General features: G+C 51.9%; 43 protein-coding genes, 3 tRNA genes and 1 pseudogene (1 of these 47 running past the window's edge). 31 read left to right on the top strand and 16 right to left on the bottom strand.

The window, feature by feature from the left end:
* Positions 1–1,389, top strand: the 3' portion of a protein-coding gene (locus PsAD5_RS18250; RefSeq protein WP_063293132.1) for an ABC transporter substrate-binding protein. Its footprint begins 195 nt before the window's first position; only the last 1,389 of its 1,584 coding nucleotides appear in the window; the start codon falls outside the window, past its left edge; the stop codon is at positions 1,387–1,389.
* A 702-nt stretch (positions 1,390–2,091) separates the two neighbouring features.
* Positions 2,092–3,309, top strand: coding sequence for a tryptophan synthase subunit beta (gene trpB / locus PsAD5_RS18245; RefSeq protein WP_063293131.1), 1,218 nt, complete (start codon positions 2,092–2,094; stop codon positions 3,307–3,309).
* A 64-nt stretch (positions 3,310–3,373) separates the two neighbouring features.
* On the opposite strand, the gene PsAD5_RS18240 is transcribed toward trpB, so the two are convergent.
* From PsAD5_RS18240 to PsAD5_RS18225, 4 genes are all read right to left on the bottom strand, one after another.
* Positions 3,374–3,556, bottom strand: a complete 183-nt coding sequence (locus tag PsAD5_RS18240) for a hypothetical protein (RefSeq protein ID WP_057466048.1) — start codon at positions 3,554–3,556, stop codon at positions 3,374–3,376.
* Between the two features lie 254 nt (positions 3,557–3,810).
* Positions 3,811–3,886: transfer RNA gene (locus PsAD5_RS18235), tRNA-Val, on the bottom strand.
* Positions 3,887–4,025: 139 nt separating this feature from the next.
* Positions 4,026–5,300 (bottom strand): MFS transporter, encoded by a 1,275-nt coding sequence (locus PsAD5_RS18230; RefSeq protein WP_063293130.1) that lies wholly within the window; start codon positions 5,298–5,300, stop codon positions 4,026–4,028.
* A 251-nt stretch (positions 5,301–5,551) separates the two neighbouring features.
* A complete protein-coding gene (locus PsAD5_RS18225; RefSeq protein ID WP_084404417.1) occupies positions 5,552–6,235 on the bottom strand; it encodes an HAD-IA family hydrolase in 684 nt (227 codons plus the stop codon).
* Positions 6,236–6,473: 238 nt separating this feature from the next.
* On the opposite strand from PsAD5_RS18225, the gene rpiA reads away from it, so the two are divergent.
* The 9 genes from rpiA to gltX all read left to right on the top strand — a co-directional run bounded on the left by rpiA (position 6,474) and on the right by gltX (position 17,079).
* The gene (gene rpiA / locus PsAD5_RS18220) at positions 6,474–7,163 is read left to right on the top strand and encodes a ribose-5-phosphate isomerase RpiA (RefSeq protein ID WP_063293129.1); all 690 of its coding nucleotides are present in this window, start codon (positions 6,474–6,476) and stop codon (positions 7,161–7,163) included.
* Positions 7,164–7,217: 54 nt separating this feature from the next.
* Positions 7,218–7,733 (top strand): DUF2059 domain-containing protein, encoded by a 516-nt coding sequence (locus PsAD5_RS18215; RefSeq protein ID WP_063293128.1) that lies wholly within the window; start codon positions 7,218–7,220, stop codon positions 7,731–7,733.
* Positions 7,734–7,897: 164 nt separating this feature from the next.
* The gene (gene gor, locus PsAD5_RS18210) at positions 7,898–9,277 is read left to right on the top strand and encodes a glutathione-disulfide reductase (protein ID WP_063293127.1); all 1,380 of its coding nucleotides are present in this window, start codon (positions 7,898–7,900) and stop codon (positions 9,275–9,277) included.
* Between the two features lie 99 nt (positions 9,278–9,376).
* The gene (locus PsAD5_RS18205; protein WP_063293126.1) at positions 9,377–10,003 is read left to right on the top strand and encodes a gamma-glutamylcyclotransferase family protein; all 627 of its coding nucleotides are present in this window, start codon (positions 9,377–9,379) and stop codon (positions 10,001–10,003) included.
* A gap of 352 nt (positions 10,004–10,355) precedes the next feature.
* Entirely contained in the window at positions 10,356–11,726 is a 1,371-nt protein-coding gene (locus PsAD5_RS18200; RefSeq protein WP_057466053.1) for a class II 3-deoxy-7-phosphoheptulonate synthase, read from the top strand.
* 165 nt (positions 11,727–11,891) lie between these two features.
* Positions 11,892–12,416 carry a response regulator gene (locus PsAD5_RS18195; RefSeq protein ID WP_208860384.1) on the top strand — a complete coding sequence of 175 codons (525 nt, stop codon included), beginning with the start codon at positions 11,892–11,894 and terminating at the stop codon, positions 12,414–12,416.
* A gap of 154 nt (positions 12,417–12,570) precedes the next feature.
* The gene (locus PsAD5_RS18190; protein WP_153040746.1) at positions 12,571–14,238 is read left to right on the top strand and encodes an NAD+ synthase; all 1,668 of its coding nucleotides are present in this window, start codon (positions 12,571–12,573) and stop codon (positions 14,236–14,238) included.
* A 124-nt stretch (positions 14,239–14,362) separates the two neighbouring features.
* The gene (locus PsAD5_RS18185; RefSeq protein ID WP_063293124.1) at positions 14,363–15,583 is read left to right on the top strand and encodes an MFS transporter; all 1,221 of its coding nucleotides are present in this window, start codon (positions 14,363–14,365) and stop codon (positions 15,581–15,583) included.
* A 131-nt stretch (positions 15,584–15,714) separates the two neighbouring features.
* Positions 15,715–17,079 (top strand): glutamate--tRNA ligase, encoded by a 1,365-nt coding sequence (gltX, locus tag PsAD5_RS18180; RefSeq protein ID WP_063293123.1) that lies wholly within the window; start codon positions 15,715–15,717, stop codon positions 17,077–17,079.
* Here gltX and PsAD5_RS18175 read toward each other — a convergent pair.
* The gene (locus tag PsAD5_RS18175; protein ID WP_063293122.1) at positions 17,042–18,100 is read right to left on the bottom strand and encodes a DUF2865 domain-containing protein; all 1,059 of its coding nucleotides are present in this window, start codon (positions 18,098–18,100) and stop codon (positions 17,042–17,044) included. The two genes, gltX and PsAD5_RS18175, sit on opposite strands and share 38 nt — an antisense overlap.
* Positions 18,101–18,319: 219 nt before the next feature.
* On the opposite strand from PsAD5_RS18175, the gene PsAD5_RS18170 reads away from it, so the two are divergent.
* Positions 18,320–18,829 (top strand): CreA family protein, encoded by a 510-nt coding sequence (locus PsAD5_RS18170; RefSeq protein ID WP_063288411.1) that lies wholly within the window; start codon positions 18,320–18,322, stop codon positions 18,827–18,829.
* Positions 18,830–19,949: 1,120 nt separating this feature from the next.
* On the opposite strand, the gene PsAD5_RS18165 is transcribed toward PsAD5_RS18170, so the two are convergent.
* The gene (locus PsAD5_RS18165; protein WP_063293121.1) at positions 19,950–21,830 is read right to left on the bottom strand and encodes a L,D-transpeptidase family protein; all 1,881 of its coding nucleotides are present in this window, start codon (positions 21,828–21,830) and stop codon (positions 19,950–19,952) included.
* A 278-nt stretch (positions 21,831–22,108) separates the two neighbouring features.
* Between PsAD5_RS18165 and cysS the strand changes: the two genes are divergently transcribed.
* The 3 genes from cysS (at position 22,109) to rarD (ending at position 26,442) form a co-directional block, all read left to right on the top strand.
* On the top strand, positions 22,109–23,560 hold the full coding sequence (gene cysS, locus PsAD5_RS18160) for a cysteine--tRNA ligase (protein ID WP_063293120.1): 1,452 nt from the start codon (positions 22,109–22,111) through the stop codon (positions 23,558–23,560).
* A 212-nt stretch (positions 23,561–23,772) separates the two neighbouring features.
* The gene (gene cimA, locus PsAD5_RS18155; protein ID WP_063293119.1) at positions 23,773–25,377 is read left to right on the top strand and encodes a citramalate synthase; all 1,605 of its coding nucleotides are present in this window, start codon (positions 23,773–23,775) and stop codon (positions 25,375–25,377) included.
* Positions 25,378–25,500: 123 nt separating this feature from the next.
* Complete coding sequence (rarD, locus tag PsAD5_RS18150) at positions 25,501–26,442, top strand: EamA family transporter RarD (protein WP_063293118.1); 942 nt, start codon at positions 25,501–25,503, stop codon at positions 26,440–26,442.
* A gap of 54 nt (positions 26,443–26,496) precedes the next feature.
* Here the strand turns inward: rarD and PsAD5_RS18145 are convergent, their stop codons facing one another.
* Positions 26,497–27,087 carry an LOG family protein gene (locus PsAD5_RS18145; RefSeq protein ID WP_063293117.1) on the bottom strand — a complete coding sequence of 197 codons (591 nt, stop codon included), beginning with the start codon at positions 27,085–27,087 and terminating at the stop codon, positions 26,497–26,499.
* Positions 27,088–27,353: 266 nt separating this feature from the next.
* On the opposite strand from PsAD5_RS18145, the gene PsAD5_RS18140 reads away from it, so the two are divergent.
* The 4 genes from PsAD5_RS18140 to pssA all read left to right on the top strand — a co-directional run bounded on the left by PsAD5_RS18140 (position 27,354) and on the right by pssA (position 32,844).
* Positions 27,354–28,793 (top strand): Ig-like domain-containing protein, encoded by a 1,440-nt coding sequence (locus PsAD5_RS18140; protein ID WP_208988697.1) that lies wholly within the window; start codon positions 27,354–27,356, stop codon positions 28,791–28,793.
* A gap of 293 nt (positions 28,794–29,086) precedes the next feature.
* On the top strand, positions 29,087–31,027 hold the full coding sequence (locus PsAD5_RS18135; protein ID WP_057466188.1) for an ABCB family ABC transporter ATP-binding protein/permease: 1,941 nt from the start codon (positions 29,087–29,089) through the stop codon (positions 31,025–31,027).
* Positions 31,028–31,183: 156 nt separating this feature from the next.
* Positions 31,184–31,885: a phosphatidylserine decarboxylase gene (locus tag PsAD5_RS18130; protein ID WP_063288374.1), complete on the top strand. Its 702-nt coding sequence runs from the start codon at positions 31,184–31,186 to the stop codon at positions 31,883–31,885.
* Between the two features lie 11 nt (positions 31,886–31,896).
* Positions 31,897–32,844 carry a CDP-diacylglycerol--serine O-phosphatidyltransferase gene (gene pssA / locus PsAD5_RS18125; RefSeq protein WP_063293115.1) on the top strand — a complete coding sequence of 316 codons (948 nt, stop codon included), beginning with the start codon at positions 31,897–31,899 and terminating at the stop codon, positions 32,842–32,844.
* A 220-nt stretch (positions 32,845–33,064) separates the two neighbouring features.
* On the opposite strand, the gene PsAD5_RS18120 is transcribed toward pssA, so the two are convergent.
* From PsAD5_RS18120 to PsAD5_RS18110, 3 genes are read right to left on the bottom strand one after another with little or no spacing between them, the layout of a single operon-like run.
* Entirely contained in the window at positions 33,065–36,544 is a 3,480-nt protein-coding gene (locus PsAD5_RS18120) for an efflux RND transporter permease subunit (RefSeq protein WP_063293114.1), read from the bottom strand.
* Entirely contained in the window at positions 36,541–37,644 is a 1,104-nt protein-coding gene (locus tag PsAD5_RS18115) for an efflux RND transporter periplasmic adaptor subunit (RefSeq protein WP_063293113.1), read from the bottom strand. Before PsAD5_RS18115 ends, PsAD5_RS18120 begins: the two co-directional genes overlap by 4 nt.
* A gap of 25 nt (positions 37,645–37,669) precedes the next feature.
* A complete protein-coding gene (locus PsAD5_RS18110; RefSeq protein WP_063288378.1) occupies positions 37,670–38,218 on the bottom strand; it encodes a PadR family transcriptional regulator in 549 nt (182 codons plus the stop codon).
* A 421-nt stretch (positions 38,219–38,639) separates the two neighbouring features.
* On the opposite strand from PsAD5_RS18110, the pseudogene puuE reads away from it, so the two are divergent.
* The 4 genes and pseudogenes from puuE to PsAD5_RS18090 form a co-directional block, all read left to right on the top strand.
* Positions 38,640–39,539, top strand: a pseudogene (gene puuE, locus PsAD5_RS18105) (allantoinase PuuE); the annotation flags it as partial.
* A gap of 371 nt (positions 39,540–39,910) precedes the next feature.
* Entirely contained in the window at positions 39,911–40,591 is a 681-nt protein-coding gene (locus PsAD5_RS18100; protein WP_063293111.1) for a L,D-transpeptidase, read from the top strand.
* Positions 40,592–40,897: 306 nt separating this feature from the next.
* The gene (locus PsAD5_RS18095; protein ID WP_063293110.1) at positions 40,898–42,277 is read left to right on the top strand and encodes an efflux RND transporter periplasmic adaptor subunit; all 1,380 of its coding nucleotides are present in this window, start codon (positions 40,898–40,900) and stop codon (positions 42,275–42,277) included.
* A gap of 23 nt (positions 42,278–42,300) precedes the next feature.
* The gene (locus PsAD5_RS18090; protein WP_063293109.1) at positions 42,301–45,459 is read left to right on the top strand and encodes an efflux RND transporter permease subunit; all 3,159 of its coding nucleotides are present in this window, start codon (positions 42,301–42,303) and stop codon (positions 45,457–45,459) included.
* Positions 45,460–45,465: 6 nt separating this feature from the next.
* Here PsAD5_RS18090 and PsAD5_RS18085 read toward each other — a convergent pair whose 3' ends face one another.
* Entirely contained in the window at positions 45,466–45,813 is a 348-nt protein-coding gene (locus PsAD5_RS18085) for a hypothetical protein (RefSeq protein WP_057466069.1), read from the bottom strand.
* 248 nt (positions 45,814–46,061) lie between these two features.
* Here PsAD5_RS18085 and PsAD5_RS18080 point away from each other — a divergent pair, with 248 nt between their 5' ends.
* Positions 46,062–46,409 carry a hypothetical protein gene (locus PsAD5_RS18080; protein WP_063288383.1) on the top strand — a complete coding sequence of 116 codons (348 nt, stop codon included), beginning with the start codon at positions 46,062–46,064 and terminating at the stop codon, positions 46,407–46,409.
* A 47-nt stretch (positions 46,410–46,456) separates the two neighbouring features.
* Here PsAD5_RS18080 and PsAD5_RS18075 read toward each other — a convergent pair whose 3' ends face one another.
* The gene (locus PsAD5_RS18075) at positions 46,457–47,413 is read right to left on the bottom strand and encodes a nucleoside hydrolase (RefSeq protein WP_063293108.1); all 957 of its coding nucleotides are present in this window, start codon (positions 47,411–47,413) and stop codon (positions 46,457–46,459) included.
* Positions 47,414–47,629: 216 nt separating this feature from the next.
* Between PsAD5_RS18075 and PsAD5_RS18070 the strand changes: the two genes are divergently transcribed.
* Positions 47,630–48,661: a DUF2817 domain-containing protein gene (locus tag PsAD5_RS18070; RefSeq protein WP_084404418.1), complete on the top strand. Its 1,032-nt coding sequence runs from the start codon at positions 47,630–47,632 to the stop codon at positions 48,659–48,661.
* 7 nt (positions 48,662–48,668) lie between these two features.
* Here PsAD5_RS18070 and PsAD5_RS18065 read toward each other — a convergent pair whose 3' ends face one another.
* The 3 genes from PsAD5_RS18065 to PsAD5_RS18055 all read right to left on the bottom strand — a co-directional run bounded on the left by PsAD5_RS18065 (position 48,669) and on the right by PsAD5_RS18055 (position 49,727).
* Positions 48,669–49,400, bottom strand: a complete 732-nt coding sequence (locus PsAD5_RS18065; RefSeq protein WP_063293107.1) for an SDR family NAD(P)-dependent oxidoreductase — start codon at positions 49,398–49,400, stop codon at positions 48,669–48,671.
* Positions 49,401–49,520: 120 nt separating this feature from the next.
* Positions 49,521–49,594, bottom strand: a tRNA-Gln gene (locus tag PsAD5_RS18060).
* A 59-nt stretch (positions 49,595–49,653) separates the two neighbouring features.
* Positions 49,654–49,727, bottom strand: a tRNA-Gln gene (locus PsAD5_RS18055).
* Between the two features lie 551 nt (positions 49,728–50,278).
* Between PsAD5_RS18055 and PsAD5_RS18050 the strand changes: the two genes are divergently transcribed.
* Both PsAD5_RS18050 and PsAD5_RS18045 read left to right on the top strand, forming a co-directional pair.
* Positions 50,279–51,715 (top strand): Ppx/GppA phosphatase family protein, encoded by a 1,437-nt coding sequence (locus PsAD5_RS18050; protein WP_063288386.1) that lies wholly within the window; start codon positions 50,279–50,281, stop codon positions 51,713–51,715.
* Positions 51,712–52,413: an RlmE family RNA methyltransferase gene (locus PsAD5_RS18045; protein ID WP_057466074.1), complete on the top strand. Its 702-nt coding sequence runs from the start codon at positions 51,712–51,714 to the stop codon at positions 52,411–52,413. Before PsAD5_RS18050 ends, PsAD5_RS18045 begins: the two co-directional genes overlap by 4 nt.
* Positions 52,414–52,446: 33 nt before the next feature.
* Here PsAD5_RS18045 and PsAD5_RS18040 read toward each other — a convergent pair whose 3' ends face one another.
* The gene (locus PsAD5_RS18040) at positions 52,447–53,847 is read right to left on the bottom strand and encodes an MFS transporter (protein WP_063293106.1); all 1,401 of its coding nucleotides are present in this window, start codon (positions 53,845–53,847) and stop codon (positions 52,447–52,449) included.
* Positions 53,848–54,175: 328 nt separating this feature from the next.
* On the opposite strand from PsAD5_RS18040, the gene guaB reads away from it, so the two are divergent.
* From guaB to PsAD5_RS28865, 4 genes are all read left to right on the top strand, one after another.
* Positions 54,176–55,678, top strand: coding sequence for an IMP dehydrogenase (gene guaB, locus PsAD5_RS18035; protein ID WP_063288388.1), 1,503 nt, complete (start codon positions 54,176–54,178; stop codon positions 55,676–55,678).
* Between the two features lie 250 nt (positions 55,679–55,928).
* Complete coding sequence (locus tag PsAD5_RS18030; protein WP_063293105.1) at positions 55,929–56,714, top strand: integrase family protein; 786 nt, start codon at positions 55,929–55,931, stop codon at positions 56,712–56,714.
* Between the two features lie 32 nt (positions 56,715–56,746).
* The gene (locus PsAD5_RS28870) at positions 56,747–57,007 is read left to right on the top strand and encodes a tyrosine-type recombinase/integrase (protein ID WP_063293104.1); all 261 of its coding nucleotides are present in this window, start codon (positions 56,747–56,749) and stop codon (positions 57,005–57,007) included.
* A 264-nt stretch (positions 57,008–57,271) separates the two neighbouring features.
* Positions 57,272–57,580, top strand: a complete 309-nt coding sequence (locus PsAD5_RS28865; protein WP_063293103.1) for an AAA family ATPase — start codon at positions 57,272–57,274, stop codon at positions 57,578–57,580.
* Positions 57,581–57,671: the final 91 nt, after the last annotated feature.

Genomic DNA, 57,671 nt, shown 5'->3' with positions numbered 1-57,671 from the left:
ACGACAAAGACTGTTCCAGGACTAGCTGAAAGCTGGGATGTGTCTGAAGATGGTACGGAATACACCTTCAAATTGCGCAAGGGTGTAAAATTCCATACCACCAAAAACTTTACTCCAACGCGTGATTTCAACGCCGATGACGTAATCTTCTCCTTCGACCGTCAGGGCAACAAAGAAAACCCATACTTCAGCGTTTCCGGCGGTAACTACGAATACTTCAACGCAATGTCCATGCCTGATCTCATCAAAGAGATCGTGAAGGTAGACGACTACACCGTGAAGTTCGTTCTGACCCGTCCAGAAGCGCCAATGATCGCAAACCTTGCGATGGATTTTGCTTCCATTCACTCTGCTGAATACGCAGAGAAGATGATGGACAATCAGGATGCCTTCGATCAGAACCCTGTTGGCACCGGCCCATTCCAGCTGGTTGGCTACCAGAAAGATGCGTTGATCCGCTATAAAGCAAACCCGGATTACTGGGCTGGCAAAGCACCGCTTGACAATCTGGTATTTGCGATCACTCCAGACGCATCCGTTCGCTATCAGAAGCTGAAAGCTGGCGAATGTCATGTAATGCCTTATCCAAACCCAGCTGACATTGCAGCAATGAAGGATGATCCATCGATCAACCTCATGCAGCAGGAAGGCCTGAACGTTGGATATCTGGCATACAACACTAAGCAGGCGCCTTACGACAATCCAAAGGTGCGTAAAGCGCTGAACATGGCTGTCAACAAACAGGCAATTCTGGATGCAGTGTTCCAGGGTGCTGGTAAAGTCGCTTCCAACCCAATCCCGCCGACCATCTGGTCTTACAATGCAGACCTTCAGGATGATAAGTATGATCCGGTTGCTGCAAAAGCTGCTCTGGAAGCAGAAGGCGTCAAAGATCTGAAGATGAAGATCTGGGCGATGCCTGTTCAGCGTCCATACAACCCGAACGCACGTCGTATGGCTGAAGTTATTCAGGGCGACTTCGCGAAGGCTGGTGTTGACGTTGAGATCGTTTCCTACGAGTGGGGTGAGTACCTGAAGCGCTCTAAAGAGCTGGACCGTGACGGTGCTGTTCTACTGGGCTGGACTGGTGACAATGGTGACCCGGACAACTTCCTCGCAGTTCTTCTCGGCTGTGACGGCGTTGGTGGTTCCAACCGCGCTCAGTGGTGCAACGCTGAGTTTGAAGACCTGATCCAGAAAGCGAAAGTAACTGCAGACGTTGCTGAGCGTACCAAGCTTTATGAGCAGGCACAGGTGGTCTTCAAGCGTGAAGCTCCATGGGCGACCATCGCTCACTCTGTTGTATCTAAGCCAGTCTCAGTTAACGTAAAAGACTTCAAGATTGACCCATTCGGAGGTCACATCTTCTACGGCGTTGACCTCAAGTAATTCAGAGTTCTCTCTGGAATACGAAAAGCCCCGGCCATGTGCTGGGGCTTTTTTGTTTTGTATGCGGGTGTGTAAAAACTTATCCCCCTGGCTCAAAACCATGCCCATACTAAACGCATGCCTACGTAACGGGCTGCTGGCGGAGCGACCGTCAGTGTGTCGTAGGCTGGGTTGGGCTGTTGGAAGACGTAACGCACCTTTCAGTGGTCCGGTGAACCGAACTTCAAACGTGACCGCATGGTTTGAGGGGAAGGGCCCAGGACTATAGGGTATCACGCGGTGATGGATGCAAATGTACCGGTGGGAAATCCACTTTTGCTGACGTGTCTGTCAAAGACGGAGGAACTGTCTGAGCAGGGAAACCTGACTGGATAAGCCACTGTCTTTTCAGGAAACTGACTATCGTACCTTATAGGCAAAAGAGGCGATGTTGTTCATTATAAGAAAGCCCGGGCAAGGCGTGTAGCCAATGCCGAAGAAACTAACTTAGCAAACAGCGCAGGTATTGCCTGCCGCCTTGATCATCCCGATTATCGGGAATTCTGTTCCAACACTGCATGGAAGGCCATGCGGTGCTTTAAGTGCTTGTTTATCTGCCAATAAATCAGTGACTAGTTCCAATTACCAGATGGATTGCCCCGCACGGCTTAAAGTAGCATCAGTCCCATACATATAGATAATGGGCTGGGAGAGCGTGAGCTGATGGACAATTATTTAAAAGAGTTCCCGAACAAAGAAGGCTACTTCGGTGAGTATGGCGGTGCATTTCTGCCGCCTGAGCTGGTGCCTCAGTTCGAAGAGATCGCGAAAGCCTACGAAAAGATCTCTGGCGATGCATCCTACATCAATGAGCTGCGCTACATCCGCAAGCACTTTCAGGGCCGCCCAACCCCCATCTCGCATGCACGCAATCTGTCCAACCGGATTGGCTCAGGCGCGAACATTTACTTAAAGCGGGAAGACCTGAACCACTCTGGCGCCCACAAGCTCAACCACTGCATGGCAGAGGCACTTCTGGCAAAGCACATGGGCAAGAAGAAGCTCATTGCAGAAACCGGGGCAGGTCAGCACGGTGTGGCCTTAGCAACAGCTGCAGCTTACTTTGAGCTAGATTGCGAAATTCACATGGGTGAAGTGGACATCGAGAAAGAGCATCCAAATGTCATCCGCATGCAGTTATTGGGCGCAAAGCTCGTACCGGTTGGTTTCGGCGGGCGCACACTGAAAGAGGCGGTGGACTCCGCGTTCACATCTTATCTGGAGCAGGCTGATGAAGCTCTGTTCGCAATTGGCTCTGTGGTCGGACCGCACCCATTCCCGCGTATGGTACGCGACTTCCAGCAGGTCGTGGGTATTGAGGCCCGTGAGCAGTTCACTGAGATGACCGGAAATCTGCCAGACCATGCTGTGGCATGTGTTGGTGGCGGCTCAAACGCAATGGGCCTCTTCTCTGGCTTCATTCAGGATAAATCAGTCAAGCTGCACGGTGTCGAGCCAATGGGCAAAGGGCCTGAGCTTGGGCAGCACGCAGCAACCATGACATTCGGCAAGCCGGGCATGCTCCATGGCTTCAAGTGCCGTGTTCTGGAAGATGAAGCAGGCAACCCCGCGCCAGTGCATTCAATTGCCTCTGGTTTGGACTATCCAGGTGTCGGACCTGAGCACTCCTACCTGCATGATATCGGTAAGGTGCACTACAGCTCAGCGACCGATGATGAGACTTTGCAAGCCTTCTGGGCACTCTCGCGTTATGAGGGGATCATTCCTGCACTGGAAAGCTCTCACGCAGTCGCATATGCGATGAAGCTCGCCAAGGAGTGTCCGGGAGAGACAATCCTCGTCAATCTGTCGGGGCGTGGTGATAAGGATCTGGATTATGTCGCCGACAACTTCGGTACAGGCGAAGATCTGAAAATATAAGAAGGATAGAGAGGGGGGGGGGGGGGCTTCGGCTCCCTTTCTTAATAAGGATCGAATGACTTAATTAGGCATTCCGATTTCGGATCGCGACAAAAGAAGTGTAAGAAACGCCGCCTGCGCCCGAGATAAAGGCTGCAACATCACGTGCCGGGCCGCCATACATCACGGTTTGGAAAACAACCACGAAAAAGAACAGCATCACAGACGCTGCAAAAGTCTTGCCGATAAACAAAAATATCCGGTTCATAGACGTGGTCCTGATCTTTAAAACTGCCCAAATTTCAGAAGCCCATCTTAGAAAAACTGTTTCAGACTTTCAAAGAATTTCTGCTTCAAAACAAAGAGTTGTGATGTGCACCACGAAAACGCCAAGGCACAACATGTTTCCAAACCCTCTGGGGCAATATGGGGAGGCAAAATGTATGTACAAGGAAAACAACGGAAGAAAATAAAAAAGCCTCCGCGAATAATCGGGAGACTGAAAGCCTTCATAAGAAGGAATGGTGGGCGATGAGAGACTCGAACTCCCGACATCTTCGGTGTAAACGAAGCGCTCTACCAACTGAGCTAATCGCCCCCGTAGGGTGGTACGCCGTGTGGCGTGAGGAGGTGTTTAGGGCCTTTGACGGGTTCTCGCAAGCCCCTGAAGAAACTTTTCCCAAAAGAATTCCAAATATATCGCTGGAGGCGGCCCCGTTGACACCATAGGCTTTGTATTACTTATATTTTTCAGAGGGTTGAGCTTGGTGATAACTTGCATAAGGCATGTTGCTCACACTTAGGAGTTGTTTACGTGTCGAACGACGAACAAAGAACAGCTTCGCCACATAAAGCCGATACGCAGTGAACAGAGCAAGTGAACCGCTAAGACCAATCAAAATGAGATCAGGCGTCTTGGAACCAAGTACTGGTGCAAGGATACTGATGAGTGTTGGACCTGCAACACTGCCCGCAGCCCAGATGAAAAGCAGATAGGTCGACAACGCAACACTGCTCTCCGGTTTCCGTTCAAATGCGTGTGCCACGCAGATGGATTGCAGCGGGAAGGAGAGACCTCCAAGAACAACCAGCACCAGACCCAGCATGCTCAGCAGATGATAATTACGCAGGAAGCCAGAGTTCCAGCCAGTGAACGGATCAGCAATCAGGAAGGTAACCATGATGACGGTGATCAGTGCAGAAGAACCAAGAATGAGCCATCTGCGATCCATGCGGTCAGCAAGAGAGCCAAACGGCCATTGGAACATCAGGCGGCCAATATAGATCATCGCAATCATAAGAGCTGTGGTGCTGCCTCCAACCCCGGCCTTGGACAGGGAGTAGGGCACAATCGTCAAAAGACTGGTGACGATAGCACCGGAAGCAAAAGCACCCAGCACAGCCACAGGAGACTGAGCCCAAATCTCTTTGAACTTAATGCGCTTGGCTTTGTATGTGCGTGGTGGCACAGAGCGGGTCATGCAGAGCAATACAACAGCTGCAAGCAGTACAGCGCTGAGCAGTTCCAGCATTTGCAAAGGAACCTCGGTGAATTTGGCAACGAAAATCTGTGAGAGAATGGCCATTGCACCAATCACAATGGAGTTCACAGATAAAATACGCCCACGAACTTCGTCTTTGATAGACTCATTCAGCCATGCATCAGCTGTGGCAAACAAAACCGCAAATGCCGCCCCCATGAAGAACCGGAGTACAGTCCAGAAAATGATGCTCTCTGTGTTCTTGAAAAGCAAAACGAGAAGAGCTGTCAAACCAGCAGCACCAGCAAAGGCTCTGATGTGTCCGATCCGGTTGATCATGCGCACACCACGCATACACCCAACCATAAAACCAAGAGAGTAAGCCCCTGCCACAAGGCCAGCTTGAGAGGCAGAGCCGCCAATGCTGGCGATCTGAAGCGGCAAGCTTGTTAGCAAAGCAGAGCTCGCCAGTTGCGCAAGCGCACTAGCCAGAATGATCGCAAACAGCGAAACGAGTGAAGCTTTAACCATGCAGCCATTGACCTGCACCTGATGTGGCGCAGTGTTCCCGTGTTGATGTTCATTTACTGGAAAACAGAGCTTTCCGATTGACTGAATGTTTCGCAGGGGAATGTGACTGCATTGAGCGAAAAATCGAACCAAGCAGTGATTTATTGATGGGATTTACGTGGGGGAATTGAGACGGATTTGCGGCTGTAAACAAAACTGCCGCCCACTGAACAAACAGGGGCGGCAGAGTATCTTGTATCTATATCAGAGAGTTAGGTCGGTGCGTTCTCAGCACTCAACTCTTTGACTGCCGCTTCCAGCTGATTGTAGTGAGAAATCACCACATCAGGCCCCAGTTCGCGGACAGGAATGTCTGTGTAACCGAAATCCACGGCGATCACGGGCAGGCCAGCGTTACGTGCAGCGCTGATGTCAGCCTTGGAATCGCCAATGAAAATGGAGCCTGCGCGGGAGCCACCGGCAATGTCGATTGCACCAAAGACTGGCATCGCATCCGGCTTGTTCTTAGAGAAGGTGTCTCCGCCCACAACAGCGTCAAACAGGTGTTCCATGTCCATGGCACGAACCAGCGGTTTAGCCAGTTTTTCCAGTTTGTTTGTGCAGATAGCTGTTTTCCAGCCAACAGCTCTCAGCCGCGCAACTGTTTCCAGCGCCTGCGGAAAAGCATGGGTCTTATCTGCAATATGAGTCTCGTAGTAGCGAATAAACTTAGCAAGCAATGGTTCCAGAACTTCATCTGTCACTTCAATCTTGCTCGCCTCGAGCCCACGGCTCATCAGCACTTTCACGCCAGCGCCGACCATTTTCCTGACCCGTTCAGGCTCAATGGCTTCAAACCCGGCTTCTACCAAAACATGATTCATCGACGCTGTGAGGTCTCCCATGGTCTCCAGGAGAGTACCGTCTAGGTCGAAAACCAGAACTGGTGTTGTCATACTTAAGCTCGTTTCTGTTGAGAAAATCCGCGCCACACTACCGAAATTCACCGTGAAGTCAATTTGCGAGGAAAACCTATAGTGTGTTGGGTGGATTGCTGCTTGGCGGGACACACACCTCATGGTAATCAGCAGGAGTTATGTCACAGTAGACCCAAGCGCAATAACTAGGCAGAATTGTTCTTGTCTGTGAACGTTTCCGAACAAGCTTTGGGTCCGGGGAAGAGAAATTAGTCAGATGGCAATGAGTTTGAAGGCGCAGGCCGCAGCTGCAGCACTCAAGGAAGTTAAGCCCGGCATGAAGCTGGGGATAGGTTCTGGATCAACAGTCAATGAACTGATCCGCCTTCTGGCAGAGATGGTGAAGGATGGCTTTGAGATCATCGGCGTGCCAGCCTCATCTTATTCCCAAGCTCTTTGCGATGAGCTTGGAGTGCCGTTGACCACACTGGATGAAACGCCAGTGTTGGATCTGGTTATTGATGGGGCGGACGAAATTGATCCGCAGTTGAACCTTATCAAAGGCGGCGGCGCAGCGCTGCTTCGCGAAAAAATAATTGCGGCGGCTTCCGGAAGCATGCTTGTGATTGCTGATGAGAGCAAAATTGTTGATACCCTCGGAAAGTTTCCGCTTCCCGTGGAGGTTGTTCCGTTCGGGCTTGAGGCCACTCGCCAGATGATGCAAAACAGCCTGGACGCTGAGGGGCTGCAAGGTGAGATGATCCTGCGTATGGCAGGGGAAAAGCCACTTGTAACCGATAACGGCAACTACATTCTTGATTGTCACCTACAGGCAATCAGCAATCCGAAGTCACTGGCAAAACGCCTGGAGGTTATTCCAGGTGTCGTTGAGCACGGGTTGTTTATTGATATGGCAGTACGGGCCTATGTTGCCGGTACTGATGAAATTCGTGTCTTGGAACCTTAAGCTGTCCCGACAGTCATTTTAGGACAGCTGATTAAAATATAGGGGAGCCATTTTATGCTCGCTAAGTTCAAGTCTGCAGCAATTGCAGGTGTTGCATCACTGGTTGTTGCTGGTGTGCTGATTTCCAGCCCGGTTATGGCTCAGGACAATTCCATTTCTGAAAGTCACATCGAAGCTGCAAAAGCGGCTGTTCGTGCAACAAAGTCCATCGAGAACTTCGATAACATCCTTCCAGATGTTGCAGAGCGTACTCGTACCCTGTTTATTCGTTCTAATCCGGCAATGAGCGCTGAGATCGATATCGCTGTGAATGAGGCTGCTGTTGAACTTATCCCGCGCCGTCAGGAGCTGGATCGTGTGATCTACGAAGTTTGGGCGCGTCGTTTCTCAGAAGACCAGCTCAATGAAATCGCAACCTTCTACAACTCCGACACCGGTAAGCGTCTTGCTGACCTGTCCGGTACACTGTCTGCATTGACGATCGGTGCTGCAAAGCAGTGGAGCGATGCAGTCAGCACCGACATGGTTGCAATTTCACGGAAGAAACTTGCTGAAATGGCAGCTCAATAAGCGATCACGAAATCGCAATCCAAAATGAACAGTTAGATCAGATACGCCCCTTGAAATTTGGGCGTATCTGGCCCAAATCTGAGCCTACGTTTTTATAAGAAAAGACCTTAGAGCGTAACGAAACGTCGTTGCATAAGGTTTATTGCAAACGAAAGTGGGCTGTAATGACTAATTTCGACTACGATCTCTTTGTTATTGGGGCCGGTTCTGGCGGCGTACGTGCAGCGCGCATCGCAGCAACCCATGGCGCCCGTGTCGGTATTGCTGAAGAATTTCGCTATGGCGGGACCTGCGTTATCCGCGGCTGTGTTCCCAAAAAACTCTTTGTCTACGCATCTAAATTCACCGAGGAATTCGCAAACGCGGACGGGTATGGCTGGAGCCTGAACGGCACGCCAACCTTTGATTTTGATAAGCTTGTCGAAAATAAAGACAAGGAAATCACCCGTCTGGAAGGCATTTATCGCCGCAACCTGGATAAGTCCGGCGTTGAACTGCATGACAGCCGCGCGGTGATTGAAGGTCCGAACACCGTCCGCTTGCTGTCTACCGATCAAGTCATCACAGCTGAACGTATCCTTGTAGCTGTTGGTGCAACGCCAAACGTTGATGCAGGTCTTGTCGGCTGCGAGCATACCATCACATCCAATGAAGCATTCCACCTTTCCGAATTCCCGAAGCGAACCATTGTTGTCGGTGGCGGTTACATCGCTGTCGAGTTCGCTGGCATCTTCAATGGCATGGGATCTGAGACCACGCTTTTGTATCGCGGTGAAGAAATCCTGCGCGGTTTCGATATGGACGTGCGTACCGGTCTGCATGAGCAGATGGTAGAAAAAGGTATCACCGTCAAAACCAAGTCCACCATTGCATCCATTGAGAAGCATGAGGGCGGTCTGACAGTGACCACGCACGCCGGCGAAGTAATCGAAGCCGATCAGGTGCTCTACGCAATCGGACGACGCCCGAACACAGCAGGCCTCGGTCTTGAAGAAGCTGGCGTTGAACTGGACAAAGCAGGTGCAATCGTCGTAACCCCACAGAGCCAGAGCTCTGTACCAAGCATCTTTGCTGTGGGCGATGTCACCAACCGTGCCAACTTGACCCCAGTTGCGATCCGTGAAGGCCATGCTTTCGCAGACAGCACCTATGGTGGCAACGAGTGGCATGTCGATCACTCTATGATCCCGACCGCAGTCTTCTCTCAGCCTGAGATTGGTACGGCAGGTCTCACGCAGGAAGAAGCTGAGGCACGCTTCGACAACATCGATATCTATTCCTCATCCTTCCGTCCGATGAAGAACACCCTTTCTGGCAAACCTGGCAAGATGTTCCTCAAGATGCTGGTGGATGCGGATACCGACAAAATCCTTGGCATTCACATCATGGGTCCAGACTCTGGCGAACTTATCCAGATCATCGGCGTGACCCTGTCCATGGGCGCCACCAAGTCGGACTACGACCGTACCATTGCGGTGCATCCGACTGCTGCGGAAGAACTGGTGACAATGCGCGAACCATCTGAGCGTATCCGCAAGAATTAAACTTTAGTTGACTTCCAAAGAACCGCTAGTCCTTGCTAGCGGTTCTTTTTTGTCCTGCATCTGGAGCAGGGCATCTTTCTCGTTTTGATAGGAATACCCGTGACTGACCTCACACAGGACCAGATTTGCTATTTTGGTTATGGCTCACTCGTAAATGAAGAAACATTGCCCGCAGGCACGACTGTGGTTGCTGGACAGCTGAGTGGCTGGAAGCGGGAATGGCGTGGCTGCTCCAAAGGCAAAAAAGGCAATGGCCGCATGTCAGGCGTTGGTGTCTGCGCATTGGGTGTCCGTCGTGAAGAGGGCTCTGTCATTCGTGGTGCGATGGTGCTTGATACAAAAGCAAACCTGCCTGCGCTGGATAAACGTGAATGGCATTATAACCGCAAATCCCTCTGCGATGATAGTTTCGTGCCCGACTGTGGCAGGCAGATGCCATCAGACACGTTCCTTTATCAGGTGCAGGATCAGTACGCACACTGGGGCAATGACGAGCACCCAATCCTGCAAAGTTATGTTGACTGCGTCATGGCTGGATTCCATCGCCTGTGGGGGCATGAAGGATTGTTGCACTTCATGGAAACCACTGACGGCTGGGATCGTGTACCAATCCTAAATGATCGCACAGAGCCGTTTTATCCGCGTGCTATTGTTCTGTCCAAAGAACTTGCGGCAACGATTGACGATCTGCTGAAATCTGTGAATGCTCAATATTTAAATCGCTGAAATTAAGTTCATGGTTCGCGAGTGTGAACGCTTCATGTATCTTTACACAAGTGTTCATCTGCGATCTTGAAGGGTGCTTTGAAATAATTGTCTATCAAGTTCTAATTTATTAGAACATAGTAGCTCTAAAGCAGATTGGTTTGATGGATTCTCATAAGGCCTGATTTTTTTGAGGTATCCTCAACCTACAGCGATAAAACAACGTATACGTCCCCCTAGTCAGATAAACGGGCTGCGTGTATAAGCCTTTCTGGGCTTTTGTCTCATGATGAGAACAGCTCAAAGAATTAACGCTGCCAAAGAGAGGCGCATAGGGCGCGCTGGCAGCATTCCGTATTGATGGAGTTTTAAAATGGCGGACAAATGGACACCGGATTCCTGGCGATCAAAACCGATCGTGCAGGTACCGGACTATCCAGATAAGGAAGCAGTGGCAGACGTTGAAAGTCGCCTAGCAACTTATCCGCCGCTCGTGTTTGCAGGTGAGGCGCGCAAGTTGAAAGCGCAGCTCGCTGATGTTGCCGAGGGGCGTGGATTCCTCTTGCAAGGTGGTGATTGTGCGGAGAGCTTTGCAGAGCATCACGCTGATCACATTCGCGACTTTTTTAGAGCATTCCTGCAAATGGCCGTGGCGCTCACCTATGGTGCGCAGCAGCCAGTTGTAAAAGTGGGCCGTATTGCTGGTCAGTTTGCAAAACCGCGTTCTTCCAATATTGAGAAGAAGGGCGATATTGAACTGCCTAGCTACCGTGGTGACATCATCAATGGTATCGAGTTCAACGAAGACTCTCGTATTCCAGACCCTGAGCGTCAGGTGAAAGCCTACCGTCAGTCTGCTGCGACGTTGAACCTGATCCGTGCGTTCGCGCAAGGTGGTTTTGCCAATCTGGATCACGTCCATCAGTGGATGCTCGGCTTCGTAAAAGACAGCCCGCAGGCACACCGTTATCAGGAAATGGCAGATCGCATTTCCGACGCTGTCTCCTTCATGCGTGCTTGCGGTGTTGATCCCGACAACACACCACAGCTGCGTTCCACTGATTTCTTCACCAGCCATGAAGCATTGCTTCTGGGCTACGAAGAAGCGCTGACACGCATCGATTCCACCACTGGCGAATGTTACGCAACATCCGGCCATATGCTCTGGATCGGTGATCGTACGCGTCAGTTGGATCATGCACATGTTGAATTCTTCCGTGGCATCAAGAACCCGATTGGCCTCAAATGTGGTCCATCTCTTGATCCTGAAGAGCTGATCAAGCTGATCGACGTTCTGAACCCTGAAAACGAAGCTGGTCGTTTGACACTGATCACCCGTTTCGGTCAGGACAAGGTGTTCGAACATCTCCCAGCTATGGTACGCGCTGTTGAGCGTGAGGGTAAGAAAGTTGTTTGGTCTTGTGACCCGATGCACGGCAATACCATCACTGCAAACGGATACAAAACGCGCCCATTCGAGCGTATTCTGCGTGAAGTAGAAGCATTCTTCGCGGTTCACCGCGCTGAAGGCACTCATGCAGGTGGTGTTCACGTCGAAATGACTGGCCGTAATGTGACCGAATGTACTGGTGGTGCACGCGCACTGTCCGCAGAACAACTCGGTGATCGTTACCACACCCATTGTGATCCTCGCCTCAATGCGGATCAGGCTCTGGAGCTGGCGTTCAAAATCGCAGAGAACCTCAGAAAAGAATCTGATACACGCCTTGCAGTGAACACTTAACTCTATCTAGAGTATTCATATGATGATCAGGGGTTGCACATTGTGCAGCCCCTCTTTTTTTGATAAATATTTATATGCGAAGCACATAGAAAATTGGAATGATGTGCCTCCTGCCTTTCGCTGCCCGATGTTTTTCTAGGTTTTTTCGCCCTCAGGGAGAGTTTGTTGCTTCAGAGCGATTCTTTGTTGTCTGGCTATTCAATCCTTATTGTGGATGACAACAACTACATGCGTTCCATCTTGCGCACTATGATCTCCGGCTTTGGCGTGCGTTCCATCTACGAAGCAGGCGACGGGGCCGACGCGATCGCAATTCTGCTGGACCGCAGGCCTGATATTGTGCTGTGCGACTGGATCATGCACCCGATTGATGGCAATGACTTCCTCCGTATTCTCAGGCAGGACGAAGATTCTGAAATTGCCAAGACCCCGGTAATCGTCATTACGGCTGATTCCCGCCGTTCCGTTGTTGTGGCGGCGCGCAATGCTGGCGTAAATTACTTCCTTGCCAAACCAATTGCGCCCGCAATTTTGTATGATCGCCTAAAGGCCATCGTGATGCAGGGGGATGAGCCTATTCAGGCCAGGGACATGGCACAGATGCCAATGGGTACAAGGTTGCAACAGCATCTGGACCTCATGGCAAAGGCGAAAGATTCTGGGCAGGTGAAGAAGAAGTCGTCAGATTGATTTTCACCCTGTGAATCCTTTCCTCAACCGTCAACTATGTGATGGATCGACTTTTCTCTGCTACAAAAACGCGGTACACGAGAACCAAAGCTATTAAAGCTCGAAGCAAACAGGGCCACCCCTTCCATCCACTAAAGCCTTTGAAGTTTATATGATGATTAAAGACCAGTTCCGTTTGGCCGTCGTACAGGCCAACCCTTGCCTTGGTGATATCTCCGGTAATGCTGAGAAAGTGCGTCATCACCGAAAGCTGGCCGCCGAACAAGGCGCTGATCTGGTTTTGTATTCTGAACTGTTTTTGGCTGGCTATCCGCCAGAGGATCTGGTCTTGAAGCCAGCCTTCGTAGCTGCTTGTAAGCGTGAACTGGAAGGCTTGGCAAAAGAAACGGCTGATGGTGGTCCCGCGCTGCTCGTTGGCCTGCCATGGGCCGAAGAGGATAAGCTCTACAACGCCGTCGCACTGCTCGACAACGGCAACATTGAGGGCCTGCGTTACAAGGTCGACCTGCCAAACTATGGCGTTTTCGATGAAAAGCGTGTCTTTGATGCTGGACCCAATCCGGGTCCGATGAGTTTCCGTGGTGTGCGCCTTGGCGTTCCGATTTGTGAAGACACATGGTCCGATGAGGTTTGCGAATGTCTGGAAGAGACAGGCGCTGAAATCCTGCTGGTTCCAAATGGGTCTCCTTACTACCGCGATAAAATAGATGAGCGCATGCAGATCATGCTCTCTCGTGTTGTCGAAACGGGCCTTCCGCTCGTGTATTGCAATCAGGTTGGCGGTCAGGATGAGCTCGTGTTTGACGGTGCATCCTTCGCCCTCAATCATGATCGCTCATTGGTGATGCAACTCGGTCAATTCACCGAGGAAACAGATTACCTCGACTTCAATAAAGATGCAGAAGGTCTGTGGTTCGCAAAACCAACTCGCATCGTTCCAATGCCAGATACACAGGAAGCAGACTGGCTTGCTTGCGTGCTTGGCCTGAAAGACTACGTAAACAAGAACGGCTTCCCCGGCGTGGTGCTGGGCCTGTCCGGCGGTATTGATAGCGCGATCTGTGCGGCCATGGCCGTTGATGCTCTGGGCGCTGATCGTGTTCACTGCATCATGCTACCATACCGCTACACCTCCGAGGAAAGCATCAAGGACGCCAAGGCGTGCGCAGATGCTCTCGGTGTGAAGTACGATACCATTCCAATTGCAGAGCCTGTCGAGGGCTTCCAGCAGACGCTGGCTGGCGTATTTGCCGGCACTGAGAGCGGTATCACCGAGGAAAATCTGCAGTCCCGTTCTCGCGGTGTCATCCTTATGGCGGTATCCAACAAATTCGGCTCCATGGTTGTGACCACCGGCAACAAGTCAGAAATGTCTGTCGGTTACGCCACCCTTTATGGGGATATGAATGGCGGCTTCAACCCGATCAAGGATCTTTACAAGACCGAGGTTTATCGTCTCTCTGACTGGCGCAACAAAAACCATCCGGCAGGTGTGATGGGGCCGGCGGGTGAGGTGATCCCGAACAACATCATCGTCAAAGCGCCAACAGCTGAGCTGCGTGAAAACCAGACTGATCAGGACAGCTTGCCAGAGTACGATGTTCTGGATGACATCCTGCATTGTCTCGTTGAAAAAGAGTTGAGCCTTGACGAGATCGCCAAGCGCGGCCACTCTGTAGAAACCATCCATCGAGTCGAACACCTTCTTTACATCGCAGAGTACAAGCGTCGTCAGGCTGCACCGGGTGTCAAAATCACACTAAAGAACTTTGGGCGCGATCGTCGCTACCCAATCACCAACCGTTTCCGGGATCGAACCTAGAACCACATGCGGCTTGAGATCTTACTTTAAGAACAAGCAAGCCGCGCTCTGGACTTGATCTCTGGTGCTCAGGCAAGCATCACGCTTTGCCTGAATCACTTTCTACGCTTTTTAGGTTAAGTCTATGACTTTCTTCCAATTTCTCCAGCGCAACCTGCGCTGGGTCGCGGGCGGGTTTCTGCTCGGGTTTGGCTCCAGCTTTGGTCAAACCTTCTTCATCGCGCAATTTTCCTCCCAGATCCGTGAGACCTATAGTCTCTCTCACGGTGATTTCGGCTCAATTTACATGTTCGCGACACTGGCAAGTGCTGCAACGCTTATCTATTTGGGCAGGATAGTCGATTATTATCGCCCTGTGGTCGTCGGGTGTGCTGCAATTATCATTCTTGCCGGATTCAGTTTCTTAATGAGCTGGCATAACTCCATCATATTACTTGCAATTTGCCTCTATGGCCTACGCCTGTTCGGGCAGGGCATGCTCCCTCATACTTCGCAGACAGCCATGTCGCGCTGGTTCCACGGCTCCAGAGGGAAGGCACTCAGCCTGGCCTCTTTTGGCAACATGGCAGGCGAAGCGCTTTTGCCATTGGCCGCTGTCTCGCTCATGGTCGCATTCTCATGGCGGGATCTTTGGTCCGCTGCGGGGATAACGCTTCTCGTCGTCTTCCTTCCTCTGGCTTATCTGACCCTCAAGAAGGACCGGACACCGGAAAACCCGCTTGAGTCTTCAGGTTCAAATGGTCCTGCTGTCAGCTGGACCAGAAAGCAAGTGATGTCGGACTGGCGGTTCTGGGTGGTTATGACAGCCGTGCTCGCTGTGCCGTTTCTTGTCACGGGCCTCATGTTCCATCAGGTCCACTTCATGGAAGCAAAGGGCTGGGCACGGACTGTAATCCCGTCCTATCTGCCACTCTATGCAGCGGCTGGCGCTGTGTTCTCTATGACTGCTGGTATGTTGATTGACCGTTTCTCTGCCGTCTCATTGCTCCCGCTTTCTGTTGTTCCTCTTGGTGTGAGTGTGCTTGTGTTTGCCTTTGGCGGCGAAGAGTACTTTGTGCCAATTGCTATGATCATCCTCGCCATAACCGTTGGCTCCTGGGGGGCGATTGCCTCTGCCGTTCTGGCAGAGCTTTACGGAACAGCACATCTGGGTTCCATCCGTGCTGTTTATTCGGCCATGATGGTCTTTGCCTCTGCGCTGGCTCCCGGACTGATGGGCGTTCTTCTGGATAACGGTATTGAGCTGGACACTCAGTTTGCATTCTCCAGCCTCTATTGCTTCGGCCTGGGCCTGGTTTTGTTTGCCGTAAAGCCGCAGCTGATGCTGGTTCGTTCTCCAGCTTGAATTCAGCAAAAGCCGGTAACTGAACCTAAAACTCGAGATATTCCGTAGGTATCGGAGATTGGCTGGTTGACCCGTACCAGCCAACGCGATACCCGAGTGTCAAACTTGTTTATTGATGAGAAGGCTCAGCCATGAGTGTTACTGTTCGCTTCGCGCCATCTCCGACTGGCCACATCCATATCGGCAATGTGCGCCCGGCGCTTTTCAACTATCTCTTTGCTAAAAAGCAGGGCGGCAATTTCGTTCTGCGCTATGACGATACCGACGTGCAACGCTCTAAAGAAGAGTATGCAGTGGGCATTGCCGAAGATCTGAAGTGGCTGGGTATCAACCCTGATCGCGTGGAAAAACAATCCGAGCGGTTTGCATTGTATGATGCAGCAGCTGCCAAGTTGAAAGACGCTGGCCTCCTGTACCCATGCTACGAGACGCCGGAAGAGCTGGAACGCCGCCGTAACCGTGCGCGTGCTCTGGGCCGTCCTCCTGTTTACGACCGTGCTGGCTTGAAGCTCACGGATGAGCAGATCGCTGAATATGAAGCAGAAGGCCGCAAACCACACTGGCGCTTCAAACTGCCAAACCACGCAGAAAATGATGCATTCTCCACTGTCAGAACAGAAGTGCACTGGGATGATGTGATCCGTGGTCGTCAGACCGTTGATCTTGCCTCCCTGTCTGATCCTGTGCTGATCCGTGCAGATGGAACTTACCTCTACACGCTGCCATCCATCGTGGATGATGCGGATATGGGCATCACGCACGTCATTCGCGGTGAAGACCACATTGCCAACACTGGTGTTCAGATTGCCATATTCCAGGCATTGGGGGCACAAGTTCCTGAGTTTGGTCACCACAACCTGCTGACCACTGCCTCAGGTGAGGGGCTCTCCAAACGCTCAGGCGCCCTGTCTATCCGCTCACTGCGAGAAGAAGGCTATGAGCCAATGGCAGTCTGCTCCCTTGCAGTGCTGACAGGTACAAGTCACGCAGTTGAACCTGCTCCAACCATGGAAGCTCTGGCAGACATGCTCGACTTCTCTGGCATCTCCAAGTCTGCTGCAAAGTTTGACCCGGAAGATGTGGGCCACCTGACTGCAAAACTCGTCCATGCCATGAGCTTTGCTGATGTCGCCGACCGCCTGAAAGCAGATGGCGTTGAAGGGGATGACGCGTTCTGGGCAGCCGTTAAAGAGAATTGCTCCACCGTAAGCGGTGCGAAAACATGGTGGGAGCTGATCGTTGGGTCCGCCACGCCAGACATTGCCGAGGAAGACAAGGACTTCATCACTCAGGCCAAGGCTCTGCTGCCGCAAGAGCCATGGACCGAGGAAACATGGGGCGAGTGGACCAAAGCTGTCAAAGCTGAAACAGGCCGCAAAGGCAAAGGTCTGTTCATGCCACTGCGCAAGGCAATCACAGGTCTGGCACACGGTCCAGACCTGAAGAACATGCTACCTCTTATCGGTCGGGAAAAAACTTTGGACCGACTTTCCTGATAGGGCCTGTGCGCGGTTCAACCTCGCGCGGCATAAATTTCTTCTGAACAAGTGGAGGCTCGGAGATATCACTCTGGGCCTCTGTTGCATCTACTGTCTGACGCAGCTCACTCTGGTTCGGAATGGCAGGGTATGTTGCTGTTGCACCCGGTGTCAGATCTTCCAGCTGATTACCCGGAAGTGCCTGCTCCAGAGGTGGGATCGCAGGTGTCGGCTCCAGATTGCCAGGCTGTCCACCAGCTGCATCACAGGAACAAGCCGGGTTGTTCTGCTGTCTGAACAGATAGGCATTGGCAAGCGACGTATAAGGCGCACCGGACAAAGACCGCATCTGGGCAGGTGTTTCCTGAGGAACCTGGAAGACATACAGCTCAGTGTCCTGACTTGGACACAGCGCCTGACAAATCTCTCCATCTTCCGCCAGATCTTCCGCACTGGAATTCGGATTGATCGGGAAATAGTAGCCATCACACTTGCGCACACACATGGTCGCATACTGCTGACCACCAGAGGAGAAACCAGCAGTCGAACGTGGTTCCAGCTGCAAAGGCTGATTGGTCTGTGCGGTTGCCGGTGTCAGTGGCTGGACTTGCTGGTTAGAACGATCTGAACAGTTCAGATCAACCAGTGCCTGCTTCACTTCAGTAAGCCGGTCCTGCAAAACGCTGGAGTAGAGTTCCTGCTGTCTCTGACTGTCGAGATAGGTCAGATTCTCATTCATCTGCTGAAGAGATGAGCTCAGCTGCTGACATTGTGCAGGGCCAAAGGAGCCATCACAGCCGAAGTTGGACATCTGGGACTGTACGTTGCGGATATGAATCAGCTGCTCTTCATAGGCCGTTTGCCAGCTGTTCGAGCTGCCATTGCTTTCGACCTGTTCAGAAAGCTCGATAAACTCCGTCTCAAGCCTGTCGCACACCTGAGGGCGTGCAAACGCACTACCGGTCCAAATAAGGGAGGCGCCAAGGGCAAGAGCCACGGCTGCGCATGAGTGCGCGAAGGGGAGTCTGGAAATGGTCATAGCCCGCAATACTGGTTTCCTCAGAGAAATCTTAGAGATAAGCTATTCTATGGCCTTATTGGGGCAAAACCAACGGATTCCGGTAGGTTTTACAAAAATCTCTGGTTCTCTTGCTGGTAGTTGCCAAAAAACCTCCTATATCGGGAGTGATTTGATTTGTTCTTTTGAAAATGGAGGGGAGCCGTGCAGATCTCTGCGCTTGGAAAATCAGTCCTGAAAATGGTGAGCACCGCGACGGTCGTTCTTGGAGTAACGCTGGGGATGCTTGGCACCGCTGCACAGGCACAGGAGCCGGATCTGATCTTCAAGAAGTCAACCGTCTGGAAGTTCCTGAGCCCGGACCATAAGCTGGCGACCTATGCACTGGATGACCCGGAAGTCGAGGGCGTCGCCTGTCACTTCACAGTGCCTGAAAAAGGCGGCTTCTCCGGATGGCTCGGACTGGAAGAAGAAACCTCCGATGTCTCATTGGCCTGCCGTCAGGTTGGCCCCATCAAGTTCAAAAGCAAGTTTGAGCAAGGCGACGAAGTCTACCGCCAGAGCCGCTCCCTGTTCTTCAAAAAAATGCGCATTGTCCGTGGCTGTGATGCAAAGCGGAACGTGCTGGTCTATCTGGTGTACTCCGACAAGCTCGTAGAAGGCAGCCCGAAGAACTCTACGTCTACCGTGCCGATCATGCCGTGGGGTGATCAGGTTCCGGAAAAGTGTGCTGACTATCTGGATGACTAAAGCCTGTTCCTGAAAAGCGGCTCCGGTTTTCGGATAAGAATACGCGTAGATTTGACATCTGCACCTCAAGCACTTTGAGCACCGCTGGGCTATTCCAGCGGTGTTTGTGTTTGAGGATCCCGTTTATACGGGTGGAGCAAGGCGAACAGGCTTTGCCTGCGCTACTTGTAAATAATGTTTCTTCGGCAATGGCTGTTCGCCTCGCCCGGGCCTTTTATCATGAACGCGCGGGCTCCCTCTCGGACAGACGTGAATGACACGTCGCCGTGTCAATGACACGTTCCCGTGCCACTGACAGGTTTCCCTGTCATCGACAATTTCTTGTCACCACCGGACGCCCTCCGGAACGACCCCAAACTCCCTATACCACTGTGGCCTCAAAAGGGTATGGCGCTTCACCGGACCTCCCGACACGATACGTTACCTCATGCCGGCAGCCCAACCCCACCCACGCCGCGGAATGGACGGTCCACTCCTGCCCGAATGCGTGGGTACGAGATTTAGGATAGGGGAGCTTTTAGGTGAGGGGGATAAGTTTTGTTAAGCTCAGGCAATAACCCGCGTCGTCACCCAGCGCCGTCATCCCGCGCAAGCGCGGTGCGATGCGGGAACCAGAGCCCCACTTACCAATCTCAGCTCGTATAGTACTGGATACCGGATCTGCGCTTTGCTGCGTCCAGTATGACGAGAGGTAGTGCTGCCACCTGAAGTTCAACCAGCACCACTGCACACAACCACCTCAACATCACCTTGCCAGCAACACATAACGACCAGATTGCCGATTTAACTGTTTTAGGTGAGTAAAATTCAGGTAAAGAAAAAGGCAGCGTGGAACGCTGCCCTTAAAATTTGGGAAACTCTCAGTTTTGTCAGCACCATCTGAAGAGATGGGTTTGAACTCACGCAGAGTTCATAAACAGGTAAACCGCAAGGAAAATGATCGGGCTTGAGATAGCACTTGCCACAATCATTGCACCCATAGCCTGCTTCAGCATAATCAACCCCCGTTTGAATTATGAAATGCAGTTCTATTGGGGATATATTAGCACAGCTAATTCAAATATGCACTATTAACCATATCCCTGATAAGGGACGTGGCAATTTGCGCATATTTGTCAGGTCAGTAGGTTGAGGCCATCTTTATCTTGAATGCATCTTGCGAGGTAAGCAGGGCCTCCAGAATCGCTTTGTCCTGCTTGTAGATGTCTTCCCGGAACTGAAGTTCCCCATCATCACCAGCAAAAGCGGTGTAGTAGCGCAGATGCACTGGCACGGTCTCTTTCAGCTTCAGACGAACCGTCTTGCCCCGGGCGCGCAGCTTTTCCATCTTGGCGCGGCTGTGGCCAGAACCGGAAAGCAGCACTTCCCCAAATGTGAACGGGTCCTGCACCCGGATGCAGCCATGGCTAAAGGCACGCTGGTCTTTATTGAACAGGCGCTTGGATGGCGTGTCGTGCAGATAAATGTTGTGCTTATTGGGGAACATGTACTTCACAGCACCCAAAGCGTTTTTACGTCCGGCCTTCTGGCGAAGCTGATACCCGAACCTGCGTTTGCTGACAGCATTCCAGTTGATCGCAGTCGGATCGACCCGCCGACCATTCTTGTAAACGTTGATCCCGCTACCAGACAAGGCAGAGGCATTCTTGCGCAGCTTGGGCAAATACTCATTGGTGGCTATAGACCAGGGCACGCCCCATGTCGGATTGATCTCTGCATACTCAAAGGTGTCAGAGAACAAAGGCGTGGCATGGCGGGGCTTGCCCACCACGCTGCGGGTCTCATAAAGCACGTCCGTGCCTTCCATCACCCGCACAATCTGTTCAGCCACGTTGACTTTCACATAACGGCCAGAAGGAAGCGGATCATCCCAGCGCATGCGTTCCAGATTAACGAGGATTTGATCGCGGCGGTCTGTGAGTGAGGCATTCAGCGCTGCCCGGGTTTTCTTGCCAACAACGCCGTCCACGCTCAAACCATGACGTTTCTGGAAGCTTTTTACGAGCGCAACCATATCATCATTGTAAAAGGCGGGCGCCACGTTTTGCTCGGTGGTGCCGGAGTATCCGGAATAATAGGGCGCATAGCCCTCGGCTTGCAGGCGTTTCTCCAGCTGCGAAATCCGTGCACCTGTGTCACCGGGCCGGATGCTCGGGCCATCTTCGATGTAGACCGGGTAATCAGAGGTGAGGGCCGCGTTATATCGGGCCAGCTGGTCTTTCAAAAGATCGTAGGACGGTGCCTCTGGCTCAAGGCTGGCAAACAACTGCTCAACAGACCGGGTTTCTTCCAGCTGAGTAAGCATGTCATTCAGCTTTGGAACCTGCGGGGTGATAAATACATTCTTCAGCACCTTGGTCGGGCGCACAACGCCGCCAGCAAGGTGGGCGCCGTAACTGGCAAAAACGCGGGTCAGCTGCAGCTCAACAACAGCGATCTCACGCAAAGTGGCCGTTGCGTTGGACGCTTCCATCACATCCAGAATGGAAGCCAGCTGCCGGACACCATAGGCTTGCGGATCAAGCCCATGGGTTGGGGCCTTGCGGATCTCGTCAATCAAACGGTTGGCAAGCGGCGTCAAAGACTGGTCTTCAAACCAGACAGGGCGGAAGTTGCGTAAGGAGTAAGCCTCTGCCAAAGCATCCACTTGCCGCGAACTAAAACCAGCTTGCTCGATTTCATCTTCAGAAAAGATCAGATCCCGAATGGTTTGCTCCAACTCAGACAGCTCTGACAGGGATGGATCCAGAACCTGTCCGGCAGGTCCAGTGAGATCCGGAGCTTGCAGCTCGTTTTCTGGCAGGACTAAGGGATCAATTTCCGGCAGTACAAGATTGTCCGGGGAAGGCGTGTCAGCTGGTGGTGAGGCCGCAGTCTCATTAAAATTCAGCGGATCTATAGGGTTCACAGAGGAGGTGGCATTACCGGTCGCACTTGAAGGCGAACTCATTCCAATCAGACTTGCAGCGACAACGGTGGCACAGATACTCTTGTGAGACACGTTTTACTTCCCTGTTTTTTCTTGGCTTTCCCTTAGAATTGCATCTTCGGGTAGAAATTTTGTATTTAACTTAGTTAGAAATGTGGGTGATCTGGTGAGACTAAGACTTGACCTGTAAGCAACAATCAGCGAAAAGCAACATATGAAAACGGCGATGCACACTTCTTCTTGCACCATCATTATTTGCAGCTAGCGACAACGCTGGCTGTGGCCGTTCTATCCTGCCTTGATTCTGCGTGAGATGAACGCCCGGCCAGCTGGCCAGGAGACGAACCATTATGAGCGCAGACACAGCCCAGGGCGACAAGGGACTTCTGCTCACCAATACTTTGACACGCACAAAAGAAGCTTTTGTGCCAATGGATGCGTCCAACGTGCGCATGTATGTGTGTGGTCCCACCGTTTATGACTACGCCCATATTGGTAATGCGCGCCCAGTCGTAGTTTTTGACGTTTTGGCCAGATTGCTGCGTCAACTCTATGGCAAAGAGCATGTCACATATGTGCGAAACATCACAGACGTTGACGACAAAATCAACGAGCGCGCAGCAAACGAAGGTATTTCCATTCGTGAGCTGACCGAAAAAACCGCTAGCCAGTACCATGAGGACATGGCTGCGTTGGGGGCACAAGCGCCGGATATTGAGCCGCGGGCAACCGAGCACATCGAAGAGATGAAAATGATGATTGAGACACTCGTCGACAAAGGCCATGCCTATGTCGCGGACGAGCATGTCCTCTTCAATGTGCCAAGCATGCCCGAGTACGGCAAACTCTCCAACCGCACGCTGGACGAGATGATCGCTGGTGCGCGTGTGGAAGTCGCGTCCTACAAAAAAGACCCGACCGACTTTGTGCTCTGGAAGCCATCCAAAGCGGATGAGCCGGGTTGGGAAAGCCCATGTGGCATCAAAACACCAGGTCGACCGGGCTGGCACATCGAATGTTCCGCAATGTCTGAAAAGCATTTGGGCAAGGTCTTTGATATCCATGGCGGCGGTGTCGATCTGACGTTCCCGCATCATGAAAACGAGATTGCACAATCCAGATGTGCTCACGGCACCCATGCCATGGCAAATGTGTGGATGCACAACGGCTTCCTGCAGGTGGAAGGCGAGAAGATGTCCAAGTCTCTGGGCAACTTCTTCACCGTTCACCAGCTGCTGGACACGGAAGAAGGCGATGGACGTAAATGGTCTGGTCAGGCCATCCGTTATGCTCTGCTTCAAACCCAGTATCGTCAGCCAATCGACTTTACATTCAAAAGTCTGGCAGAAGGCGAAAAGCAGCTCACCCGCTGGATTGAGCTGATGAAGAAGCACGGTGTCACAGCACAGGAAAATGGCGCACTGGATGAAGGTGTTCTGGAAGGCCTGAAAGACGATCTGAACACGCCACGTGCCTTTGCCGCTCTTCACAAACTGGCCCGCGATGCACGCGGGGGAGATGCAGACGCTACACAAAAATTAGCTAATTCTATCAAGTTCTTGGGCTTTGATCTTGAATCATTTTCCAAAGCACAGGAAGAAGAAAAAGCTGAAGCAGATGCCTCTCCGGAGCTGAAGGCCAAAGTGGAAGAGCTGATTGCAAAACGTCTGGATGCCCGCAAGGCAAAAGACTTTGCTGAAAGCGACCGCATCCGCGATGAGCTGGCAGCCGACGGCATTGTGCTCAAAGACATGAAAAACAAGGAAACAGGTGAAATTGAGACCACCTGGTCCTGCGCTTAACGAGATTTCAGAGCCATGGACTACGCAGATACCACAAGGAAACTTGAAGTTTGCTCCATGGTTCTATTCGGGATAACCCGTTAGGCTTGCTAAGTTTTCTCAAGGCGCCCGCAATACGTGCCTTGAGAATTCCTACGGAGACAAAGGGAAACCTCCGTCACATGAGGGGAGCCTGAGGGTGAACTCAGGACAATAAGCAGGGTAGGCATACTATGACGAAAGAGCGTCTGTATCTTTTCGACACGACATTGCGCGATGGGGCTCAGACCTCCGGCATTGATTTCTCCGTGGACGAAAAAATTGCCATTACCGACTTATTGGAGAGACTGGGCGTCGACTATATTGAAGGTGGCTACCCGGGCGCAAACCCAACAGATACACAGTTTTTCTCCGAAAAAAGAACAAAGAAAGCGACCTTCACCGCCTTTGGCATGACCAAACGCGCTGGGCGCTCTGTCAGCAATGACCCCGGCGTTCAAATGGTCCTCCAGTCGGCAGCAGACGCCACATGTTATGTGGCAAAAAGCTGGGACTACCACGTTGATGTTGCGCTGAAGTGCACCAACGAGGAAAATCTGGAAAGCATCGCAGACACCGTCAAAGCCTCCGTTGAGGCAGGCAAAGAAGCCATGATCGACTGTGAGCATTTCTTTGATGGCTACAAGGCAAACCCGGACTACGCTCTGGCCTGCGCACAAACCGCTTTTGAAGCAGGTGCGCGCTGGGTGGTTCTGTGCGATACCAACGGCGGCACGCTTCCACACGAAGTCACGCAGATCGTTAATGCAGTGATGCAAGTGGTGCCCGGTAGCAATCTGGGCATCCATGCCCATGATGACACCGGGCACGCTGTCGCAAACACACTGGCAGCTGTTGCTGCGGGTGTCCGTCAGGTGCAGGGCACTCTCAACGGCATCGGCGAGCGTTGCGGCAACGCCAATATGATCACCCTGATCCCGAACATGTTGCTGAAAAAGCCGTATCGTGATCTGGTCGAACTTGGCATTGTTGTTGAAGACCTGACAGAATTAACTGCAATATCAAGGAGTTTTGACGAGATCTTGAATCGATCTTCTAACGTCCACGCTCCTTATGTCGGTGCCAACGCCTTCGCCACCAAAGCAGGCATCCACGCCTCTGCCATCCTGAAGAACCCGGATACTTACGAGCACATCCCACCAGAAATGGTCGGCAACCAACGCCGTGTACTTGTCTCCGATCAGGCCGGAAAGTCCAACTTGCTTAATGAACTGAAACGCCTTGGCGTTGAAGCTGACAAAGCCGATCCGCGTCTTGATCGCCTGTTGGCGGAGGTGAAAGAACTGGAAGCGCAGGGCTTTGCCTATGAGGCCGCAGATGCCTCCTTCGAGCTGCTCGCCCGCCGACGCCTGCATTCCGTGCCGGATTACTTCGATGTCCTGTCCTTCCGTACTGGCGTCGAACGCCGCTACAACGCGTTGGGTGAACGTGTCACGGTCTCCGAAGCGGTTGTGAAAGTGGAAGTAGATGGTGAGACGTTCATGTCGGTGGCTGAGGGGAATGGCCCGGTCAACGCACTCGATCTCTCGCTGCGCAAAGACCTCGGCAAATACCAAAGCCTGATAGCTGACCTTGAGCTGATAGATTATAAAGTGCGAATATTGAACGGTGGCACCAGCGCGATCACGCGTGTTCTCATAGAAAGCCAGAACAAGAAAACCGGCAAGCGCTGGTTCACAGTCGGCGTCTCTGAAAACATCGTAGATGCATCCTTCCAGGCCTTGGTCGATTCCGTTCGTTATTGCATTTTCAAAGCGAATGAGCTGGAAACAGCCTGATAAAGGCTGCCAAAGGCTTTTGAGCAAGAAACGATTTGTGGTCGCGGATGCGCGGCCACGCCTTCCTTTTTTAACTGGCGTCAGGATCTCTGGCGCCTGTTTACGTTGTAATATGAGGGTTGAATGAGCCAGTCAGCGTCCGCTGCTGATCCGCTAAGCACGCCAGAAGCGTTCAAGGCTGGACTGATCGCAGCAGTATCTGCTTATCTCATGTGGGGCTTTGCTCCCATGTACTATAAGCTCACAGCAGACATGCCGGCGATCATCGTGATCTGCTATCGCGTGATTGGCTCCGTGCTGTTTCTTGGCGCCTTTCTGGTCATGAGCAAACTGCGCAAGGAGATCCTTGCGATCTTCTGTGATTTCTCGCGTCTGCGATACCTTCTGGTGTCGGCCTCAGTCATCAGCATCAACTGGACCATCTTTATCTGGTCGGTGGAAACGGGCAGGGTGCTGGATGCCAGCCTCGGCTACTTCATCAACCCGCTCGTCAGCGTGGGGCTGGGCGTTGTGTTGTTGTCCGAACGCTTATCAAAAGCACAGCTCGCAGCATTGGCGATCACCATCTTTGCCGTGCTCTACAAAACCTTTGAGGTGGGTGAGCTGCCGTGGGTGTCTGTTGTATTGGCCCTGAGCTTTGCGCTCTACGGCTATGTGCGCAAGCAAGCCCCTGTAAGCGCCGTTGCTGGCCAGTTGGTGGAAGTTCTGCTCGTCCTGCCATTCGCGCTAGTCGGCATCTGGTACTTCGCGCAGGCTGGCACTGGCGGCATCTATCCGGCAATTCCGGTGGAGCAGCCGTGGTTCTTGTCTCTGCTGCTGTTCACAGGCGTGATCACAGCAGTCCCATTGGTGGTCTTCGCCTTTGCAGCACGTCGCTTGCCTATGATTTACATTGGCTTCTTGCAATACATAGCGCCATCCATCCACTTCCTCAGCGCCATTTGGCTGTTTGGTGAAGAGTTGTCGATTGAGGGCTTGTTTGCGTTTGGAATGATCTGGTTCTCACTTGTCATCTTCTCGGTCGACGGTGTGATAGCAAGACGCCGCGTTGCGAAGCTGGCGTAACAGTGAGTTGGACAATAATTAAAAAAGGCCGCTGAATACTCAGCGGCCTTTTTGTTACATATCCTTCAAATCAGGATGTTCAACTTTGCAGCCCTCAATGGCTTTGCAAAGAATATCGACGCTTTGACCAACATCCTCGGTGATCTCGTAGGTGATGTCGCTGTCCGGGCGAATAAAGCCAAGACTACGCATGTGGTCGAGCAATTCCACCAGAGGCGTCCAGAACTGGTCAAGGTTGAGAAGCAGCATGGGCTTGTCATGGCGGCCAAGCTGAGCCCAGGTCAGCATCTCCACAAGTTCCTCAAGAGTGCCGATCCCACCGGGCAGCGCGATAAACGCATCAGCTTTTTCAAACATGGTGCGTTTGCGCTCATGCATGTCCTGAGTAACGATCAGCTCATGAGCGTCTTCCAGCATCACCTCTCGTTCCATCAGGAACTTCGGAATGACACCGGTGACTTCACCGCCATTTTCAAGAACAGTTTTCGCAACAGCTCCCATAAGTCCAATGGATCCGCCACCATAAACGAGTCGAATCCCTTCACGGGCTAATAATTCACCAAGCTGAATCGCCGCTTTTTCAAACAGCGGCTGACTTCCAGCATTGGAGCCGCAATATACGCAGATGCTTTTCAAGGTTTTCATAGGTATTCTGTCGCATTAGGCTAGGGGGAACGTCAAGCAAGGCTCGTAAAATGAGGTTAACTTCACCATATGCGCAACTTGCCTGACATGGTGCACCTTGCCCCTCGGGTTAAACATGTATAACAAACACGATTAAAGTCTGTCCTTTTTGCCTAAAGCTAAGGAAAAGAGACAGCCGGATAAACTGATATCCGGACAATCTGATATAATGTCAAAGCATGCCATGTCGAGTGAACTATGGTCTGCTTGAGGAGCAATTGAGAACCATGTCGAAATCGGGGATGAACTGGTTGCTGACAGTTGCTGTAGCTGTTGCTGCAGGCGCAATCGGTGCGGGGGCGTACTACCTGAGCAAGGAAGATACTTCGGTTGTTGCAGAAGCTGAAAAGGCTGTTGCAAAGCTGGAGGCTGCTGCAAATGGCAAAGTACAGCTCAACTCGTCGGGCACTCAGACGGACAAGGCAGAAGCTGGCAAAGCCCCTGAAGTGACCACTCAGCTGGATACCGCCGCTGTTACCACCGACAATGTTCCAAGTTTCGATGTGATGCGCGTTGAGCCGTCAGGCGATGCCGTTGTCGCTGGCCGTGCTGAAGCTGGTTCCATTGTTGCACTCATCTCCAACGGGGATGTGGTCGGCAAAGGCATTGCGAACAACAGCGGTGAATTTGCAATTGTTCTGGAAAGACCGCTTAAGCCGGGTGACCACGATGTCAGCCTTGAAGCGACCAATCAGGAAACTCAGGAAAAGAGCGGCTCGCAGCAACACATCGCAGTGTCTGTGCCTGAAGACGAAAGCGGTGAGGTTCTGGTTGTTCTGAATGAACCAGACGCGCCATCGAAAATTCTCCAGCTGCCAGAAACACCTGTGACTGCAGAGCCCGTCGCAACAGCGAATGCAGATTCATCTGAAACGACTGCTCCTGCTGACGTTGCAGTTGCACAGACCCCTGGTGCGAAGGAAGAAGCTCCGGTTAACGCGGCGGTTGAAAAATCAGCGCAAGCGCCTGCAAAAACTGAAGTCGCTGTCACTGAGACGCCTGCACCTGTAAACGCAGCATCCGCGCCTGCTCCAGAAGCAGCACAGACTGCTGAAGCTTCTGTTGAAGTTGCAACGCAAACTCCGGCGCCCGTTGAGAGACCTGCAGCACCGGTTGCAGCCACAACTGAAGAGCCGCAGCTGACTGTCAAAGCCGTTGAAACTGAGAAGGGCAAGGTCTTCGTTGCTGGCGAAAGTGAGCCAGGCGCGCAAGTTCGTGTTTATGTAGGCGAAGAGTTTGTTGGCGAAGCACAGGCAGGCACCGAAGGTCGCTGGCTCGTGGAAGCTGAAAAAACAATCCCTGCTGGCAATGTGGAAGTCAGAGCTGACAAAATCGAGAGCACCGACGGTAAAGTGGAAGCCCGCGCACAGGTTGTCTTCACCAAAGGTGAGAATGACGTTGCCATGATCCCGGTTCGCCTTGTTGCGGAAGGGTCTGGTTCAAAAGGAGCCTCTGCAACTGTTGGAATTGGCGAGTTGCCGAACGTTATCATCCGCCGCGGCGATAACCTTTGGACCATTTCCCGTCGTCTCTATGGCAAAGGCACACGCTACACCACCATCTATCAGGCCAATAGCCAGCAGATCCAAAATCCGGATATGATCTTCCCGGGACAGGTGTTCATGTTGCCTGTGGCTGACCTGAATTGGAAAACAATTAATAACTGATCTGGATTCTTCTCTTCGAACGTCCTATTTAAGAAGAGAAAGCTTTCCAGATTGATCTTTAGGAAAGCGCTGGATGAGCAATCCAGCGCTTTCTCTGGTTTGCGATACTACTGCGTGCTCCCGAAAAGTGGTTCCGGTTTTCGGATAAGGGTGCGCTTCAAAAGAGGGCGAAAGACTCTCTCCAATCTGATGGCAATGAACGCGTTCTGGATCATTGCTCTTCTGATATGACATTCCAAATTCGCCAACCGCTTCTGCGTTTTAAGAAGCGCGCCGGGCAACAAGGCACTAGCATGACTGCAACAAGCAAAAAACAGCAGGCAAAATCCGCCCCTGCTTTGGATGCAGACGATAAAGGCTTGCTTCGTTCACTGAAAACTCTTTGGGTTTACATGTGGCCAGATGCAAGGCCGGAGCTTAAAAAGCGTGTCGTTCTGGCCCTCGCGGCGTTGATTGTCGCAAAAATTATTACCGTTTTCGCACCCTATCTTTATGCATGGGCAACCGATGCCCTGACTGACGCCAGCGTTTTGCCAAAATGGTTGCCGCCAATTCTTGTCGCGCCAATCATGTTGGTCCTGGCCTACAATGTCGCCAGAACAATGGCTGTCGGGTTTAACCAGATCCGTGACGCGATCTTTTCAAGCGTTGGCCTCCACGCCGTTCGCGAACTCGCCAATCTAACCTTCCAGCACCTTCACGCGCTGTCTCTCCGCTACCACCTGTCACGCCGCACTGGTGGCCTGACCCGTGTGATCGATCGCGGAGTGAAGGGGATTGAAGGCATCGTTCGTTTCACGATCCTGAGCGGTATTCCCACTGTCGTCGAATTCGCGATGATGGCTGTTGTAATCTGGTTCCAGTTTGGCCTCTGGTATGTTCTGGTCGTCGGCGCAACGGTCTTTGCCTACGTCTATTACACAGTCGTCGCCTCCGATAAGCGTATCCAGATCCGCCGTGACATGAACAACGCGGACAATGATGCAAACAGCAAGTCCGTTGACAGCCTCCTGAACTTCGAAACCGTCAAGTATTTCGGTAACGAGGAAATGGAACGTGGCCGTTTTGATAAGGCAATGCGCGGGTATGAGCGCGCTGCAATCAAAACATGGACCTCGCTCTCCTGGCTCAACTTCGGGCAGGCGCTAATCCTTGGTGCAGGTATGACCACATGTATGGTTATGTCCGCCATGGCAATTCAGCGCGGTGAGCAGACGATCGGTGATTTTGTCATGATCAACGCGCTGCTCATGCAGCTGTCGGTTCCGCTCAACTTCATTGGCTTCATCTATCGCGAAATCCGTCAGGGCATTGCTGATCTGGAAGCCATGTTCTCCGTACTAGCCGTAGAACCTGAAATTCAGGATGAGCCGCTTGCGGAGAACCTGAAGGTCAAAGAAGCCACCATCAAGTTCGAGGACGTGCACTTCCACTACGACGAAGAGCGCCCGATCCTGAAAGGCGTGAACTTCGAAGTGCCTGCAGGCAGCACCATCGCGATTGTTGGTCCATCTGGGGCAGGCAAGTCCACGATTTCCCGTCTGCTGTTCCGTTTCTATGATGTCACCTCGGGCCGCATCACCATTGATGGCAAGGATGTCCGCGAAGTAACGCAGAAATCCCTGCGCGATCACATTGGTATGGTTCCTCAGGATACGGTTCTGTTCAACGACAACATCGCCTACAACATCGGCTATGGCCGCGTTGGCGCATCAGAGGAAGAGGTGAAAGAGGCAGCTCGGCTGGCTCAGATCGATCACTTCATCGAAGCTTTGCCTCATGGTTATGAAAGTGAAGTGGGCGAACGTGGCCTGAAGCTTTCAGGCGGTGAAAAGCAGCGCGTCGCGATTGCACGCACCATCCTGAAAAGTCCGCCGATCCTCATTCTTGATGAAGCAACCTCGGCTTTGGACACGCACACGGAGCAGGAAATCCAGTCAGCTCTGGACATTGTCTCCAAAGACCGGACCACGCTTGTCATCGCCCACCGTCTCTCCACCGTGGTGAACGCAGATCAAATCCTCGTTTTGAAGGCTGGTGAAGCGGTTGAGCAGGGGACGCATGCTGAACTGATGGCAAATGACGGTCTCTACGCGTCCATGTGGAGCCGCCAACGTGAAGTCAGTGAAGCGGAAGCGCGCCTTGCGCAGATGCGTGAAGATGATCAGGGTTTCATTTCCAGGGGCAAAAGTGCTGAGGAAAGCCTAATTGAGGGCATAACTGATAAGAAATAGTGGGTTCAAGTGATTGCTCCGCGCGCAATCAGGGGAATCTCTGTTTAAATAAGCTAGAGTCGCTTGCACAGATCTCTCTGAGTTGCTCTATGAGCAGAAACTTAACGTCTGAGGGGTTCAATAGCTGAACCCCTCACTCTAGCAAAGGTGGTAAAGATGTCTTTGGCGGACAGCATTTCCAAGACACTGGTTCCTATTCATAAAGAAGGCTACCCGTTTATCGCCATTGCAGCTGTCCTGACCATCATTTTGGGATGGTTCTGGTCGCCCCTTTTTTGGATCGGCCTTTTCCTGACTGGATGGGTCTGTTACTTCTTCCGCGATCCGCCGCGCGTCACTCCCGTTAAAGACGGCCTGATTGTTTCCCCCGCAGACGGAACTGTGTGCCTGATGGGGTCCGTTATCCCGCCACGGGAGCTGGATCTGGGCGATCAGCCGATGATGCGTGTGTGCATCTTCATGAACGTCTTTAACTGTCACGTAAACCGTGCGCCAATGGCAGGCCGCATCACGCGCGTGGCTTACAAGGCCGGAAAGTTCCTGAATGCGGAACTGGACAAGGCAAGTGAGCACAATGAACGCAATGGCCTGATCATTGAAAACGACAATGCCCGCATCGGCGTTGTGCAAATCGCTGGCCTCGTAGCACGCCGTATTGTGTGCTTCGTAAAAGAAGGCGAAAACATTTCTGCAGGTGATCGCTTCGGTCTGATCCGCTTTGGATCCCGTCTTGATGTTTACCTGCCTCAGGGGACAAAGCCACAAGTTGCCCTTGGCCAGACCATGATTGCTGGTGAGAGTATTCTGGTAAATCTGAAAGATGAAGAAGCAGGCGACATCGTTGCCCGCGTTTCTTAAGGTAGTATAGCGTGTCAAATCCATTTCCTCCCTATGAACCGGGAGGTCAAACCACCAATGCGAAAGGATCCACGCGCAAGCGTATTCCGCTTCGTATTGTTTTACCAAACGTCGTCACCTTGCTGGCGCTATGTTCCGGCCTGACAGCCATTCGCATGGCCATGGAAGACAGGTGGGATATGGCGATTGCAGCCATCTTCCTCGCCGCCATTCTGGATGCTTTGGACGGACGTGTCGCACGCATGCTCAAAGGGTCCACCAAGTTTGGCGCTGAGCTGGATTCGCTCGCCGACTTCGTGAACTTTGGTGTTGCCCCAGGGATTATCCTTTACGCATGGATGTTGGAAGATGCCAGCTCTCTTGGCTGGATCGCCTCTCTGCTGTTCTCCATCTGCATGGCATTGCGACTGGCGCGGTTTAACGTGGCGCTGGACGATCCGAATAAACCAAAGTGGGCCAGCAAGTTCTTTACCGGTGTTCCCGCTCCAGCAGGCGCGCTGACAGTTCTGCTGCCGATTTATCTGGAACGTCTGGGCGTGCCGCATTGGAACGAGCTGGCTCTGCCGGTTGCGCTCTACACCATGTTCGTCGGCCTCCTGATGGTCAGTCAGCTGCCAACCTTCTCCGGAAAACAGATCGGCACCCACATTCGCCGCGAATGGGTTTTACCGCTGTTTGTTGTCGCTGTCGGTATCATTGCACTTGGTGCAAGCTATCCGTTCGAGTGCCTGACCGTGATCAGTTCCGGCTATCTCATCTCCATCCCATTCGCATGGCGCTCCTATAAGATCCATTGTGTAAACGGCAAGGGCAGCCACGCTGATTGTGATGTGGTGACCACCGAGATCGAAGAGGAAAGCGTTTCGGAAGACAAAACGTCTTTGAAAGTCAGCCTCGAAGACATTGCGAAAGCTGGCGTTCCTGATCCTAAACAGGACAAAGAAAAAAGCAGCGAGTAGCTGTTCTCTGCTATCTGATTTTAAAAGGCCGCGGCTTACTCTGCGGCCTTTTTTATGACCTCTGTGAGCTGAGAAGGGGAGAGCAGACTGAGGTGCGAGGAATGCAGCGGCTGGATTGCTGACCACAAGCAACTGGATCGATCTGCCTCCAGCGTCTTATAGCAGGCAATAAAAAAGGCTGCCGAAGCAGCCTCTTTCGCATTTGTTATCAGTGAAAGCCTTACTCAGCGGCTTCAGGAACCCGCTTGACCTCTTCAGAAGCCTCATCACCAAAGGTTGGTTCTCTCGGATCCTGATTGCCATTTGCAAGCGCATACTGATCTGCAGACATCTGGCCTTTGCGTCTGTTTGTAACCTGCCCATAACCATTCGCAAGATGCATAGGCATCACCAGAGCAATCGGGATCACAACCAGCGTCAACATGGTTGAAAACGCCAGACCGGAGATCACCGCTGTTGAGAGCTGCACCCACCAACTTGCAGTGACGCTGCCAAAGGTCGTGACCTGATTGGTAAAGTCAAAGCTGATCTGCGTTGCCATTGGAATGAGGCCCGCAATCGTGGTGATTGTGGTCAGCATCACCGGGCGGACACGCTGAGCGCTTGTACGCAGTGCTGCATCTACCGGGCTCTGCCCATCTTCACGGAAACGATTGTAGGTATCGATAAGAACGATCGCGTTGTTCACCACGATACCTGCCAGCGCCACAATACCCGTACCGGTCATGATGATTGAGAACTTCTGCCCTGTCACCAACATGCCAAGCAGCACACCAAACACACTCATCACCACAGTCGAGAGGGTCAGGAAGCTCTGGTAGAAGCTGTTGTACTGGGTCAGCAGAATGATGAACATCAGGAACAGCGCACCAATCATTGCCTTCATCAGGAAGGCCTGAGACTTGGCTTGCTCTTCATTCGCCCCACGGAACTTGATGAACACACCATCAGGCCATTGCTGAGCATCAATCCATCCCTGAATCTCTGCCTCTTTCTCAGTCACGAGGAAGCGGTCTTTATCAACGCCAGCTTTAACGTCCAGAGAGAACATGCCATTGCGGCGTGTAATGCTGGAAACCTTCTGCTTCGGTGTCCGCTCCACAAAGTTGGAGAGGGGAATCTGACCCAGCTGAGTACGAAGACGCAGCTCATCAAACTTGTCCAAAGTCCGCTCGTTCTGAGGAAGACGAACACGAATGTCCACTTCATCCTCTGAGTCAGACGGGCGATAGTCACCAATCAGAACACCGTTGGTTACAAGCTGAACCATAGCGCCCACAGCTGCAATATCAGCCTTATAACGAGCCGCTTTTTCGCGATTGATGGTCAGTTCCCAGTCAATGCCCGGTAGTGGACGGCTGTCTTCCTGATCACGCAAACCATCAACAGTGTCGATGTGATTGCGAACGCGGTCTGCGGCTGCAACAGCTGCTTCATAGTTGTTTGAGTTGATCTGCAACTGGATGTCTTTACCAGTTGGAGGACCGCCCTCAACCTGCCGGGACTCAACCTTGATACCCGGAAGCAGAGATGTTTTCTCACGAACGCTGTTAAAGATTTCCTTTGCCGACGGACGGCAGCAGAAGTCAGCAAACTCAATGTCGATAGAGCCAATCAGATCCGCAGGAGCGTTGTTGCCACCGCCACCACGCACACCAACAGGGAAGGCGCGGGTCACGACATTTTCAATGCCCGGCTCAGCCAGAATGATGCTGTCAACGTCCCGAACCAGTTCAAGGGCCTCAAGAGCGGACATGTTACCGCGCGCGGTAACATAGAACTTACCCTGCTCAGGCTCTTCATCCACGAAGAACTCTGTGCCGGCATTGTTGCTCATAAAGGTCATAAAGATGCTGCCACAAAGAACCAGCATAGCGACGATCGCCAGCATGCCGGCCCACCACTTGCGAACCAGAAACTCCAGAACGGCAATATAGGCACGCGTAATACCGCGCAGCTTTGATGTGTCAAACGGACCATGTCCGGAGAACACTTTTGCTGCTGCCAACTCTTCCGTTTTACGGCGCTCAGCACGCGCACGAGAATAGTTGAGGATTGGTTTGAACATCTTCATCAACGGCAAATAAGCCATGATGACGATAGCGGCCCCAAGCAGTTTTGATGCAGGACCAAGGACCGCAACGATTGGTGTCAGGCTGGAGACGACGGCAGCCAGCCCTACAGCAACGATAAGAGCCAGAAGATGCTCGCCATACTTGCTCATAAACGCAAAGACAGCGGCCAAAATACCACCTGTCACGGGCAGGAACACCATGGCCGTCAGCAAAGAGCCGGACAGAACAATGATCACCATGATTGGCAAGTAGCTCATAAACTCGCCTGGTACACCCGGCCACAGCAACATTGGCAAGAAAGCCGCCAGCGTTGTTGCCGTGGAAGAGACGATCGGCCAGAACATCAGCTTGGCAGCACGGATGTAAGCATCCCGTGGAGGCATACCTTCAGCTGCCTTACGGTCTGCGTACTCCACCATCACAATCGCGCCGTCAACCAGCATACCAACAGTCAGCACCAGGCCGAACATCACCATGGTGTTCACGGTCATACCGATGGTCGTGAGTGTCAGGAAGCCCAACATGAAGCTTGTTGGAATAGCCAAACCAACCAAGATGGCAGACCGCAAACCAAGAGCAGCAATAACAACAACCATCACGAGGAAAATTGCTGTCATGATGGAAGATTCAAGAGAGTTTAGGGTCTGAAAAATGTTGTCTGATACATCGAGCATATAGCTCACAGATACCGTACTTGGCAGCTCTGCAGTAACGTCTTCAACAACAGTGCGAACAGCAGCATTGTTCTCGATAATGTTCTCGCCAATGCGTTTGATCACATCCAGAGAGACAGCAGGTTGACCATTCACAAGTGTAAAGGTACTTGGATCTTTGAAGGTGCGTTTGATCGTAGCGATATCGCCAAGTGTCACGACACCTTCACCAGCTTGTTTCACCGGTAAGGAATACACATCATCCGCATCAAGGATCAGACCCGGCACTTTGATGTTGAAGCGGCCAGCACCTCCATCAATAAAGCCTGCAGCAATCAGCTGGTTGTTCAGCCGAAGTGCATTGATTAGCTCGCTCTGGCTGATGGAGTAGCTTTCCATCTTAAGCGTATCAATGATCACTTCCAGCAACTCATCACGCTGGCCAGTCAGCTCAACCTCTTTCACCGACGCAATGGACTCGATCTCGTCTTTTAAACGGTCTGCAAGACGGTAAAGCGTGCGGGCAGGAACATCACCGGAAAGGGCGATGGTCATGGTTGGCTGAAGAGCCATATTGTGGGTGCTGACAGTCGGTTCTTTGGCGTCCTCAGGGATCTTAGTCTTCGCCGTGTCAACCTTTTCACGAACGTCCGTCAGCGCTTTGTCTTTGTCGACATTAATGTCGAACTCCAACAAAATACCCACATGCCCTTCGGCGGCGATCGTCGTGATCTCTTTCAGTCCCTCAAGACCGCGGAGTTCGGTCTCCATCGGTTGGCCGATCAGGCGGGTTCCGTCTTCTGGAGAAATACCGGACTGGCTGACAGAAACATAAAAGAAAGGAACGTCAATATCAGGCGCAGCTTCTTTGGGAATCGCGATGTAGGACATAATGCCTGCGATCACCATGAAGAGCATCATCACAAAAACTGTTTTGGGGCGTTGGAGCACCCCTTCCAGCATGGATATCATTGTGAAACCTCCGCGGTTTCAAAAACGGGATGAACAACGCGGCCTTCTTTAACGAAGTCCTGACCAACAGTAATAACGGTCACTTTTTCTGGCAGGCCCTTGAGCCAGACGCCCTTTGTGTCTCCGCCGATCATCTCAACAGGATAGAAAATGACCTTGTTGTCTGCACCAACGCCGCGCAGGCCAATATCCCCATTGTCAGCAAGGGTCAAAATGCCCGGTGATACAAAGTGTGCTTTCTCATTGGCAAGTTGCAGCTGGGTGCTGGTCGTAACGCCGTCCTTCAAATCAAAATCAGAGTTCGGCAGTTCAACTTCTACGTGGAAAGTACGTGTGTCCGGATTGGCGGAGCTCGCAATGTGGCTCACTTTGCCTTCAACGGTTTGACCGGTCACCAGATTTACAACAGCGGTCTGGCCAATCTTTACAGCCTGAATGTTGGATTCTGAAACAGCGCCGATTGCAAGCATTGGGTCCGGTGCCATAATTGTCGCGCAAACTTTGCCAACAGCCAGCATCGCGCCCACTTCTGTCAGTGGTGTCTCGATGATCCCGTCAATAGGGGCGCGGATTGCAGTACGTTCCAGCTCAAGTTCAGCTTCCTGTAACTGGGCTTTGGCCGCGTCGCTTGTTGCTTTAAGCGCGATCACACGGTTCGCAGCAGAAAAGCCTCTGTTGTTCAGCTTGCTGGCAGCTTCAAAATCAATATTGGCCTGAGCCAGCGCTGCATTGGCTTGAAGAACGCGTGCTTCACGTGCGCCGCGATCAAGAGAACAGAGCAAATCACCTTTACGAACGAACATGCCTTCCGTTGCTGGGCGTGCACGCACCACACCAGCAGTTTCCGAATGCACTTCAACGCGCGTATCAGCCTGCGTCCGTCCGCGCATTTCCAAAAATGGAGTTCGTACAGTTGCTTCAAGTGTCTGAACTTTTACGGCAAAGGGAACAGAGCCGAGAGCTTTCACTCTTTCTGCTGGTGGTGGAGTCGAACCTTCGCCCGTACCCTGACCCATAACCACGGTTGTGCCGGTCGCCATCCAGATACCGATTCCGGCTGTAAGCCCCAAAGCCAGAACATGTGAAAATCGAATTGCCATTTTTCTCTCCGCCGGTTCTAGGCGATTATTCAGCTGCTTGAGCGTGGGAGACACGCTCGCTGGCGATACGCTCAAGCTTGCTTCGGTTCATTTTCATGTAATTAAGGGAAGCACTCAGTGTGGTAATGCCGTATTCCAGTGTCCACGCGCTTGCCGGATCCTCACAAATCTCAAGTTCGTGGGTCATGCCCCCGATTTTGAGCTCCAGATGCTCAATGCGGCGGTCAATCTCCTTGGAAATAAACTCGCCACCAACCCAGCGGCTATAAAGTGCAAGCAGAAGAAACGGGGATCTGAACAAATCTTCGACAGGGGTCTCAGACAGCTCTTGTACAAAAGCGTCACGACCTGCCTGTGTAATAGAATAGATTTTCCGAGAAGGTTTGCCTGGTGAAATTTCTTCGCGCCACGTCACAAGACCGTCCTGTTCCATCTTGGCAAGCGACGGATAAATTGACCCGTAACTGGCTTCAATGAAATGACTGAAATGCCCTTCTTGCGCAGTCTTGCGAATTTCATATCCAGTAGCATCCCCGCTGGATAATATGGCAAGACAAAATTTACGTGTGCTCATTCCCCACCACATCGCACTGAGTGTTAAAAGAGACCTCATATAGGTGTGAGGTCGAATAACTTACTGAACTTAAAAGACTTAAAATCGATTAGAGCTAAAGTCTGGTCACGTTCGATATATATCGACTAGATATATGTGAAACTTTTTACTGAAAGCTTTAATCACTGTCAAATGTAGAAATGTAACAGGATGTCCCGGTCGCGCTACATAGGGTTCAGATTGTTCTCGTGCTCAAAATTTCAATGGTTACCCTTCAAATTTAATGAGATTTCTACAAAAGAATGTGTTTGCCATCACAAGTTGAGCCATTTTTTGTGAGCTTAGGAAGAGTTGTGCATTGGAATTCTGCACAAACCTACTTGTCTTGTCTTGCTGTTTTGAGGTGAAGTGTTTCCAACAAACTTCAAAAAGGTATTTCATGATGGATTATGCACGCGACATGATTGGGTATGGCCGGAACACGCCGAACCCTAACTGGCCAGGCAATGCGAAAATCGCGGTTCAGTTTGTCATCAATTACGAAGAAGGCGGCGAGAACAACATCCTTCATGGAGATGCTGGGTCTGAAGCTTTCCTTTCTGAGATTGTTGGCGCCCAAACCTGGCTGAACCAACGGCATATGAATATGGAGTCACTTTACGAATATGGCTCGCGTGCTGGCTTCTGGCGTTTGTGGCGATTGTTCCGCAAACATGGACATCCGGTGACGTGCTATGGCGTTGCCACGGCACTAGAGCGAAATCCTGAAGTGGTTCAGGCTATGAAAGAGGCTGACTGGGAGATTGCATCTCACGGCCTCAAATGGATCGAGTACAAAGATTTCTCCGCTGATGAAGAGCGCTGGCATCTCCAGCAGGCGATCAAAAGCCACAAAGAGACGACCGGAGAGCGCCCATATGGCTGGTACACGGGCAGAAGCTCCGTCAACACACTGCAGATGGTTATGGAAGAGGGGGGCTTTCTTTACAGCTCTGACAGCTATGCAGACGATCTGCCTTATTGGGTTGAAGGCCCCAATGGCCCGCATCTGATCATCCCTTACACGCTGGATGCCAATGATATGCGGTTTGCAACACCGCAGGGCTTTAACAGCGGTGACCAATTCTTTACCTACCTGAAAGATAGCTTCGACACGCTTTACGCGGAAGGGGAAGACGGAGCGGCCAAAATGATGTCCATCGGCTTGCACTGCCGCCTTGCCGGACGCCCTGGCAGAACAGCAGCTCTTGCCCGTTTCTTGGATTATATCTCCCAAAAGCAGGATGTCTGGGTGCCGCGTCGGATCGATATTGCCCGCCATTGGCACGAACACCACAAGCCCTAACCGCTTCAAAAGCTGAAGCCTTTGCCTCTCTCGCTTCAAGTGAGGGAGGTTTCTTCAGTATCTGTAGAAAAGCCATCTTGTTCTTGAACTGGCCGCAATCCAGCCATTTGCAGGCCAGACACACCCTTTAAGGCCTTGTTGGTCGCACCCTTTGAATCCACATAGTGAATTGTGCATAGGTTCAAATTGTCGTGACCATCTGTCTTCCTCAATTAGTTATTGATAGAGACAAGTTAGAAACGCAAATCGACTGTGCGATATGTTTATTGCAGCATGCTCGGCAATCTAACTTAAGGAACAATAATAGGGTGACCATGAGCTTTTTAAGTACAACTGCCGAGAAGGCGAGGCATTGTAACAAAGGTAGTTTGTCCAGACGTGGTTTTGTAATCGGAACAGCAGCCCTCGCTTTGGCAGGCTGTCAGACAACCGGTGCTCCAAAACGCAAGACTGTGGCCGACCTTCGCCAGGATCCGTACTACAAGGTTGTTTATGGCCCGATGCCGGAAGAAAAATTCCCCATCCCTGCAGTCAATCTCAGCCAGATCCCAGACGGTAAGTACCTCCGTCAGGTGGTGAACTACACCGGTCCGGAAGTTGGCGGCACACTTGTTGTCGACCCATCCAACCGCTTCCTTTATCTGGTGCGCGGTGATGGCACTGCCATGCGCTATGGTGTCGGTGTAGGCCGTGCTGGCTTTAGCTGGAACGGCGATGCTGTCATCCAGTACAAACGTCAGTGGCCAAAATGGACGCCGCCAGCAGAGATGATCGCACGTCAGCCAGAGCTTGAAGAGTTCCGTCATGGTATGGCGCCGGGTATTGAAAACCCGCTGGGCGCCCGTGCGCTTTACCTGTTCCAGAATGGCAAAGACACGTTGTACCGCCTGCACGGAACCAACGAGCACTGGTCAATCGGCAAAAACGTCTCAAGTGGCTGTATCCGCCTGCTCAACCAGGATGTGATTGACCTGTACAACCGCGTGCCAAATGGATCACGCGTTGTGGTGCGTCCGGCAGGTAACCCGGTGGAACCGCTCAGCGTTTAGCTAAATGTAGCATCGTGAAAATGACTGAAAGGCCTGATATCAATATCAGGCCTTTTGTGCATCTGCCTCTGGAAAACGCGCGGGGCAGACCAGGGAAAGTGTAACGAACTGTAGCAAAACGCCGGTTCAGACAATGTCATTACGTTTTTACAAACTTCAAAATGCACATGTCTCACAAAAGTAATGTAAAACACTCTCAACTAATGTGTTCTTTCAAGCGTGCTTGAATCGCCAAGAGGCTCCTCATTGATCCAGTGAGCCTGAATAGCCGTAAGTACTGCAAATTCTGGTAGGAGTTGGCTGTTAATGTCCCGTTCTAGACAGGCTGTAAAAGTTGGTCTGATCGCTGTCGTAGTTGGTATTGCAGGTTTATACATCGGCAAACCGGTTCTGTTCTCCAAGTCTGTCCCCTTGTTCTCTTCCGTTGGACTAACGCTTTGGCCAACTGAGACGGCAGATGTCGTCGTGAAGGGTTCCGGCAACAAACAGCAGGGCAAGCGTGGCGGCGGAAAACGTGGCGGTGGTGGCAATCAGGAAATTCTGGCTCGCGCCCGTAATGTGACCACAGGCGTAACCGATACATTTGTCCGCGCAATCGGCACAGGCCGTGCAGCCAAAATGACAGATCTCTACCCGGAAAGCTCTGGACGTATTCAGGAGCTGCCTTTCAAAGCAGGGACGCGCGTCTCTACAGGTGATGTTGTGCTGCGTCTGGATGATGCGGAAGAGAAGCTGGCGGTCAACCGCGCCAAGCTTGCGCTTAAAGATGCTGAAGAGCAGGTTGAACGCTATGAAAAGCTGATGTCTTCGCAGACCATTTCGACAGTCCAGATGCAAAACGCTTTGCTGGCAACAAATCAGGCCCGACTGGATCTGGACAAAGCCAGTATTGACCTTGATCGCAGGCTGGTGAGAGCGCCATTTGAAGGTATTCTCGGCATCATGGATGTTGAAATCGGCGACTACGTAACCCAGTCTTCCCGCATCACTGGTCTGGACGATCGCTCAAGCATTTTGGTGGAATTTGTCGTACCAGAACGGTTTGCCAACAAGGTCAAACGTGGAGATACTGTTGAACTGCGCACAGAAGCCATGCCGGGGCATACATTTAGCGGTGAGCTGACGGCTCTGGAAAATCGCGTCAAATCCGAATCCCGCACATTGAAAGTTCAGGCAACAGTCGCAAATCCTGACGATCTTCTGAGGTCTGGGATCGCATTCGATGCTCGTGTCCAGTTGGAAGGGGAGGAATGGCCATCCGTCCCGTCCATCGCGCTCAAGTGGGATCGGTCCGGCCCGCATGTCTGGCTTGCTGAAAATGGTGAAGCTTTGCGGTCCGACGTAACCGTCATTGAGCGTAGCGCTGATCGCGTCTTGATTGAAGGTGAGGTCGAGCCGGGCGATATCGTCATCACGGAATCAGTGCGTGACTTGCGTCCGGGCACAAAAGTAACGCTTCAGGCTGAGCCGGGTTTTACGCTGACCAGCCCTGATGAACCAACCGCTCCACTCGTGAGTGAGACGCAGACACCCAGTGATAAAGCTGGAGTAAAGGGCAAAGGGAAGGGACTTGGTCAAGGCAAGGATAAGCCGGACACAGGCCAAACCGATAAGGGGGAACCAGTAAAAAGCTCTGGTTCCCAATCTGGAATATCGCCTGATGGCACGACGCAATCCAACTCCTGAATGACTGACCCGAAGGTGTTTTTATGACAACCGACAAAAAATCGACACGGGAAAGTCACCTGAGCGGATTGTATGCCTTGTGTGTACGGCGCCCGGTTCTGGCAATCACCCTGAACCTTCTTATTATCGTAGCTGGTATCGCAGCGTTACTTGGCGTTGAAGTGCGTGAAATGCCAAATGTGGACCGGCCTGTTGTAACGGTCACGACCACATACTCCGGTGCGCCGCCAGAAGTTACGGATGCCGAGATAACCAGTGTGCTGGAAAAAGCGATCTCCCGCACCGCAGGCATCGAATCCATTTCATCCAATTCAAAATATGGTCGCAGCCGAATTACCGTTGAGTTCAATGATGGTGTCGACGTCAGTGAAGCTGCCAATGATATCCGCGATGCTGTGAGCGGAGCGGGGCGTAATCTGCCAGAAGATGCAGATACTCCCGTTGTGGTAAAGGCAGACGCGGATGCCGATCCTGTCATGCGCGTTGTTGTCACCTCTGACGAAATGCGTATCGAAGAACTGAGCAAGTTTGTGGATGATGAGATTGTTGACCGCATCACGTCTGTACCGGGTGTCGCCAGTGTGGATTTGTATGGCTCTCAAACGCCCGTCTTCAAAGTTGCGATCAACGTGCAGGCAATGTCATCTCGCGGCCTGACACCGGATAATCTGCGCTCTGTTTTGGAAGAGCTTGCGCTTGATACCTCCGGCGGATCGCTGGAAACGGGCGATCAGGAGCTCTTTGTTCGTGCAAACTCTGACGTGAAAACTGCCGAACAGATCGGTATGGTCAAGCTCAATGATACTACCCGAATTCGCGATATCGCGTTTGTGAGCTATGGGCCGGAACGCGCGTCCTCTGGTGCGTTTTACAACGGCAAACGTGCTGTCGGCATGGGTATCATTCGCTCGGCAAACTCAAATACCATCGACATCTCCAACAACGTCCGCGCTGAAATTGAGCGCATGAAGGATCAGCTTCCAAAGGATGTTGAAGTCAACGTCAGCAGTGATGATGCAACGTTCATTGGTGGCGCGATCAAGGAAGTCGTGTTCTCGCTGTTCCTGTCCACCAGCATTGTCATTGGTGTGATGCTGCTGTTCCTCGGTTCTATTCGAGTCACGCTTATTCCTGCTGTCACTGTTCCTGTTGCCTTGATTGGGGCTTTGGTTGGCATCTGGCTAGCGGGCTTTTCCGCAAACGTTTTGACGCTTCTGGCCCTTTTGCTGGCAACCGGCATGGTGGTTGATGATGCAATTGTGGTTCTGGAGAATATCTCCAAGCGCGTTCATAACGGGCAGGGGCCACGTGCGGCTGCGATCCTTGGTACGCGGGAGGTCTTCTTTGCAGTCATCACCACAACGGCCACTCTGGCTGCTGTGTTCATTCCAATTTCATTCCTCCCGGGCAGTGTTGGCAAACTCTTCTCTGAATTCGGTTTCGTGCTTGCAATCAGTGTGATGCTGTCGTCCTTCGTTGCGCTGACCCTTGCGCCGATGATGGCTTCTCGTCTGCTGCGAACGAAAAACTATGAGGACACGCACAAACCCTCTGCGACCTGGACTGTGATTTCCAATATGGGGACAGCCATTGAGCGTTGGTACTCCAGCACATTGGATTGGACATTGCGCCGTCCATTCATATTGCTGGGTGCAGCAACGCTCTTCGTCATTCTGGGAGCTTCCCAATATACTTCACTGCCAAGACAGCTCACCCCAACAGAGGACAGGTCTGTGATCTTCATGATTGCATCGACACCTCAAGGGGCAAGTTTAGACTACACCGCGGGCAAGATGAGCGAGTTGGAATATATCGCTCAGCCCTATGTTGAAAATGGCGAGGCCCGAAGCGTTATGAGTCTTGTAGGCATGGGGGGGCAGATCAATCGCGGCTTCCTTGTTATGTCTTTGAAAGACTGGGCAGAGCGAGATCGCAGTCAGCAGGAAATTGTCAACGAACTACAACGCAAGACCGCTAAAATTCCCGGCCTGAAGGTGCGTGTTGCTCAACCCAATACAATTGGAATTCGCGGCGCTGGGCAGGGACTTCGTTTTGCCGTGACCGGCACCAACTATGATGAACTGGCCGAAAATGCAGATGATATCGTCTCGGAGATGCAGGCCCGTTACGGTGACAAAGTTGGCTTTGCCTCCGTGTCCTATGAGACGACACAGCCGCAATTGTTGGTGAGTGTAGACAGGGAACGCGCAAATGATCTGGGACTGTCTTCCGACCGGATCGCCTCTAATCTGCGCATGCTGCTCGATGGCTCGTCAGTAGCGGACCTCTTTGTAGAAGATGACGGCATTCCAATGGTCATGGAAGCAGGTGGTCTGCCATTGCGCTCTACCCGTGATTTGGAAAATATCTTCATCAAGAGCAAAGACGGCACCATGCTGCCTATGTCCTCTATTGTCTCCATTGAAGAAGAGGCCGTGGCACCAAGCTTGACGCGTGAAGAGCAGCAAAGAGCAGTCCCCGTCACCATCTCCATCAATGATGGTTATGATCTTGCGCAGGCAATCTCTGACATGAAAGAAGTTGCTGAGGAGGTCTTGCCGGAAGGCACAAATGTCACGCTTTTGAGTGAAGCAGCGGTTTTGGAGAAAACCACGTCCAACGTCTACATGACCTTCCTCTTTGCGATCCTGGTGGTCTTCCTTGTACTCGCTGCGCAGTTTGAAAGCTTCATGAGTGCCTTTGTCATTCTCTGCACAGTGCCCTTTGGCATTTCAGCGGCGATTATCTCTATCGGCCTGACTGGAGGCTCCATCAACGTCTACTCCCAGATCGGTATCATCTTGCTCGTTGGTTTGATGGCCAAGAACGGCATTCTCATTGTCGAATTTGCCAACACATTGCGGGAAGAGGGGCGTTCGGTCTTTGAAGCGATCCATGATGCATGCCTCATCCGCTTCCGCCCAGTTGTTATGACTGTGGTCTCAACCGTCCTTGGTGGCGTGCCACTGGTCATGGCTTTTGGAGCAGGGGCAGAAGCGCGCATTGAGATGGGATGGGTAATCGTTGGTGGTTTAGGCTTTGCAACACTCTCCACACTCTTCGTAACACCAGCCGCCTACTTGCTGCTGATGCGCTTTACGAAGCCACGCAAAGCCAGTGAAGAGAAACTGCACAGTGAGCTTGATAAAGCGCTGGGCACCACGAATACGCCAGCAGAATAGCTGCAGTTAAGGACAAGCCGAGATGATCACAATGCTTGCATTGCCTTCGTCTCGGCACTTCTGCGCAAGATAAAAGATATCCAGCCGCAGTGTGACCAGGTGGGAGTTTGCGCCCGGCTCAGTCGTCTCACTCACACGGTGGCCGAGATCTTGCGACAGCTCCAACTCAAAGAACGCTTCACTTTGAGAAAAGTAGGAGAGCAGCAAATCCAGATCGAGCGCTTCATTGCCGGCGGCGTCAACGACACGGGTCTGGCGAAGCTTGTCGCGCCACATAAGCTCTCCGCAATTATCAAGAAATTGCTCGCAGGAGACCAGCTCGTCAAACAGTTGATGAACACTAGAACGAAGCATCTAATCTATATCCAGCCTTTCAGATGCAAATTGCAGAGCGAATTATAGTCCAAAGATCTGATTTCCCCTCAAAACCAAACGATAAAATTGAAGGTATGAGCCATTTGATTGCACAGCATCAGATCACTGAAGTTTACAATACCCCTCAATTGTCACAGAAATGTAATAAGGCGCATTGAGTGCGCCTTGATCGTGGTATGCTTTGATTTTCCCTAATGGAATTAAAGGTGCGACCACGGAGAGAAATGATGCGCTCACTTAAGTTTTTGACGGTGATACTGACAGGTCTGTCGACAATGCTGATATCAGTCTCACTCGGTAATGCCTTGGGCATACAGCAATTGACAGAAGTGAGCGGACGAGCGGAAGTTGTCGATAAACGCCAGCTCAATATCTATCACCAACATGGGATTATTCGCGTTGGTCTGATGTGGCCTGCGGAAAATCATTACTCTTTGCGGCGTCAATTGGCGACCGCAGTCAAAGTGAAATGCCTGATGTTCGGATCTGAAGCATCTGCAAGCTGCGTTGCAATTGATAAGTTCGGGTCGCGCTGGATGCTCGGCAATGCCAATCAGATGGCATTCACAAAGTAAGGTGCTTAAAAGCGCCGACAGCCTGATGCTCTCGGCGCTTTCTAATTTTACTTATTGCTGGCGAACGTCTTCATCATGATGTCGACGAAGAGTGCCGCATTCGCGTCAAGGGCCACTTTGCAATTGGCTTGTTTGGTGCCGCGGTGGTTCTTGTCAACAATCGTACGCCCAACAGTCAGTGCACCCTGTGTTTCAATGTCGACCGGGAACTCTTCCAGCGTAATCACGTCTGGCTGAATGAGGTGCGCGATACAAAGCGCATCATGCACCGGTGCGCTGTGCTCAACATCCATCTTCTGGATCTTGTCGTGAATGCCAATGCGATGGCCTGTACAAGCGGCCATTGCCTTACCAGCAGGCGTGCCCAGCTCATCAAACTGACGACATTGCGTTGCTGTCACCAGCGCTTTGTGTGTTGCATCCAGCGGCACCATGGTCAGCTTTTCAAAGCCAGCATTAAAGACTGCATAAGCAGCTTCAGGGTCAGCCCAGATGTTGAATTCCGCAGCAGGGGTCACATTACCAACATCATGACCACCACCCATGATCACGACTTCAGGAATGAGGTCCACCAACTTCGGCTCAACAGCCAGCGCTGCGGCAATGTTGGTGAGTGGCGCAACCGGAACCAGCGTGATTGGATCAGTCGCACTGCGGTAGGTTTCTACCAGATACTCAACAGCATGCTGCTTTTGTGCTTTTAAAGCAGTTTCCGGCAGAGGAAGATGCTTGCCGTGGATCTTCTCGGTCAGATCGTTTTTGGTGCGGGGAGTTGGAAAGTCATTTCGTACCAGAGGCTTGTGACAACCAGCGTAAACCGGAATCTCAGGCTTGCCGATATAGTCGAGAACACGCAAGGAATTATCTGTGCAATAATGCAGCTCAGCATTCCCGTTCACAGTGGTTACGCCAATCAGGTCAAGATCTTCATGCAAAGCAGCCAGCATAATGGCAACAGCATCATCCGTGCCCGTGTCCACATCTAGTATCAGTTTTCTTTTCATTATTCGCTCCCGGGAAGCTGATCGCTGCTAACTCTATGGGTGCGCAGCGGCAGCCTGATATGAAGACGCATCATCGCAATTGATTGAAAACTTGCATGTGATGCGAGAAAAAAGAGATAAGGAACAACAGACTAGATTATTCTTTCCGGGTCAATTAGGTGTGTAATGTAACCGCCGATATATCACAGCTTCATCCCGTTATTTGAAGAGTACACAATGCCTGCAAATCCCATTTTCTCTGAGGACTATTTCCAAGCTCAACAGCGTTTCATGGACCTGGCCAGTCGACTTGGATTTGAGACAGAGATCATCCCGCACCCAACCTTCAAGAGTGAAGAGGGACCTGTGCAGATGGCTGTTGCTTTGCAAGGCAAGCCAGACAGTGAGCATGTGGTGTTCATCACTTCCGGCGTGCATGGAACAGAACTCACAGCGGGCTCTGGAATTCAGCTGGACTTGATGCAGCGCTATCTGGAGCAGCTGCCAGACAATACAAAAGTAGTCTGGGTGCATGCAGTTAATCCTGCTGGCTGCGCGATCTTTACACGAACAGATGAGAACAACGTCGACAACAACCGCAACTCCATTAGCTTTGATGGAGACCTCCCTCAAAACCCGGACTATGAGGAGCTGCACACCGCCATTTGTGCGCCGCAGATCACGGGCGAGGAGTGGCAGGCTGCCAATGCCGCAATCAAAGCTTATACGGAAAAGAACGGGGCTGGCGCTCTGACGCAAAAAGTGCTGAAGGGGCAGTACACGGTCCCAATGGGTCTGTTCTATGGTGGGGAGGAAACCTCCTGGTCCACCAAAACCCTAAAGCAGGTCATTGTCTGTTATGGACAAGGTGCAAAGCGTGCAACGATCATTGATCTGCACACTGGTGTTGGCCCCTGCGGTTTCTGTGAGGTGATGGACCTCAGTTCAAAGCCGGGTGAAGAGGCGGAGTGGAGCCTCATCGGTGGTTTCATGTGTGATACTTTGGACAGTTTGGATCTGGAGGTCCCACCAACCAAGCTGATCCTGGAGTTTGGCACAGTCCCATTTGAACAAGTGCTGGACGCTCATCGCCGAGACAACTGGCTGAAACGCAATCGGGACACTGTCGCCCCAGAGTTGGCCGCTGAAATCAGGCAGGAGCTCAAGGATGCGCTCTTTGTTGATACACAAGAGTGGTGTGAAGCACTTCTGACGCAAAGCCGCGATGTTTTTGAACAGTACGTTCTGAAAGCCTCTGTCGGCGCTTAATGACTGCTCAGGGTGAGATTTCAGTCCCGTCATAGGCTAGGCATTTGCCGGTTTGGGATTGATCTACCTTACTGATCACATCCAGTAACATTGCCGCGGACTGCTTTGGCTGCATCAACAGGCTTTCTTGAATGCCGCGTTGAAACGGTTTTGAAAGGGAGCTGTCCACTGTTCCCGGATGCAGGCCAATAATGATAGAGCTTTGATGCGTGCGCTGCATCTCAATCGCAGCGCACCTGATGAGCATGTTAAGGGCTGCTTTTGAGGCCCGGTACGAATACCATCCCCCCAGATAATTATCAGAAATGCTGCCAACTCGTGCTGAAATGGTTGCAAAAACAGCCTTCTTGTGCTTGGGTAACAGCGGTAGAAAGTACTTCATGATCATCGCTGGTAAGATCGTGTTCGTACAAAACGTTTCCCCCATTCCGGCGTGGGTGAGGGCCCGGATAGTTTTTTCTGGTTTCGTGGTTGCGCTGTGGAGCTGCCCCGTCGCCACGAAAATCAGATCCAGCCCACCAGCTGCTTTAATCGCATCTGCACTGGCATTGAGCCCTTCTGGATCCTCCAATGAGAAAGCCCGACTTTCAACACGCTCATGGACTGGCATGCGCTCTAAAGAACGGGCAAAACAAAACACAGTCGCCGTGTGATAGCGATCAATGCATTCATTGACAAAAGCAGAGCCAATCGCGCCACTGGCACCAAAAACGGCAATCCGTTTGGGAGAAAAGGGCATGACAGGGCCTCTGCAAGCGTTGAAGACGCAAGCAGTGTTCTTGAGGGACACAAAGCCGTCAATTAGCGGAATATGAGAGCCGCCCAGGCAATCTGTTTAGATATGATGTATGGAAGAAAATGGCTGGGGATCCTGGACTCGAACCAGGACCGACGGAGTCAGAGTCCGCTGTTCTACCATTAAACTAATCCCCAGCAGAACAGGAGGGAAGTGTTCCCTACCTGGCAGTTGAAGCTTTTGATACGTGAGTAATTGGCTGGGGATCCTGGACTCGAACCAGGACCGACGGAGTCAGAGTCCGCTGTTCTACCATTAAACTAATCCCCAGCAATAACAGTACGTTAGCTACTGCCAACCAACAAAGTGAAGCAAGTCGTTCAATTCGTCGGTGAGAGGGCTTTTAGTGTTCGGACCGGACCTTGTCAACTTGGTTCTCGTGAGTTTTAACAAAATCAGTGGGCTAAGCGGATTTCATGCCCTTCTCTTGTGAATAAGGGCATGGCTCTGAGTGTTTCTGCGCAAATGTGCTCTGGCTATGGCACAGCTGTATCAACTCCGACCACCGGCGAGCCGATCTGTAAGCCTCTGGAGTTTCCTGCAATTTGAGAGAATTCGTTTAAATTTAGGACTGTACCATTCAAATGGGGCGATTGCTGTTTGCCATGAAACTGTTACAATGTTGCCAACTTAAAATGACTTCAGTCCAGATCGCATTTAGATGCCTCAAGGACTGCACAAAGGCATAGCACTTGAAGAAAACGGGTGAGCGGTCCTCTTCGGATGGAGCGAGAACGCCCGGCGTCCCGGGAAGCTCGAAAAAGGGCAGACGGAAGCAACGCCATAGAAAGCGCCAGGGTGGTGACGCCAAAAATGCGTCTTTGCACCGCGCTGAAGCTGGTCATTCTGCTGGGATTGCGGAAGAGGCCGGTAGTTCTCGTCCTGAAGGCGCCAAGCGGCAGAGGAAAGCACGTCGCGCAAAGCCTAATCGGGCAGAAAGACGTGCGCTCCTAAACCAGAAACTACATGCGCCCGTTGTCAATATTGATCCGGGCGGCACATCAGTAGAAGTTATACAACCTGCTCCTGCACCTAAGGAGGAGGCCAAAACGCATGGGTCAGCGCAGGCCAGACAGTCAGGGCCTGTAGAGCAACAATCTCCGCGTCCTTCTCAAGGCTACAGATCTCGCGAAAGTGATGCAAACCGACGCCATCATCATGCGGATACGCGTGGTGATGGGACGCATCGTTTTCCTTCGCGCCACAGGCATCAGGCGGCAGGGTCTCAGGAACTTTATGCAGCTTTGGATCTAGGCACCAACAATTGTCGTTTGTTGATTGCCAGACCAGAGCAGCGCGGGTTTCGCGTTGTCGATGCCTACTCCAAGATTGTACGCTTGGGGGAGGGTGTCGGGCGTAACCGGAAACTCTCCGATGACGCCATTTCTCGAGCCATTGAGGCCTTGCAGGTTTGTCAGCAAAAGATTTCCGAGCGCGGCGTTCAGCGGGCACGGCTCATTGCAACCGAAGCCTGCCGGGCAGCTGAAAATGGCGAGGAGTTTGTCAGCCGTGCCAAGAAAGAAGCGGGGCTGGAGCTTGAGATCGTCAGTCAGGAGACTGAAGCACGCTTAGCTGTTGCTGGGTGCGTTTCTCTGGTCGATCCTGAGGCTGATGGTGTTCTGCTTTTCGATATTGGAGGCGGATCCTCTGAGATTGTCTGGCTCGATCTGCGCAACAGATATGGTGCGCGCGGGTATGCACTGACGCGCTTTGTCCGAACATGGACGTCTCTGCCTCTGGGCGTTGTAAATCTGGCGGAAAGTCACGGAGGTGTGCACGTCACACCAGATGTTTTTGAAGCTATGGTTGGTGATGTCTCGCAGAGATTGGAGAATTTCCCTCTTGGCAATGAACTCTCCCGTGCTATAGAGCGCGGAAATGTCCATATGCTGGGAACATCCGGGACGGTGACTACATTGGCCGGGGTCCACTTGGGCCTTAAACGCTATGATCGCCGCCGCGTTGATGGAGCATGGATGGAACAGGAAGATGTTTCAGCCATGATTAACCAGCTTTTGAATATGTCCTATCAAGAACGGGTGGAAAACCCTTGTATTGGTGAGGACCGAGCCGATTTGGTGCTAGCAGGTTGCGCAATTTTGGAAGGAATACGCCGCAGATGGCCTTGTCAGCGTTTACGTGTGGCTGACAGAGGACTGCGGGAAGGTATTTTGATGGAGATGATGGCTGCAGACAAAGTCTGGAGCAACTCCAACCATAAGCGCCGGCGCACCCCTAGAAAGGAATATAACAGATGAGCGGCAACTCTAGTGGTCGTGGATCAGGTGATCGGGGCATGTTTCAGCGCGTGAAAACTGCGCGTAAACGGTCCAACTCCTCAACACTCTGGCTGCAACGCCAGCTGAATGATCCGTACGTCCGCCGTGCCAAGGTCGATGGCTATCGCTCTAGGGCGGCCTACAAGCTGATCGAGATCAACGAGAAGCATGAAATCTTGAAGCCGGGTATGCGTGTGGTCGATTTGGGGTGTGCTCCAGGCGGCTGGTCGCAGCTGACGGCGCCGATCGTTGGCTCAATGGATGATGAGCCATTGGTGGTTGGGATTGATTATCTCGAAGTTGAACCGATCCCAGGCGTTGTGATCCTTCAAAAAGACTTTCTGGATGATGATGCTCCTGATGAACTGATGAAAGCGCTCGGCGGGCATCGCCCAGATCTGGTGATGTCTGACATGGCAGCGCCAACGACAGGCCATCGCCAAACAGATCACCTGCGCACGACTTATTTGTTCGAGATCGCAATCGATTTTGCGCGTCAGAACCTGAATGAAGGTGGTGCATTCCTCTCAAAGGTGTTTGCCGGTGGGGCTGAGGCAAAGTTGCTTCAGGATCTGAAGAAGGAATTTAAGTCTGTGGTGCATATCAAGCCGCCAGCGAGCCGCAAAGGCAGCCCTGAGATGTTTATTCTCGCCAAGGGCTACAGAGGTTCCAAATAATGTTCAGAAAGGCTGGTTTCGACCAGCCTTTTTTTATTGATGTAAGTGTACTTGCTCATCCACTTTGTTCTTTCCAAGATTAACGGGAAGAAACCAGAAAAACAGCACGGGCAGCAAGGCAAATAAACCAGTGCAAACGGAGAGCCAGATAAAGTCAGGCCCGGTGAGCATGGGCTCTTCTGTGATGTTCTGCCGAACATGCAAAACGGCAGCAGCAAAGCCAACCGCCAGTGAAATAGAAAGTTGCTGAACCAGTCCTGCAAAGCTCACACCCTGATTAACAAGACACCTGGTCAGATCCGCATAGCTTGCTGTGTTGGCTGATGTGAATACAAGGCTTCGTGTAAGGCCTGTGAGCAGGATGAGGAGCGCGACTGCTGCAAGTGACTTGGTAAGCCACACAAAGCCCACAGCCAGCGTTAAAACGGAAAGAACAATGGTGCAGGGCAGCAGGACGCCGCGAAAGCCGAATGTTTTGATCAATCGGTGAGCGACCACGCGTGAAAGCAGGGCTCCAATGGCTGCGGCGCCCATAAGGAGTCCTGTTGTCAGACTATCAAGACCCATTGGAATTTGCAGCATGAGCGGCATGACAAACGCAAAGGAAGCGACGCCGATGCGCAAAGGGACAGCTGCGTAGGTCGAGACACGATAGCTGAGATTTGCGAAGAGCTTCAGGTCAATCACTGGATGGCGTGCGCGCCGTGCATGCCATATAAAAACCAGGCCGAATGATAAACTTGCTGCAAAAAGGCCAAAGGGAATAAATGCATCGGCCGTGATCTTCGTAAGATTAGCAATCCCAGCCAGGAGCGATGCGGCAGTACTCCCTAGCAAAATGAACCCCGGAAAATCGAAGGGCACCTTGTTCTTCCGTCTGTAATTGCGAAAGTAAAAGCTGCTCATAGCGCCAACGGCAACGCAAACCGGCACATTGATCAAAAAAATCCAGCGCCAATTGAGATAGTGGACAATAATGCCGCCCAGAAAGGGACCAAAGGCAATCCCGAATGCAGCGGGCGTGACGACCCAAACCATCGCTTGCACAAGGATCTTCGTGCCTGCCATGCGGATGACTGTCAGACGTCCAATCGGCATTAGAAAGGCTCCGGCAAACCCCTGAATTGCACGAGCAATCAAAAGATGGGTCAGATTACTGGAAAGAGCGCAAGCCACTGACATGCTCATAAACAGGAGCGCTGCACCAACAAACAATCGTTTTGAACCGAACCGGTCAGCTGCCCATCCAGAAATGGGAATAAATACCGCTAATGTGAGCTGATAGAGCGATATGGTCATATGCAATGTAAGTGGATTGATTTTTAGGTCACGGGCGATAGTGGGGATCGCAACCCCAAGCACTGTAGCGTCCAGCTGCACCAGCAAAAGCGTCATGCCAACGATCACAGTCGTCATGCGGAGGCGGTGCGGCATACTCGGAGCTTTCCGGTCTGAAATCACTCAGGGGTGTCCGTTGAGGCCTCTGGGTATCCCTGAAGGTGTCTATTCTCGAAAGCTGACCCTAAAGGAACTCGGTCTACCAACACTCATAGGCGATACAGGCAATTTAGTAAAATCAATGGGGGGAGGCTCAAATATGCAATCCGCGGCCTGAAATTGATAAATGCCCCTTTTCAAATCGCAAAAGCCGTGGTAGTGACCCGCGTCAACTTCTCTATCTTTTCAGACAACTCTGCAGTCAAATCCACTTGAGCAGGGAGTGGGTCAGGGCGGTCTATATTCATCCGAAGGGAACTTGGCAATGCCTACATTTTACGAACCATCTTCAGGTCACGAAGCGCTGACTTTTGATGATGTTCTGCTCCTCCCAGGGCATTCTGAGATCATGCCAGCGCAGGTCGAACTGCACTCACGAATCTCTCGCAATCTTCATTTGTATTTGCCTATCCTCTCTTCCGCAATGGACACAGTGACAGAAGCACGCCTGGCGATTGCTATGGCACAGGCCGGTGGCCTCGGCATCATCCACAAGAACATGACACCAGAACGTCAGGCCGAAGAAGTCCGTCAGGTGAAGAAATTCGAGAGTGGCATGGTCGTCAATCCATTGGTGATTGGTCCCGATGCAACTCTGGAAGACGCTCTCAATCTGATGGAGGCGCACAAGATCTCCGGCGTGCCAGTGGTTGAAAACGGTGGTCGCGGCGGTACTGCTACAGGTCGCCTCGTTGGTATTCTGACCAACCGCGACGTACGCTTTGCCTCAAACCCTGAGCAGCTGGTCTGTGAACTGATGACCCGCGACAACCTGATCACAGTGCGTGACAATGTTCGTCAGGATGAAGCCAAGCGTCTGTTGCACCAACACCGTATCGAAAAGCTTTTGGTGGTTGATGAGAACCAGTATTGTGTTGGTCTTATTACTGTAAAAGACATGGAAAAGGCACAGCTCAATCCGAATGCATCCAAGGACGGGCAGGGACGCCTTCTGTCTGGTGCTGCAACCAGCGTTGGTGAAGATGGCATGCGCCGCGCTGAGGCCCTGATTGAGGCTGATGTCGACCTTCTGGTTGTGGATACCGCGCACGGCCATTCGCAAGCAGTGATCGATCAGGTAGCTGCAATCAAGAAGCGCTTCCCGAGTGTAGAGCTGGTGGCTGGCAACGTAGCAACTCCAGCTGCAACAAAAGCGCTGATTGAAGCTGGTGCAGATGCCGTGAAGGTGGGTATCGGGCCGGGTTCTATCTGTACAACGCGCATTGTTGCTGGTGTCGGCGTTCCTCAGCTCACAGCGATCCTTGAGTGCGCAGCCGAGGCTGCTAAGGCTGACGTGCCAATCATTGCAGATGGTGGCATCAAGTTCTCCGGCGATATGGCAAAAGCATTCGCAGCAGGTGCAGGCTCCTGCATGGTGGGTTCACTACTGGCTGGTACCGAAGAAAGCCCAGGTGAGGTTTACCTGCATCAAGGGCGTTCCTACAAAGCCTATCGTGGTATGGGCTCTGTAGGTGCAATGGCACGTGGTTCCGCAGATCGTTACTTCCAGGCAGAGGTCTCTGATAAGCTGAAGCTGGTTCCAGAAGGCATTGAAGGACAGGTGCCTTACAAAGGCCCGCTCTCTTCCGTTCTGCACCAGCTCGCAGGCGGTGTCCGTGCGTCCATGGGCTATGTCGGTGCGCCGAACCTGCCAGAGTACAAAGACCGCGCAACCTTCGTCCGCATCTCCGGCGCCTCCCTTCGCGAAAGCCACGCCCACGATGTCACGATTACACGCGAAAGCCCGAATTACCCCGGCGCTGTTTGATGGGTTTAGGCTGAGCTGTCTCTTCTTTTAATTTCAATGGCTTGCGGTAATTTCGAGCTATATCGAAATGCCGCAAGTTTTATTGGTTGTGTGACTAGCGTGTGATTTATTTTTCGTGTTCATATAGGGGGGGTGATTTAAGGCATCTCCATGGCAACCCGGCTCACCAACTCATATCTCAAAATTTTTAAGTATGAAGGCAAACGTATCCGGCTCTCCGACTCCGTAGAGGAGGGGCTGCTCGTCACAGTTGGCGCAAAGAAAGAAAACCTTTTCGGTTTACGTCAAAGTTGCAGGTCAGCGCCTGCATGAGACGCTAGGGTATTTCCCAGAACTCAGTGTAGATGAAGCGCGTGAGAAGGCGCGCAAAATGAAAAACGCTATGCGCGAAGGGTTATTGCATATCGAGACCCTGGATGAGCTTGCTCAGATTTGCTTCAAGCGCAGAGAGGGGGAGGTCGCAGACACTACCCTGGCAAAGTACAAATCTGATTGGAAAAACAAGTTTAAGGACTGGCACAACTTAAGCCCGGCAGCGTTGACGGTCGATAGGTGTCGCATGAAGTTTGGGCTGCTTTTTGAGAAGCATGGCCCGATCGCAGCAAATACTGCAGCGATCACAAGCCAGGTAATAATCAACTGGTCAATCTCCCAGGGTTTGCTCCCTCTTTCGTTTGCTAATCCTTGGCTCCACATAACGAGGAATCCTCGTAAGCCGCGAACACGGTTTATGAGTTCAGAGGAGCTGAGCAAGTATTGGAATGGGCTGGAAGAGGTTCAGTCCGGTGGGTGGCATTGGATCATAGGTGTCCATGCTCTGCGTTATCTTCTGATGACTGGCCGAAGAAAGGAAGAGACGCTCAGTCTGCGCTGGGACCAGCTTGACTTGGAGATGGGGGCGGTGTCACAGCCAACGAAGACCGGGGAGAAGACATTTCGACTTGCCCAAGAAGTAGTCGATCACCTGAGAGGTATCCCTCCAGTAAAAGGCTGTGATTATGTTTTGTTTCTTTTGGTAAGGGGAACACAGTTGTAAATGAGCATATTCTCTATGGTGAATATAATGATATGTGCAAGAAGGCTGGTATTTCTGACTTACAAGTCCATGACTTGCGCCGCTCCGTTGGATCTCATCTGCGTTTGAGTGGGGTTGATCTGGCTGATATCGCGGACATCTTAGGGCATTCTGACTTATCGACAACGCGGCGACACTATGCGCACCTCGATAGCGCGCGACATAGAGACAAGGCAGAGATTTATGCGAAAAAAATAAAGTTTCACTCTGATAGGGCTAAAGCTGGACTTTCGATAGCTTCCATCATGGGTTGAGATACCTTCACCCGAAGGCTTCTCCAGTTGCTCTTATGCGCGATCTAGTATTACCCAACGTGACCAATTGAGGACATTTGACCTAACTTAGGCCAGCTCCAATCAAACTAAGACTTCAGCTTATGGTAGAAGTAGTTCGTCTCGTCGTTGGGGATCGGAATTCGAGTATTCGTTTCCATGTTGAAGGGTGCAGAACGGGTATCTGGAATTAATATACAAGCTAGAGTATAAGTGGCATGTTGATTTTCAGAGATCGAGCAAGCCATGCACTTAAGCAAGATTAGACTTACAAACTATCGCCGCCTGACAGATGCAAAGATAAATCTTGATAGGGAAATCTCGATCTTCGTTGGAGCAAACAATAGTGGTAAGACTTCTGTCGCACACGCTATACACTCCTTTATCAGCGGCTCCCGAGACCGTATCAAATTTCACGACATTAGTGCATCTCGCTGGGGTGACATCGACGCATTCGAGGCAGGTGAAGAGCATGCATCACTCCCTATACTGTCGATTGATCTTTGGTTTGGTGTCGACTGTTCCCCATCGAAGCCTTATGGACAGATCGGTTAATTTGAATAAGGGAGTGTTTTGGCTCATGATCATGAGATTAGGAGTGAACAATGGGGCACAACACACGGACCGCCAGCGCTGCAGCTGAGAA

It is taken from the genome of Pseudovibrio sp. Ad5 (genome assembly GCF_001623095.1).
Classification (GTDB): domain Bacteria; phylum Pseudomonadota; class Alphaproteobacteria; order Rhizobiales; family Stappiaceae; genus Pseudovibrio.
This window is presented reverse-complemented; position numbering and strand designations above follow the sequence as displayed.

Excerpts from the sequence above, each read along its gene's own strand:
- PsAD5_RS18215 (WP_063293128.1), top strand. The coding sequence starts at position 7,218 with ATGCTCGCTAAGTTCAAGTCTGCAGCAATTGCAGGTGTTGCATCACTG.
- gltX (WP_063293123.1), top strand. The coding sequence starts at position 15,715 with ATGAGTGTTACTGTTCGCTTCGCGCCATCTCCGACTGGCCACATCCAT.
- PsAD5_RS18080 (WP_063288383.1), top strand. The coding sequence starts at position 46,062 with ATGCGCTCACTTAAGTTTTTGACGGTGATACTGACAGGTCTGTCGACA.
- PsAD5_RS18115 (WP_063293113.1), bottom strand. The coding sequence starts at position 37,644 with ATGGCAATTCGATTTTCACATGTTCTGGCTTTGGGGCTTACAGCCGGA.
- PsAD5_RS18085 (WP_057466069.1), bottom strand. The coding sequence starts at position 45,813 with ATGCTTCGTTCTAGTGTTCATCAACTGTTTGACGAGCTGGTCTCCTGC.
- PsAD5_RS18170 (WP_063288411.1), top strand. The coding sequence starts at position 18,320 with ATGGTGAGCACCGCGACGGTCGTTCTTGGAGTAACGCTGGGGATGCTT.
- PsAD5_RS18225 (WP_084404417.1), bottom strand. The coding sequence starts at position 6,235 with ATGACAACACCAGTTCTGGTTTTCGACCTAGACGGTACTCTCCTGGAG.
- PsAD5_RS18130 (WP_063288374.1), top strand. The coding sequence starts at position 31,184 with ATGTCTTTGGCGGACAGCATTTCCAAGACACTGGTTCCTATTCATAAA.
- PsAD5_RS18135 (WP_057466188.1), top strand. The coding sequence starts at position 29,087 with ATGACTGCAACAAGCAAAAAACAGCAGGCAAAATCCGCCCCTGCTTTG.
- PsAD5_RS18145 (WP_063293117.1), bottom strand. The coding sequence starts at position 27,087 with ATGAAAACCTTGAAAAGCATCTGCGTATATTGCGGCTCCAATGCTGGA.
- PsAD5_RS18190 (WP_153040746.1), top strand. The coding sequence starts at position 12,571 with ATGATTAAAGACCAGTTCCGTTTGGCCGTCGTACAGGCCAACCCTTGC.
- PsAD5_RS18240 (WP_057466048.1), bottom strand. The coding sequence starts at position 3,556 with ATGAACCGGATATTTTTGTTTATCGGCAAGACTTTTGCAGCGTCTGTG.
- PsAD5_RS28870 (WP_063293104.1), top strand. The coding sequence starts at position 56,747 with ATGTGCAAGAAGGCTGGTATTTCTGACTTACAAGTCCATGACTTGCGC.
- PsAD5_RS18110 (WP_063288378.1), bottom strand. The coding sequence starts at position 38,218 with ATGAGCACACGTAAATTTTGTCTTGCCATATTATCCAGCGGGGATGCT.
- PsAD5_RS18070 (WP_084404418.1), top strand. The coding sequence starts at position 47,630 with ATGCCTGCAAATCCCATTTTCTCTGAGGACTATTTCCAAGCTCAACAG.
- PsAD5_RS18230 (WP_063293130.1), bottom strand. The coding sequence starts at position 5,300 with ATGGTTAAAGCTTCACTCGTTTCGCTGTTTGCGATCATTCTGGCTAGT.
- cysS (WP_063293120.1), top strand. The coding sequence starts at position 22,109 with ATGAGCGCAGACACAGCCCAGGGCGACAAGGGACTTCTGCTCACCAAT.
- cimA (WP_063293119.1), top strand. The coding sequence starts at position 23,773 with ATGACGAAAGAGCGTCTGTATCTTTTCGACACGACATTGCGCGATGGG.
- gor (WP_063293127.1), top strand. The coding sequence starts at position 7,898 with ATGACTAATTTCGACTACGATCTCTTTGTTATTGGGGCCGGTTCTGGC.
- rarD (WP_063293118.1), top strand. The coding sequence starts at position 25,501 with ATGAGCCAGTCAGCGTCCGCTGCTGATCCGCTAAGCACGCCAGAAGCG.
- PsAD5_RS18045 (WP_057466074.1), top strand. The coding sequence starts at position 51,712 with ATGAGCGGCAACTCTAGTGGTCGTGGATCAGGTGATCGGGGCATGTTT.
- PsAD5_RS18090 (WP_063293109.1), top strand. The coding sequence starts at position 42,301 with ATGACAACCGACAAAAAATCGACACGGGAAAGTCACCTGAGCGGATTG.
- PsAD5_RS18200 (WP_057466053.1), top strand. The coding sequence starts at position 10,356 with ATGGCGGACAAATGGACACCGGATTCCTGGCGATCAAAACCGATCGTG.
- rpiA (WP_063293129.1), top strand. The coding sequence starts at position 6,474 with ATGGCAATGAGTTTGAAGGCGCAGGCCGCAGCTGCAGCACTCAAGGAA.
- PsAD5_RS18175 (WP_063293122.1), bottom strand. The coding sequence starts at position 18,100 with ATGACCATTTCCAGACTCCCCTTCGCGCACTCATGCGCAGCCGTGGCT.
- PsAD5_RS18065 (WP_063293107.1), bottom strand. The coding sequence starts at position 49,400 with ATGCCCTTTTCTCCCAAACGGATTGCCGTTTTTGGTGCCAGTGGCGCG.
- PsAD5_RS18120 (WP_063293114.1), bottom strand. The coding sequence starts at position 36,544 with ATGATATCCATGCTGGAAGGGGTGCTCCAACGCCCCAAAACAGTTTTT.
- PsAD5_RS28865 (WP_063293103.1), top strand. The coding sequence starts at position 57,272 with ATGCACTTAAGCAAGATTAGACTTACAAACTATCGCCGCCTGACAGAT.
- PsAD5_RS18075 (WP_063293108.1), bottom strand. The coding sequence starts at position 47,413 with ATGAAAAGAAAACTGATACTAGATGTGGACACGGGCACGGATGATGCT.
- PsAD5_RS18140 (WP_208988697.1), top strand. The coding sequence starts at position 27,354 with ATGTCGAAATCGGGGATGAACTGGTTGCTGACAGTTGCTGTAGCTGTT.
- guaB (WP_063288388.1), top strand. The coding sequence starts at position 54,176 with ATGCCTACATTTTACGAACCATCTTCAGGTCACGAAGCGCTGACTTTT.
- PsAD5_RS18040 (WP_063293106.1), bottom strand. The coding sequence starts at position 53,847 with ATGCCGCACCGCCTCCGCATGACGACTGTGATCGTTGGCATGACGCTT.
- PsAD5_RS18185 (WP_063293124.1), top strand. The coding sequence starts at position 14,363 with ATGACTTTCTTCCAATTTCTCCAGCGCAACCTGCGCTGGGTCGCGGGC.
- PsAD5_RS18095 (WP_063293110.1), top strand. The coding sequence starts at position 40,898 with ATGTCCCGTTCTAGACAGGCTGTAAAAGTTGGTCTGATCGCTGTCGTA.
- trpB (WP_063293131.1), top strand. The coding sequence starts at position 2,092 with ATGGACAATTATTTAAAAGAGTTCCCGAACAAAGAAGGCTACTTCGGT.